This window comes from Pseudomonas triticifolii (assembly GCF_014358015.1).
Taxonomy (GTDB): domain Bacteria; phylum Pseudomonadota; class Gammaproteobacteria; order Pseudomonadales; family Pseudomonadaceae; genus Aquipseudomonas; species Aquipseudomonas triticifolii.
In genome coordinates this window covers 1-54,302 of the sequence record NZ_JACONV010000020.1, presented here as the reverse complement: position 1 = coordinate 54,302, position 54,302 = coordinate 1, and the positions used below count along the sequence as shown (strand labels likewise).

Sequence of the window (54,302 nt, the reverse complement as noted above, 5' to 3'; positions counted from 1 at the left end):
TCGGTGCTCTTTATATGACGGCCGTGTGTCTGCTTCCCCAGTTTCTGGTGGTCGCGGCAAACGTACCGTTCTACCTTGGCGGGACCTCGTTGCTGATCGTGGTCGTGGTTGTGATGGACTTCATGTCCCAAGTGCAATCTCACCTCGTTTCGCACCAGTATGAATCCCTGATGAAGAAAGCCAACCTGAAGGGCTACGGTGGCAGCGGCGGTATGCTGCGCTGAAGCACCCCTAAGGTTCGAGGAGTTGGTGATGAAAGTTCGTGCATCGGTGAAAAAGCTGTGCCGTAACTGCAAGATTATTCGCCGCGAAGGTGTTGTTCGAGTAATTTGCAGCGCGGAACCACGTCATAAGCAGCGCCAAGGCTGATTGTGATTTGTGCTTAAGCCCAGCAGCTAGTGCGCTGCTGGGTTGATTATTTGTTACTACAGCGATATTATCTCGCGCCCTATTTCTTGGCTTCCGGGGCGTAGGTAGCTGTCAATTGGAGTCCCACTGAATGGCCCGTATTGCAGGCGTTAACATTCCAGATAACAAGCATACTGTTATCTCGCTGACCTACATCTATGGTGTTGGTCGCACCACTGCACAGAAAATTTGTGCAACCACCGGGGTTAACCCGGCGGCGAAGATCAAAGATCTGAGCGACGAGCAGATTGAACAGCTGCGTGGCGAAGTGGCGAAGTTCACCACTGAAGGTGACCTGCGTCGCGAAATCAACATGAAAATCAAGCGCTTGATGGACCTGGGCTGCTACCGCGGTCTGCGTCATCGTCGTGGTCTGCCAGTACGCGGTCAGCGTACCAAGACCAACGCGCGTACTCGCAAAGGTCCGCGTAAGCCGATCCGCAAGTAATCGCTCCAGCGCAACGACAGGAATTTAGTCATGGCAAAACCTGCTGCTCGTCCTCGTAAAAAAGTTAAAAAGACAGTGGTTGATGGCATCGCCCACATCCACGCGTCTTTTAACAACACAATCGTCACCATTACCGATCGTCAAGGTAACGCTCTTTCCTGGGCTACCTCCGGCGGTTCGGGTTTCCGTGGTTCCCGCAAGTCCACGCCGTTCGCTGCTCAGGTAGCTGCTGAACGTGCTGGTCAAGCTGCGCTGGAATACGGTCTGAAGAACCTCGACGTCAATGTCAAGGGTCCAGGCCCAGGTCGTGAATCCGCTGTCCGTGCATTGAACGGCTGTGGCTATAAGATCGCCAGCATCACCGACGTGACGCCAATCCCGCACAACGGGTGCCGTCCGCCGAAGAAGCGCCGCGTGTAATCCAGGAGACTGTAAGAAATGGCTCGTTACATTGGTCCAAAATGCAAACTTGCTCGTCGTGAAGGCACCGATCTCTTTTTGAAGAGCGGCGTTCGCGCTATCGAATCCAAGTGCAACATCGAAGCAGCTCCAGGCATCCACGGTCAGCGCCGCGGTCGCCAGTCCGATTACGGTACTCAGCTGCGTGAAAAGCAAAAAGTCCGTCGTATCTACGGCGTTCTCGAGCGTCAGTTCAGCGGCTACTACAAAGAAGCCGCCGGCAAGAAAGGCGCAACAGGTGAGAACCTGCTGCAGCTGCTCGAATGCCGTCTGGACAACGTTGTATACCGCATGGGCTTCGGCTCGACTCGTGCCGAATCCCGTCAATTGGTTTCGCACAAGTCTGTTAGCGTCAACGGCAAAACCGTTAACGTTCCTTCTTACCAGGTTCGTGCTGGCGACGTTGTTGCTATCCGCGAAAAGGCTAAGAACCAACTGCGTATTGTCCAGGCTCTCGATCTGTGTGCCCAACGTGGCCGCGTAGAATGGGTAGAAGTAGACACTGAGAAGAAATCGGGCGTTTTCAAGAACGTACCAGCTCGCAGTGATCTATCCGCCGACATCAACGAAAGCCTGATTGTCGAGCTCTACTCCAAGTAAGGGCTAGAAAATAGGTGCATCCATGCAGATTTCGGTAAATGAGTTCCTGACACCCCGCCATATTGATGTGCAGGTTGTCAGTCCAACCCGCGCCAAGATCACGCTCGAGCCTCTCGAGCGTGGCTTTGGCCATACCCTGGGCAACGCGCTTCGTCGCATTTTGTTGTCCTCCATGCCCGGCTGTGCAGTAGTCGAGGCCGAGATTGACGGTGTACTCCATGAGTACAGCGCCATCGAAGGTGTACAGGAAGACGTCATTGAAATCCTGTTGAACCTTAAAGGTCTGGCTATCAAGCTGCACGGTCGAGACGAAGTTACGCTGACCTTGTCGAAGAAGGGTTCGGGGGTGGTTACCGCTGCCGATATTCAGCTGGATCATGATGTCGAGATCGTTAACCCCGATCACGTAATCGCTAACCTGGCGTCTAACGGCGCCTTGAACATGAAGCTCACCGTAGCTCGTGGTCGTGGTTATGAGCCGGCAGACTCGCGTCAAAGCGATGAAGACGAAAGCCGCAGCATTGGTCGCTTGCAGCTCGATTCTTCGTTCAGCCCGGTTCGCCGTATCGCATACGTGGTGGAAAACGCCCGTGTCGAACAGCGTACTAACCTGGACAAGCTGGTTATTGATCTGGAAACCAACGGTACCCTGGATCCTGAAGAGGCTATTCGCCGCGCTGCAACCATCCTGCAACAGCAGTTGGCTGCGTTCGTCGATCTCAAAGGCGACAGCGAACCAGTGGTAATCGAACAGGAAGACGAGATCGATCCGATCCTGCTCCGTCCGGTTGACGATTTGGAACTGACTGTACGTTCGGCTAACTGCCTTAAGGCGGAGAACATTTACTACATTGGTGACCTGATTCAGCGCACCGAAGTAGAACTGTTGAAAACTCCGAACCTTGGGAAGAAGTCTTTGACTGAGATCAAAGACGTTCTGGCCTCCCGTGGTCTGTCCCTCGGCATGCGCCTCGACAACTGGCCGCCGGCAAGTCTTAAGAAGGACGACAAGGCTACGGCCTGATCGTCGTAATCACCGAACGCGAGTTTGGTAAGGAATGAACCATGCGTCATCGTAAAAGTGGACGTCACCTGAGCCGTACCAGCTCTCACCGCAAAGCCATGTTTCAAAACATGGCGGTGTCGCTGTTCGAGCACGAGCTGATCAAGACTACCCTGCCGAAAGCCAAGGAACTGCGCCGCGTTGCCGAGCCGCTGATCACCCTGGCCAAGGAAGACAGCGTTGCTAACCGTCGTTTGGCTTTCGACCGTACTCGTTCGAAAGAAATCGTCGGCAAGCTGTTCAACGATCTGGGTAAGCGCTATGCAACCCGTCAGGGCGGATACCTGCGTATCCTCAAGTGCGGTTTCCGCGCTGGCGACAACGCGCCTATGGCGTACGTCGAGTTGGTTGATCGTCCTGTTGGTGGCTCTGTAGAAGCCGCTGAATAAGACATCAGTTTGAACAAAAAACCGGGCCTAGTGCCCGGTTTTTTGTTGTCTGAAATTGATAAAAGCTATCAGCTTTAAGTAGTTAATGAATTTGCTGATTTGATAGTTTCGAATAATAATCTCGCTCAACCTGATTAGCCGGCTATATAAAGCCTTAGGAAGAGAGTGCATGACCCTGAAGACGCTTACGACCGCCAGTGGCGCGCCAGTCGCCGATAACCAAAACTCTCGTTCGGCAGGTACGCGGGGTCCTTTGCTGCTGGAAGATTTTCACCTGATCGAGAAGCTCGCTCACTTCAACCGCGAGAACATTCCAGAGCGTCGCGTCCACGCCAAAGGTTCGGGTGCTCACGGTACGTTTACCGTCACTCAAGACATCACTCGGTACACCAGCGCCGACCTGTTCACGGCTATTGGCAAGCAGACGCCTATTTTCATTCGCTTCTCTACAGTAGGGGGTGAGCGCGGCTCTGCCGACACCGAGCGCGATCCACGTGGTTTTGCGGTGAAGTTCTACACTCAGGAAGGCAATTGGGACATCGTAGGCAATAACACGCCGGTGTTTTTCATCCGCGACCCACTGAAGTTCCCTGACTTCATCCACACTCAGAAGCGTTTGCCGCAGACCAACCTGAAAAGCCCGCAGATGATGTGGGATTTCTGGTCGCACTCACCTGAAGCGCTGCACCAGGTCACGATCCTGTTCTCGGATCGCGGCATTCCTGACGGCTATCGCCACATGCACGGGTTCGGCAGCCACACCTACAGCCTGATCAGCGCCAATGGCGAGCGTCATTGGGTTAAATGGCACTACAAGAGCAAGCAGGGTATCAAGAACCTCACGCCTGAAGACGCTGCGCGCATTGCCGGCACTGATCCGGATTATGCTCAGCGTGATCTGTTCACCGCCATTGAGCAGGGCGACTTTCCGAAATGGCAGGTCTGCATTCAACTGATGACCGAGGCTCAGGCCAACCATCATCACGAAAACCCTTTCGATGTGACCAAGACCTGGTCACAGAAGGAGTACCCGCTGATCGAAGTGGGCGAGCTTGAGTTGAATCGCAATCCCCTGAACTACTTCGCTGAAGTTGAGCAGGCCGCCTTCGGTCCAAGCAATATGGTTCCGGGCGTCGGTCTTTCGCCAGACCGCATGCTGCAAGGTCGCGTGTTTGCTTACGCCGATGCTCACCGTTATCGCGTGGGCACCAATTACCAGCAATTGCCGATCAATGCGCCGAAGAATCCTGTTTACAGCTATCAGCGTGACGGCTCCATGGCGTTCGGCACCAATGGCGGTGCCGAGCCTAACTACGAGCCAAACAGCTACTCCGACGCGCCCAGGCAGGATGCGCGTTATGCCGAGCCGGCTCTTGCATTGAGCGGTACGGCCGACCGTCATGATCATCGCGTCGACAGCGATTACTACAGTCAGGCGGGCAAGCTTTTCAACCTGATGAACGCCGATCAGAAGGCGCTGTTGATTAGTAATATTGCCGGTGCAATGGCTGGGGTATCCAGCGATGTTGTCCAACGCCAGTTGCAGCACTTCTACAAAGCCGATTCCGCTTACGGTGAAGGCATTGCGAACGCATTGGGTGTAAAACTGGGCTGACTCTAAGTGAGAAACAGAACCGCCCTCATTTGGGCGGTTTTTCGCTTCTGGATGGCGTGAAATCGACGCTTTTTATCGGATTATTGCGTTTTTCCGAGTGACCTCTCGTGGCGCTTGGTTCAAACTATCGCCTTTAAAGCAGGAGATCTGGTGCGATGCAAGGCCACCCAGAAGTAATCGATTATCTGAACACATTGCTCACTGGCGAACTGGCGGCTCGTGACCAATATTTCATCCACTCGCGCATGTACGAAGACTGGGGCTTTGCGAAGCTCTACGAGCGTATCAATCACGAGATGGAAGAAGAGGCGCAACACGCTGACGCGCTGATGCGTCGTATCCTGATGCTTGAAGGCACACCGCGTATGCGTCCGGACGACCTCGATATCGGCACTACGGTGCCTGGGATGCTCGCCAGCGATCTTCGTCTCGAATACAAGGTCCGCGCTGCACTGTGCAAAGGTATTGCGCTCTGCGAGCTGCATCAGGACTACATCAGCCGTGACATTCTTCGTGTTCAACTGGCTGATACCGAAGAAGACCACACTTATTGGCTGGAACAGCAAATGGGTCTGATCAAGTCCATCGGCTTGCAGAATTACCTGCAGTCGCAGTTCTGATTCCGCGCCCGCTGTCATAAAAAAGCTCCTGCACTTACGTGACAGGAGCTTTTTTTCGTTTCGATTTCGAGTCAGCCGGGTCTGGCCTGAGCCAAACCCGTCTCACATCGGCACTTATCAAGCCTTGTCGCGTATCAACAAAGGCTTGAGGTAGTGACCGGTGTAGGACTGCTTCATCTCGGCGACCTGTTCTGGCGTGCCGGTTGCGATGATCTGTCCACCTCGCGAACCGCCTTCCGGTCCCAGATCGACCAGCCAGTCCGCCGTCTTTATGACGTCCAGGTTGTGCTCGATCACGACCACCGTGTTGCCGTGGTCGCGCAGACGGTGCAAGACATCGAGCAGTTGCTGGATATCGGCGAAGTGCAGACCTGTGGTCGGCTCATCAAGGATATACAGCGTCTTGCCGGTGTCGCGCTTGGACAGCTCACGCGACAGCTTGACCCGCTGGGCCTCGCCACCTGAGAGCGTTGTCGCCGACTGACCCAGCTTGATGTAGGAAAGTCCCACATCCATCAGGGTTTGCAGCTTGCGCGCCAGCGCCGGAACCGCATCGAAGAACTCGCGGGCTTCTTCGATAGTCATTTCCAGCACCTCGTGGATGCTCTTGCCCTTGTACTTGATCTCGAGCGTTTCGCGGTTGTAGCGCTTGCTCTTGCACACATCGCAGGGAACATAGATGTCCGGCAGAAAGTGCATCTCGACCTTGATCAGGCCGTCGCCCTGGCAGGCTTCGCAGCGACCGCCCTTGACGTTGAACGAGAACCGCCCAGGACCATAGCCACGCGAGCGAGACTCCGGCACGCCAGCGAACAGTTCACGAATCGGCGTGAACAGGCCGGTGTACGTCGCCGGGTTGGAACGAGGCGTACGACCGATGGGGCTCTGGTCGATGTCCACGACCTTGTCCAGGTGCTGCAGGCCGTTGATGCTGTCGTGAGTGGCCGCCTCAAGGGTTGTCGCACCATTGAGTGCCGTGGCGCTGAGCGGGAACAGGGTGTTGTTGATCAGTGTCGATTTACCCGAGCCGGAAACACCGGTCACGCAGGTCAGCAGGCCAATCGGAATGTCCAGATTGACGTTTTGCAGGTTGTTGCCGCGCGCGCCTTTAAGCGTGAGCGAAAGCTTCTTGTTGCGAGGCGTACGCTTGGCCGGGACTTCGATCTTCACTCGGCCCGACAGATACTTGCCCGTCAACGAGTCAGGATGCGACATCACTTCGTCCGGCGTGCCTTCGGCGACGATGTGCCCGCCATGCACACCGGCACCCGGGCCGATGTCCACCACGTAATCGGCCAGACGAATTGCGTCTTCGTCATGTTCGACCACGATCACCGTGTTGCCGATGTCGCGCAGGTGCTTGAGCGTGCCAAGCAGACGATCATTGTCGCGCTGGTGCAGACCGATGGAGGGTTCGTCGAGGATGTACATCACCCCGACCAGACCGGCACCGATCTGACTGGCCAGACGAATACGCTGGGCTTCACCGCCGGATAGCGTATCGGCGCTGCGATCCAGGGTCAGGTAGTCCAGACCGACGTTGACCAGAAATTGCAGACGCTCACGGATTTCCTTGAGAATCTTGTCAGCGATTTCGCCACGTCGACCGGTCAGCTTCAAGGTGTCGAAGTACTCGGTGGCATCGCCGATCGGCAGGTTGGTCACTGCAGGCAGCGTTTTCTCACCCACCCACACATGACGTGCCTCGCGACGCAGACGTGTGCCGCGGCAGTCAGGGCAGGGCTGGGTACCGAGAAACTTGGCCAGTTCTTCACGAACCGTCGAAGATTCGGTTTCACGGTAACGACGCTCCAGGTTCGGCACGATCCCTTCGAACGGGTGGGCACGTTTGACGATATCGCCGCGATCGTTCAGATAACGGAAATCGACATTCTGCGACCCGCTGCCGTTAAGCAGAATTTTCTGCTGGTCGGCAGGCAGTTCTTTGAACGGCACTTCCAGGCTGAAGCCGTAGTGCTTGGACAGCGAGCCCAGCATCTGGAAGTAATAGACGTTGCGCCTGTCCCAGCCGCGTATCGCGCCTTCGGCCAGCGTCAGTTCGGCGTTGACCAGTCGCTTGATGTCGAAAAACTGCTTCACGCCCAGGCCATCACAGGTCGGACAGGCACCTGCCGGGTTATTGAACGAGAACAGCTTGGGTTCCAGCTCACTGATGGCATGGCCGCAGATGGGGCAGGCGAAGCGCGCGGAGAAGATGGTTTCTTCGCCAGGCTCGTCGTCCATTGGCGCAACCAGCGCGATGCCGTCTGCCAGCTTCAGCGCTGTTTCGAACGATTCAGCCAGACGCTGTTGCAGGTCTGCACGCACCTTGAAGCGGTCGACGACCACATCAATGGAGTGCTTCTTCTGCTTATCGAGTTTGGGCAGTTCGTCCAGCTCGCACAGCTTGCCGTTGACCCTGGCCCGCACGAAGCCCTGCGCACGCAGTTCTTCGAAGACCGAAAGGTGTTCGCCTTTGCGCTCTCGGATGACCGGGGCCAGCAACATGAGCTTGCTGCCTTCTGGCTGCGCCAGAACCAGGTCGACCATCTGGCTGACAGTCTGGGCTTCCAGCGGAATGTCATGGTCCGGGCAGCGTGGCTGACCCACCCGCGCATACAACAAGCGCAGGTAGTCGTAGATTTCGGTGATGGTCCCCACGGTTGAACGCGGGTTGTGGGACGTCGATTTCTGTTCGATGGAGATTGCAGGCGAGAGGCCTTCAATCGTGTCGACATCGGGCTTTTCCATCATCGACAGGAACTGGCGGGCATAAGCCGACAGCGACTCGACGTAACGCCGCTGCCCTTCGGCATAGAGCGTGTCGAACGCCAATGATGATTTACCAGAGCCGGACAATCCCGTGATAACGATCAGCTTGTCGCGTGGAAGAGTCAGGTCGATGTTTTTCAGGTTGTGGGTTCGAGCCCCACGAATCAGGATCTTGTCCAAAATGGCCTCGCACGGCGGGCGTCGAAAACGTAGGAGTATACGGATAAATACTGGATGGATACACACTATCCACAGGCTTTACAGGCAGAGATGAAGACTCTGTCATGTAAACGCGTCAAAGCGTCGCGATATACCCCGTCAATCGATGGGACTGGTAGAATCGCCGCCGGTTCACACGAGGTTTTTCCATGCACGATCCCCACAGCGAACGAATGAGCAGCGGCGAGACCCGTGCCGCAGGTGGTCTTGCGCTGGTTTTCGCGTTTCGCATGCTCGGTATGTTCATGGTGCTTCCGGTCCTGGCCACTTATGGCATGGACCTGGCGGGCGCCAGCCCTGCGCTGATTGGTCTGGCCATTGGCGCTTATGGCCTGACCCAGGCCGTGCTGCAGATCCCGTTTGGCATCATTTCCGATCGCATCGGTCGGCGTCCAGTCATCTATCTTGGGCTGATTGTGTTCGCGATCGGCAGCGTCGTGGCCGCCAGTGCGGACTCGATCTGGGGCATCATCGCCGGCCGTATCCTGCAAGGTGCCGGTGCGATTTCTGCGGCGGTCATGGCGCTGCTTTCCGACCTGACTCGCGAACAGCACCGCACCAAGGCCATGGCCATGATCGGCATGACCATTGGTTTATCGTTTGCCATTGCGATGGTCGTGGGGCCGGTGATCACGGGTGTGTTTGGACTGTCGGGACTGTTTCTGGCCACCGGCGGCATGGCGCTGCTGGGGATTTTGATCGTCGCGTTTGTGGTGCCCAAGGCGAACGGCCCCTTGCTGCATCGCGAGTCCGGTGTCGCCAGGCAGGCGCTGGGCCAGACCTTGCGCCATCCAGACCTGCTGCGCCTGGATTTGGGTATCTTCGTGTTGCACGCAATGCTCATGTCCAGTTTCGTGGCATTGCCGCTGGCGCTGGTCGAAAAAGCCGGCCTGCCCAAGGAACAGCACTGGTGGGTCTACCTGACGGCACTGCTGATTTCGTTCTTTGCCATGATCCCGTTCATCATTTACGGTGAGAAGAAGCGTCAGATGAAGCGCGTGTTGCTCGGCGCCGTGACCCTTCTCATGCTGTGTGAGCTATTCTTCTGGGCCTTTGGGGACACGTTGCGGACACTGGTCATAGGGACAGTGGTATTCTTCACCGCGTTCAACCTGCTGGAGGCGTCTTTGCCGTCTCTGATCAGCAAAGTGTCACCGGCTGGCGGAAAAGGGACGGCAATGGGGGTTTATTCCACCAGCCAGTTTCTTGGATCGGCCGCAGGTGGGATACTGGGCGGCTGGTTGTTCCAGCACGGTGGGCTCGATGTGGTGTTCCTTGGTGGTGCAGCCATGGCCGCCGTCTGGCTTGCGTTTGCGATGACCATGCGTGAACCGCCTTACGTGACCAGCCTACGTCTGCCGTTGTCGCCAGAAGCGCAGCGTGATGCAGGCCTGGCAGAGCGTTTAATGTCCGTAACAGGCGTGACGGATGCAGTGGTGGTTGCCGAAGAGGCAGCTATCTATATCAAACTGGATACAAAATTATTGGATCGCGCCGCTCTCGAAAAGCTGGTCAACCCGGCATCAGAAGCGTGCGAAGCCTAGGAGAACGTTATGGCCCGTGGGGTTAACAAAGTCATATTGGTCGGTACATGCGGCCAGGATCCCGAAGTTCGCTACTTGCCTAACGGTAACGCCGTGACCAACCTGAGTCTGGCAACCAGCGAACAGTGGACTGACAAGCAGACCGGTCAGAAAGTCGAAAAGACCGAGTGGCACCGTGTTTCGATGTTTGGCAAGGTTGCCGAAATCGCTGGCGAATACCTGCGCAAGGGTTCGCAGGTCTACATCGAGGGTAAGCTTCAGACCCGCGAGTGGGAAAAAGACGGCATCAAGCGCTACACCACTGAAATCGTCGTCGACATGCAAGGCACCATGCAATTGCTGGGCGGCCGTCCACAGGGCGACGCACAACAAGGCCAGGGTGGCGGCAACTACAACCAGTCTGCCCCTCGTCCACAGCAGTCGCGCCCTCAGCAGTCGGCTCCGCCACAGCAGAACTACAATCAGCAACCACCTCAGCAACGCGAATCCCGCCCTGCGCCACAGCAGCAAGCGCCGCAGCCAGCTGCTGATTTCGACAGTTTTGATGATGATATTCCGTTCTGATTGCACCCTTTTCAGAACCGCAACACCCAAAGCGAAGCCCTTACCAGGCTTCGCTTTTTTTATGCCCGCCTGTCTCCTGTGGCATGTGGGGCGTATTTCTTATGTGGATTTGCAGCCCTGTGGTGCGCCGCCGGTTGCGCCTTCGGCGATTCGGGCTGAAATCAATACGTTGTGAACAACGGTTTTCACTGCATCGGCCGCTAGACTTGCCGGCTTCTACCTCAGACTCAACCCATCAATGCGAATGCCGTGGCGCGCCGCTTCTGGCGATGACTTTCATGTGCAGCGTTGCCGGCTCCAGACGGCCGCCTGTGGATAACTGCCCGACCAGTTGCCGATAGATTTCCTGCCAGGGTGTCTGCGAAGGGGGGATCGAAGGTGTCCACTGCTGACGGCGCTCAGCCATTTCGCTTTCGTCCGCCAGCAGGTTGACCGTGCGGGCGTTGAGGTCGATGCGTAGCCGGTCGTTGGTGCGAAGCAGGGCCAGACCGCCACCAATCGCCGCTTCCGGTGACATATTGAGGATCGACGGGCTGGCCGATGTGCCGCTCTGGCGGCCGATCATCTTCAACAAATGGACCAGCGCCATCTGCGGCCCGAACGATAACGTCGAAATTCCACGTGGATCGGTCAAGACCGACTGGGAAGTGGAGCTGGGCGTCGTGATCGGGAAGGGCGGGCGCTACATCGACGAAGCCAATGCCATGGAGCATGTGGCGGGTTACTGCGTGATCAACGACGTGTCCGAGCGTGAATGGCCGCTGGAGCGCGGCGGCACCTGGGACAAGGGCAAGGGCTTCGATATATTTGGCCCGCGGGTCCATGGCTCATGACCCGCGACGAGATTGCCGACCCGCACGTGCCGCAATTGATCGCCTACCTGAGCCGTTGCATGAGCCTGCAACCGAGCGAAGTCATCTCGACCGGCACACCTGACCGTACAGGCCGACTGATCAAATTTTATGGTGATGACGCTACAGATACCGCTATGTCTCTGACACAGCGGTATCGCGCAGTAAATACCTGATTGCGGGAGGCGGCTCGCCAGCGATGGCGTCCGTTCAGTTGATGGAAATGTCGCCTGGGAAAGCGAATCGCCGGCAAGCCGCCTCCCACAAAAGCTGCTTTTTTTCAGTGAGTTACATTCTGCTTGATGGTAGGCAGCGCAGTGTCAGGGGGCGATGACTATCAATCGTTCAGAAACGCCAGCAGGTCCTCATTGAGTTGCTGCCCGTGCGTCACGGCAAAGCCATGGGGTGCGCCGGTGTAGACCTTCAGTTCGGCGCCTTTGATCAGCCCGGCAGCCAGCTTGCCGGTCGCTTCGAAGGGTACGATCTGATCCGCATCGCCGTGGATGACCAGCGTCGCCACATCAATCTTCTCCATGTCCGGACGGAAGTCGGTTTCGGAAAACGCCGTCACGCAGTCCAGGGTGCCCTTGAGCGAAGCCAGCAGCGCGATGTTCAGCGTCTGGGTCAGTACGCCCTCGGAAACCGTCTGACCCTTATTGATGCCATAGAAGGGCGTCGCGAAGTCGGCGATGAATTGCGCACGGTCTTTCAGAAGACCCGCCTTGATGCCGTCGAATACGGACTTGTCCACACCCTGGGGGTTGTCATCGGTCTTCATGAAAAACGGTGTTACCGCGCCCAACAGCACCAGCTTTGCAACACGCTCTGTGCCGTGGCGACCGATGTAGCGGGTCACGTCGCCGCCGCCCATGGAGAATCCCACCAGCGTGACGTCGCGCAGGTCCAGGTGTTCGATCAACGCAGCGATGTCATCGGCGAAAGTGTCGTAATCGTAGCCAGTCCAGGGTTGGTCGGAACGGCCGAAACCGCGACGGTCGAAGGCGATGGTGCGATAGCCGCGGCTGCTCAGGTACTCCATCTGGTATTCCCACATGTCGGCGTCCAGCGGCCAGCCATGGCTGAAGAGAACCGGCTTGCCTGATCCCCAGTCCTTGAAATAGATCTCGGTACCATCGTTCGTCGTAAAAGTGCTCATGCAGTTTCCTCTCGAGTCGAGTTGATCGGACAGGCGCAGCCTTGCTGGCGCACTGCAGCAGTATTGACCCAAGCCGTGCGCAGTAATTGCGCGGATGTGCCCAACTGACGGCTGTCGAACTCGGCACACCGAGACAATTTCCGGCCACCGACTCGCCGCATAATCGTGCCAAAGCCCAGCCTGCCCGAGAGATCCTAGACCATGCTGCCGAACGCATCGCACCTTCAGTCCGACGCATCGCCGAAATACGCCCAGGCCCTGCTGGCCTGGGGGCTGCTGTTCATGCGCGTCAGTGTGTCAGTGCTGTTACTGCATGTTCACGGGCTGCCAAAGTTGCTGCACTGGAGCGTGGAAGTGCAGCGCATCGAAGATCCCTTCAATCTGGGCGGCACGCTGACACTGGGGCTGGCAGTGTTCGCCGAAGTCATCTGCCCGGTGCTGCTGATACTCGGCGTCTGGGCGCGGCTGGCGTGCCTGCCGATCCTCGCCGTGCTGGCAGTCGCGGTACTCTTTGTGCATCCGCAATGGTCAGTAGAGCAGGGGCAGTTCGCCTGGCTGCTGATCATCCTGTTTGCCGGGCTGGCACTCACCGGTCCTGGCCCGTTCGTGCTGGGCCGTTCATTGCGGCACCATTAAGAGGCATAAGGCCATCTGAAACATTGGCTCATCTATTTACCCGGTCGAAACCGAACTTGCCACGCAAACGGGAATCAGTTCCTTGGGGCTAAAGCCTCTGCCTGTTCATCGAAGGGAGAAACTGCGTGGCGTCTCAGCTGAAATCTATGGTCCTTGCGGGTCTGCTGTTATTCGCAGGCAGTTTTCATGTTCACGCCGCGGACGTGCCTGCGTTGCCCATGAGCGCCGCAGTGCCTGCCGACGACAAGGCTGTCGAAAAGCCTGACAACAAAGCGGCCGACAAACCTGATGCCAAGTCAACCGACAAGGCCGACGCCAAGTCAGATGCCAAACCGGCAGACGAGGCGGATCCGGCAGCCGCTGACCCCGCCGCCGAACTTCTGGTTCAGGGGGGGCTGCTCGGGGCGATCAGCACCAGCATTGATGACGTGCAGGAAAAGCTGAATCTTGATGAGAACCTGCTGGATGCCTGGCGTCTACGTGCTGATCGTGCCGCCGATGAACTTGAAAAACTGGTCAACAAACGCACGACCCGTTCGCCATGGAGCGTGGCCGGCGACTTCCTGATTCTGTCCTTCGTGTGGATTGGTGCCTTCGCGGTCCTGACCACACTTGGCCGTTTTATCGCGGTTCGACTGTGTCGAACGCCATTCATGAGCGTTCGTCAGCGCAGCCAGGCGCTGCTCAAATATGTTCTGCCCTTCACATTGCCGGCCATCATCTGTCTACCTTTAACGCTGTATGTCAGTCACTTCATGCCGTCCTCGGTGGGACGAGCGCTGGCGTTGTGTTTTGCCTATGCCACCAGCAGCGGCATCGTCTCGACATCGGTGTTGCTGTGCGTGATCGTGATGTTCAATTCCGGGCACAAGCGCGCCGCCGTGCGTATGATTCGCCGCTATGCGCCGCGGCCGCTGTTCGTGGTCGGCTTCCTGGCCGCACTGAGTGACGCCCTGACCAGCCCGCAGATTGCCCGCCAGTTGGGCAGCAACGTGACCACCAGCGTGGCTGTGTTTACCGGGCTATTCGCCTCCGTGGTGTTCTGCATGCTGATCGTCAAGGTACGCCGCCCGGTGGCGCACCTGATCCGCAATCGGTCATTGAGCAGCCGGTTGCAGCGTCCCGCTTTGCAACAGTCGCTGAAGATTTTTTCCAACCTGTGGTATCTGCCGATTCTGCTGATGATTCTGGTGTCGGCGATCAATCTGATCGGCGCGGGAGAGGACAGTCAGGAAGCGCTGCGTTGCGCGCTGTTCACCACCATTCTGCTGATTGCCACGGTCTTTCTGAGCACCGTATTCCAGCACCTGTTCAAACCGGCAGAAGCCCTTGGACGTGGCGGGCATATCTACAAGGCGCGACTGTTGAGCCTGCTGTATGCCGTGTTGCGCATCGCGTTGGCGATCACGTTCATCGAGGTGTTGGGCCGGATCTGGGGTTTCTCGATGTTCGAATTCGCCCAGCGCAACACGCTGGGCCGGGTCATCAGCGAATCGCTGAGTAGCATCGGCCTGATTTTCCTGGTGACCTGGCTGTTGTGGGTCGTACTGGACACGGCGATTCAAGAGGCCCTCAAGCCGCCGATCAATCATCGCAGCGGGCGTCATCCCAGCACGCGCGTCAAGACTATCCTGCCGTTGGTGCGTAACGCCGTGAAGATCGTGCTGGTGGTGATCTGTGCGATCACCACCATGGCCAACCTGGGCATCAACGTCGCACCCTTGCTGGCCGGTGCCGGGGTGGTCGGGCTGGCCATCGGCTTTGGTTCGCAGCAGTTGGTTCAGGACGTGATTACCGGTTTGTTCATCATCGTGGAAGACACCTTTTCCATCGGCGACTGGGTGGTACTCAGCACCGGGCACTCCGGCACGGTCGAGAGCCTGACGATTCGTACCGTGCGTCTGCGCGACGGCAAGGGGTTCGTGCACTCGGTGCCGTTCGGGCAGATCAAGGCAGTCACCAACCAGTCCCGCCAGTTCGCCTATGCGTTCTTCTCGGTCCAGTTCACGTATGACTCGGACATCGATGATGCACTGTCGCTGATTCGCGAAGTCGGCCAGTCGATCACCGAAGACGTTCTGCTCAAGAACAACCTGCAAGGGCCGCTGGAAGTGTTTGGCGTGGACCGCATGGACCTCAACGGCGTGGTGCTCACCGCGCAGTTCCGCACGTCCTCCGGCGGGCAATACGCGGTAGGGCGCGCCTTCAACGAGCGGCTCAAGCGCCTTGTGGATAAACACCCGAGCGTGCGCTTCGCCCAGACTTATCCACAAGTGGTCATGGGGCCTGGCATCAGTGCGCCGCAGGCCGATGTGACGCCTGAAGGGCCGCCTGCGCCATCGTCTACTGCGCCGCTTGGCCTGCCCAAAGGCAACGGCGCGCCCGGTCCGGCTGCTACATAAAGCGTCATTAACCCGCCAGGCTGCGCAACTGTTGGGGGTTGGCAGCCAACGTGTTATGTTTGCAGGCGTTTTTCACTTGTTCATTTGATGATTTACCGAGCCTGCTGACTCTATGCGAATGCGCCTTATGCTGTTGGGCGGCGGGAATGCCCTCGGGCAGGCGTTGATTCGTCTGGGTGCCGAAGAAGACATTGGCTTCCTCGCGCCACGTCCACCGCAAGACGGTTGGGACGCGGCGAGCCTGACGCAACTGCTCGATGACACCCGTCCCGATGCCTTGATCAACCTTGCTTACTACTTCGACTGGTTTCAGGCGGAGACAGTAAGCGAAGCGCGTCTGACCCGCCAGGAACGCTCTGTCGAGCGTCTGGCCGAACTGTGTCAGCACCACAACATCACGCTGCTCCAGCCTTCCAGCTATCGAGTCTTCGATGGCTCGCGTGCCACTGCCTACAGCGAAAAGGACGAGCCGGTGCCGCTCGGCCTGCGCGGTCAGGCGTTGTGGCGCATTGAACAGAGCGTGCGTGCGACCTGTCCGCAACACGTGCTGGTGCGTTTCGGCTGGCTGCTCGATGACAGCGCCGATGGCGTGCTGGGCCGTTTTCTGTCGAATGCCGAAAAGCCCCAGGAACTGCTGCTGGCCGATGATCGGCGCGGCAATCCGACGCCGGTCGATGACGCGGCGCGGGTGCTTATTTCAGTGCTCAAGCAGCTCGACTGCGAAGCGCCGCTGTGGGGCACCTACCACTACGCCGGTCACGAAGCCACGACGCCGCTGGCGCTAGGGCAGGCTGTGCTGACCGAGGCACGCTTGCTGCATCCGCTGGCCGTCGAGTCGCCGACCGCTCAGGCACACGCTGCACGTCCCGATGCCGGCGAAGAGCCGCAGCATGCCGTGCTGGCCTGCAAGAAAATTCTTCATACGTTCGGCATCAAGCCCCGCGCCTGGCGCGCAGGTCTGCCGAGCCTGCTGGACCGGTATTACCGACATGTCTGATGCTCCTGTTCTGATCACTGGCGGTGCGGGCTTCATTGGCTCGCATCTGACTGACGCCTTGCTGGCTCGAGGGCATGCCGTTCGCATCCTCGATGATCTGTCGGCGGGCAAGCGCAGCAACCTGCCGCTGGATAACCCGAGTGTCGAACTGATCGTCGGTGATGTCGCCGATGCCGCACTGGTCAAGCGTGCGGCGCAAGGCTGTCAGGCAGTCGTGCATCTGGCTGCGGTCGCCTCGGTACAGGCTTCGGTGGACGATCCGGTGCGTACCCATCAAAGCAACTTCATAGGTACTCTTAACGTTTGCGAAGCCATGCGCGAAGCGGGCGTGAAGCGTGTGATATTCGCCTCCAGCGCAGCCGTTTACGGCAACAACGGCGAAGGCGAAGCCATTACCGAGGACACGCCGAAAGCGCCCTTGACACCCTATGCGTCGGACAAACTGGCCAGCGAGTTCTACCTGGACTTCTACCGTCGTCAGCACGGCCTGGAGCCGGTGATCTTTCGCTTCTTCAACATTTTCGGCCCACGGCAGGATCCGTCTTCGCCGTATTCGGGCGTGATCAGCATCTTCGCCCAGCGCATCGAAAACGGTTTGCCGATTGTGGTGTTTGGCGACGGTGAACAGACTCGGGATTTCTTCTACATCGGCGATCTGATCAAGCTGCTATTGCAAGGGCTGGAACTGGACAGCGCCATTGAAGGTGCCGTCAACGTCGGTCTGAACCAGACCACCTCGCTCAATGAGCTGCTGGCGGCGCTGGCGCAGGTGACCGGCAAGCAGCCTCACGTCAGCTACCAGGCTCCCCGCTCGGGTGATATCAAGCACTCGCGGGCCAGCAATCAGCGATTGCTTGAGCACTTCAAAATCGATACGCCCACACCGTTGAACACTGGCCTGGCGTTGTTGATGGCGCGCTGATCCAGAATCAATCGCGCCTCCCGGTTAGCACCGATCGCCGTACACAAGTCTTGCCTGGCAGATACAAAGCCAGTGCGAGACACGCGGTTGTGGGAGGGGGCTTGCCCGCGATGAACGATTAGGTGGTTCTCCTGATATACCGCGTCGACTGCATCGCCGGCAAGCCGCCTCCCACAGTCCAGTGTTTGATGCGCGACAGCGCTATGCCGAAGACGGGGTGGAGCCTCTCACAGGAAAATAGCTTTTCTTCAGTGTGTGACGGGTTATTCGATAAGAGCGAGCGTGCTCTTGAAGGCCATACCGTAGGCTCAAGCACAAACATGCCCAGGTTTTATCTTCAGCGTTTGTAGCCCAATTCTTTGTTTTTTGTAGTCGGGATTTCCGATCTTTTCAACCCGCCTAACGACTCCTACTATCCGTCGCCCTTTTACAGCGGACGTACGGCATGCAGGACGAAAACGGTGTTGATAAGCGCCCCAAAATTGTAGTGCGCGAAGTGCCTGGCGAGTTCGTCGTCGATGATTTCATGGACCGATATTCGGAATATCTGGATGCTGCAAGGAGTGCTCGAAACGACGCAGGCTCATTCCCGCTCGGATTCGTGAGTATTTGCGGTTTTGCCCTGTTTGGGGCAGGATTCTTGACGATCCTGTTAGGTCCCGAGACCGTTCATTACAGAAAGGCGACCGGGCTAGCCTTTTTGCAATACCTGCAAATGTATCCAGGTCCGATTGCGACGCTTGGCTTGCTCATAGCGCGTGTCGGCAGCTCTATAGACGCTAGGGACAACACTGTTTTGCCGACGCCGGACCAGTTTCTCTGGGCCCATTACGAATTGGAGTTTCCAAGAGGAAGTAACGGCCCACGGTTATTCTCGACCGTTCACATAGACGGTGGCACGTTCAAGGCACTTGAACGCCCATAAAAGCAAAGGCACCCATCCGGGCGCCTTTATGTTTTAGACGCTCAACGTTCAGCAGGTCAGAACTTGTAACCCACGCCGACCATGTAGACCCACGGATCGATGTCCACATCCACTTTGGTCTGGCCTACCGCTAGCGCCGATGGGCCGTCTACGGTGGCTTTGGTGTCGATGTCGACGTACCAGACCGAGGCATTGACCAGCACGTTGTCGGTGATCATGTAGTCCATGCCCAACTGTGCGGCCAGACCGACCGAGTTCTTGAGCTTGAGGTTGCTGAAGCCCTGGTTCTTGCGATCACCTGTCAGGTCTTCGTCGAAGAACATGGTGTAGTTGATGCCCACGCCGGCATAAGGCTGGAATCTGGACGACGGCTCCATCGGGTAGTACTGCAACGACAGGGTCGGCGGCAGGTGTTTGATATCTGCCAGCTTGCCGTCAAGGCCCGGGCCCAGGCCCTTCACGGCAACGGTGTGGCTGAACGGGGTGGCCGCCAGCAACTCGATACCGACGTGCGAGGTCAGCATGTAGGCGAAGGTCAGCCCCAGTTGGGTATTGCCGTCGACCGTGGCTTTGGTGCCTGACACTCTGGAGCCGTCGAGTCTGATCTCGCCACTGTTCTCGTCAGGTTGAACATGGGCGGCACCTGCGCGAACGATGATGTCGCCAGGCTCGTAAGCGTGGGCTGCAACGGGGGCTGCGACGGCGAGCGCGACGAGAGACGCGCGAAGCAAAAGCTTGTTCATTGGGGCTCCAGGAAATCAGTCAAAATTTATGGGCGGAATGTTAAAGCGCTGTCGAGCGGCGACTTTGACTCAGCTCAATGAAATCGCTGGGAACCCCATTCTCTTCACGTATCCGGCAACTCGTAGACAAGAATCTTGTCTGCCTGCATCTGATAACCCGCTTCTGCCAGCTCGCTCGTAGACGATTTGGCCTGCATCGGTCCTTCGATCCAGTACGGCTGATACAGCTCATCGACCTTCACGCCCAGCTCACTCGTGACATGCACGATCTGGTTCGCTGGCGGCGGCGGCACATGGATGCAGGCGCCGAAATACGGCACCAGCAAAAACTCCGTCACTCTGCCTTCCTCACTGACCTCCAGTGGCACGATATAGCCCGGCAAACGCACCTGCTTGCCATCCAGTGCCTTGACCACCGGCGCGTGTGGCGCCAGCTGGCCGGCCGCGGGTGCTTGCTCCATGGCCAGTGCATCGGACATTTTCGACAGGTCGTGCATCGGTGTGGTCACCGGCTTCACGACAGGTGCATCAGGCGGAATCATCTCGGCCCAGGTCAGTACACGCGGCTCGGCGGCCCACAACGAGGTGGAAACCGAGAGCAGCAGAGTGAGTAGCATGCGCCGCATCATGAAGGTCCTCATAAACGAATCGACAGACCATCTGCCAGTGACTGCCTGTAGGCTCGCCAGGCTGGCACGGTTCCCATCAACAGCGCGCAAGCGAGGATGCCAGCCAGCAATGTCCATTCATATTGGCCAGGTGGCATAGGCGAGAGGTACAAACCGTAATTATTTATTACGTAATCCTGAGACACAAAGATACCGATATAGAGCAGTGCAAGGCCACTGACCACACCTGCCAGCGCCAGCGCGAAGGCCTCCAGAATCAACAGGCTCGCGATGTGCCACGGCCTGGCGCCCACCGAACGCAGGATGGCCATCTCGCGACGGCGCTCGTTGAGGCTGGTCAGAATCGCCGTCAACATACCGATCAGACCGGTCAGCACCACAAACAGTGAAATCACGAACAGGGCTTTTTCAGCCGTACCCATCAGACTCCACAGCTCTTGCAAGGCCACGCCGGGAAGAATCGCCAGCATCGGCTCGCCACGGTATTCGTTGATCTCGCGCTGCAGGCTGAACGTCGAGATCTTGCTGTTCAGGCCGAGCATGAACGCCGTGATCGCGGTCGGCGTCAGGTCCATGTTGCGGGCCTGATCGGCGGAGATTCGTTCGTTGCCGCGTGCGGGCGCGCCGTTGTGCCAGTCGATGTGAATGGCTTCCATACCGCCCAGGCTGATGTGCAGCGTGCGGTCCACGGGTGTGCCCGTGGGCTTGATGATGCCGACCACGGTGAATGGCTTGTCGTCATGCTTGACCAGGCTGATCGCCGCTACGCCATGAGCCAGCACCAGCTTGTCACCGAGCTTGTAATGCAGCGCCTTGGCGACCTCCGAGCCCAGCACCACCTCGAAGGGGTCGGTCTTGAATTCACGTCCTTCGGCCAGCTCCAGATGCTGCTGACGACCAAACTGATAATGCTCGAAATACGAAGCGTTGGTGCCCATTACCCGGTAGCCACGGTGCGAGTCGCCCAGTGAGATCGGAATGGCCCACTTCACCTGTTTGCTTTGGGCGAAGTGCTCGAAGCTGTCCCAGCGGATGTTATTGGTGGCGTTGCCGATGCGAAACACCGAGTACAGCAGCAGGTTGATCGAGCCGGAGCGTGCGCCGACGATCAGGTCCGTGCCGCTGATGGTGCTGGCGAAACTGGCGCGCGCCTCGGTGCGTACTCGCTCCACGGCCAGCAGCAGACAGACCGACAAGGCGATGGCGAAGGCGGTGAGAAATGCGGTGAAGCGGCGGTTGGCCAGGCTGGCCATGGCCAGACGAAACAAATACATCTCAAATCTCCACGGCGACAGCGGCGCGATTAAGGTCGCCGAGTGACAGGTTGCGATCGAACAGCGGGGCCAGGCTTTGATCATGACTGACGAACAACAGGCTGGCACCGGCTTCGCGGCATTCGGCAAACAGCAGGCGAATGAACGCCTCACGTGAGTCGGCGTCCAGTGCCGAGGTCGGCTCGTCGGCGATCACCAGTTCCGGTTGGCCGATCAACGCACGTGCCGCCGCCACACGTTGCTGTTGGCCGATGGACAGCGAGTCTGCGCGGCGGGTCAGCATGGCGGGGTCTTTCAGGCCCAGATGAGTGAGCAGGGTGACGGTCGCTTTTTCAACGCTGCCGTGACGCTGTTTCGCACGTGCTGCACGGACGTTGGAAAAGTGGCAGGGCAGTTCGATGTTCTCGCGTACCGAGAGAAACGGCAGCAAGTTGAACTGCTGGAAGATGTAGCCGGTGTGATCGACGCGGAAGCGATCACGCGCCGCCGCCGACAGGCTCGATAACTCCTGGCCCAGCAGGCGAATGCTGCCGCTGGTGGGTTTCTGTACGCCGCCCAGCAGCCCCAGCAGGGTGGTCTTGCCGCTGCCACTCGGGCCTTTAAGAAACAGGGTTTCGCCGGTGTCCAGGCGAAATGCCGGGATATCCAGAAGCTGCGGCTGACCCGGCCAGTTGAAGCTCAGGTCGGACAGCTCGATCAGTGCTTGGGGCATGGTCTGGCTCACGCTTGGTTGAAAAGTAAAAGACCGGGCCAGGCCCGGTCATTGTCCCGCGAGGGAACATCAGAACTTCAGCGTAGGGTTCGCTGCAATCACTTCTGCGCCAGACTGGCCACTGGGCGAAATCAGTTGTACCTGAAGCTTTTTGGTGTCGGGGAACGTTTTGAAAATCTGCGACAGATCGAGCTTCTTCAGGATGGCCGGCGCGTCGCACACGAACTTGTAACTGCCGTGAATTTCGCTGTGCTCGTGATGATCCGCGTCGCCGTCTTTGGCGTGCGCTTCGTGATCGTCATCCTTGTCGCCAAACAGCGGGCTTTCCAGCTTCACCGAAGTGGCCGAGCAATTGGCGGCATCGGCAATGCTGAACAGTGCATTGGGCTTTAGCAACAACTCACGCGCCTTGGCCACCTTGGCCTTGTCTTCAGCGGACTTCGCCTCATGCTCAAAACCCACGATGTTCATGGCCGGGCTGTCGAACTCCAGTTCCAGCGTCTTGCCTTCCAGTACCACGTCCAGACGCCCGACACCGTGTTCATGCGCGCCGAGGCTGCCATGTTCCGCGCCATGATCATGGTCATGGTCGTGTTCTTCGGCGGCATAGGCGACAGCCAGTGGCAGCAGGGCGAAGGGCAGGGCGAGTAGCAGACGGCGCATAACGAACTCCGGAGTGACATTCTGAGAAAAGCGTTATGTAATCTTATAACAAGTTGTTGGCAGAGTAAGGTTTTTTTCCTTAATACACGTGCTGGCTGTCAGGGAATAGGAATAGTCCGACGCATGATTATGCCGAACCGTTCTCATGGACCGGGTCTTTAGGTCCTACCCTCAGTGAGGTAGCCGCTGAATTGACGCCGGATGCGTCGTCAGTGCCTGTCATACCCTCAAGGATCGGCATCGCCTCAAGGAAGACACCTCATGAGAAAGCTCCATCCCAACGTCGAAACCCTGCGTGCGGTCTACAAGGATCTGGCGCGCATCGCCGAGTTCGCTGACAACGATATCGTGCTTCACAAGGCCGATCGGGGTGCCCGAGGCGGGTTGTCCATGATCATTGGCAGGCGCTCGGTGCACAACCATGAGCTGGACCTGATCGAGCACACGCGGCAAACCCTTTCCATGGAGGTCCATGAGATTGTGGCTGACGATTATTTCGGCGCGGTCATCGGCTGCATGCGCGCCACCTGCGATCGCCAGAAAATCGCCATGCCATTCTGCGGACTGTGGCGATTTCGCGATGGCAAGATTGTCGAGCACTGGGAAAATTTCTACGACATCAGGGCCTTCGCCAGCTTCATGACGGGCGATGAATCGCTGACGAGCCGCTGGCTGAGTGACTGAGCGTGGGAATGCGCGCTCGCCTGTGGGAGCATGTGCGTCTGAATATCATCAGGTGCATGTCATGTTGCGTATTCGTGGAACCGTGGGCCAGTGGCCGGTGGATTTGACGCTGGAGCTGGACGAAGGCGATTGGGCTCAATTGGGCGCGCAGTTGAAGGCGTCGGTGCCAGAAGCGGCTGCGGCGATTGTCGAGAGCAGGCCAGCCAATCAGGACGACAAGGCCTGGCAAGTGGCGCAGGAACTGTTGCAAAAGGCCGGGCAGATGAGCGGGCCGGATTTGCTGGCGCAACTGGAGGGCGTGGCGGGCAGCACGGCAGCAGGTAAACGCTTGCTGGTGCGCTTGCGTCATTGCGCGAACGTGAAGGTCGAGAGCGGGACAGATGCGCCGCTGTATAGCTGGGTTGCAGTGCCGTGATGTGGACGTGATGTCGTGCTGACCGGGTCTGGCCTCTTCAGGACGCCAGACCCGGCAGACCGGCTTAGTACAGCGCGGCGAACAACTTGCGACGGTACATCGTCACCAGCGGATGGTCGTTGCCCAGCAGGTCGAATACCTGCAGCAATGTCTTGTGCGGCAGGCCTTCGGCGTAGTTGCGATTGCGGATAAACAGCTTGAGCAGGCCGTCCAGCGCGGCTTCGTACTGCTGACGGGACAACTGCTGGATCGCCAGTTGATGGGACGCTTCGTCATCCTGCGGATTTTGCGCCAGACGGCTTTTCAGCTCGGCGGCATCCGGCAGGGTGGCGGCTTCGGCGAGAAAGGTCAGTTGCGCCTTCGCGCCCGCCAGCTCGGCCTTGTGGGCATCGCTCTTGACGGCATCCAGCACCTGACGCGCTTCGCTCAGCTCACCACGTTCTGCCAGGCAGCGCGCGTACAGAATCAGCGCCGCAGCGTTGGTGTTGTCCTCACCCAGTACTACCTTGAGCAGGGCTTCAGCGTCGGCAAAGCGGCTTTCGGCGAACAGCTCTTGCGCCTGCTTGAGCGGGTCGGCAGCAGGCGGTGGTGGCATGACCACGTGTTGTTCGAGAATCTTGCGGATTTCCGATTCCGGCTGTGCTCCGGCAAAACCGTCCACCGGCTGGCCATCCTTGAACAGCACCACGGTGGGCAGGCTGCGAATACCAAAGCGGGCAACGATGTCCTGCTCGATGTCGCAATTGACCTTGGCGAGCAGCAATTCGCCCTGATAGCTCTCGGTGATCTGTTGCAGCAGCGGCATCAGCACCTTGCAGGGCGCACACCACTCGGCCCAGAAATCTACCAGCACGGGTTGATCGAATGACTTGTCGATCACCAACTGATCGAACGTCGCCGTGGTTGCATCAAAGATGTAAGCAGTGTCCTGGCTCATTGCGCGTCTCGGAGAATCTGAATGCCGCCAACTATAAAGCCCGTCGGGCAATGCTGAAAGCGATGTCTCGGCGAGCGGTGTGAGTGATCACTCGATCAGGCTGGCCGAGCGCCTGTTCAAACTGCGGGCTGTGGCTTGTCGGCGACACGTGGAGCGGACCGGGTGGCGTCCCATTTGTCCGCGAGAGGTAGGTGCATCCGACAAATATTCAACAACTGAAACACCGTATTCGCGGACAAGTCCGCTCCCACCAGGTCCGGTGTTTGCTGCGCGACAGCGCGGCGTCGAAAACGGCGCTGGAGCTCCTGTCGAACACGACGCAACTTAGTGACTACACGCGCTTTCGTGGGAGCGAGCTTGCTCGCGAAAGGGCCAGTACATGTCGTTTCATCGATTGAAGTGTCCGGGGTCATTCGACCGGCTCATTTCTAACTCGGATGGCGGGTGTTCAGCGAACGCTCACGTGGCCGCGAAATGCCGATTACGCGCGTACGGCGTGATACAGGCTCACATCCCGAAACTCGTGCGGCTCGGCCAGATCGGGCAGGGTCAGCGCGTGCAGCATTCCAAGGCGTTGGTAAGCCGGATGCTGAAAATCCCGAACCCTTGAGTCGGCCACCAGCGCCTCGCGACCCCGGCTCAGGAAGTGATCAAGCAGTGGCAGGTTGGCGCGGTCATAGAGCACGTCAGCGACCAGAATCAGGTCGAAGCGATCGGCCTCGGCGAAGAAGTCCGTCGAGTAACTCAATTGCACACCGTTAAGGTCGGCGTTGGCCTTGCACGCAGCGAGGGCCAAGGGGTCAAGGTCACAGGCGACCACTTCAAGCGCTCCCGCCCGAGCGGCAGCAATCCCCGCGACGCCAGAGCCTGCACCGAAATCCAGCACCCGTTTGTCTTTCACCCAGTGCGGCTGTTCAGCCAGAAACCGCGCCAGTGCCAGGCCACTTGCCCAGCAAAAACCCCAGTAAGGCGGCTCCTCCAGAATGCGGCGTGTTTCCTCGGAGCTGAAGGCGCGGTCCATGTTGTCGGCACCGATCAGCCACAGCGTCAGCGATGTTTGCGGCAGCGCTGTGGCGACCAGTCGGGCATCGCCGAGCAGCTCGCTCAGCGCCTGCTGAAGGTGTTGCGGGACGATCATGGCGCCGTGACGAACTGCAGCTGTCCCAACGCCTGCGTGCTGGCCTGCTGGATGCGCATCGACGGCAGATGCAGGATCAACTGGCCTGACTTGCTGGCGCGGCCGCGCAGCTCGACGCGTCCATCCACCGGAAAGGCTTCCGGGTTGAAGCGCAGTTGGAAGGGCAGCGACTGCCCGTTGCCTTGCAGCTTGGTGCTGGTCAGCAGTTTTTGCGGCCGGTTGCGTTCATCCACCACCAGCATCGCCAGTTCGACCTCGGCACCCGCCGGTACGCCCAGCAGTTGACCGCTGAGTTCACGTTGATAAGGCAACAGCGGACCGGGGCCGGCAGGAACCTTGATCGCCGGGGCGACGGGTTTGGCCGGGACCGGTTCAGGGGCGTCGTTGCTGCTGCAAGCGGCCAGTAAACCGAAAAGACCGAGTAAGAAAAGAGGGCGTAGCGTCATCAAGAGCTCCACAAGACAAAAATCAAAGGCGGTACCACGCCCTGTATCGATGCAGTATTACCGAGCTCGGGCAATTTCACATCACGTTGCTGCGCGTCTATATACCGTAAACCCCAAGCCTTGTCTTGCCAGCGGGATGCGCTACCATGGCGCTCCTCATTTTTTTGTTGCCTGCCACCATGCACTGTCCCTTCTGCGGTGCCAATGACACCAAAGTCATCGATTCCCGCCTGGTTGCCGAAGGCGAGCAAGTACGTCGTCGCCGCGAATGCCTGGCTTGCGGCGAGCGCTTCACCACGTTCGAAACCGCCGAGCTGGTTCTGCCGCGCTTGATCAAGACTGACGGCAGCCGTCAGCCCTTCGATGAAGAGAAGCTGCGCGCCGGCATGCAGCGCGCCCTTGAAAAACGCCCGGTGAGTGTCGAACGTCTGGAAGCTGCGCTGGCGCATATCAAGCACAGGCTGCGGGCCACGGGCGAGCGTGAAGTCAAATCCCTCGTTGTCGGCGAACTGGTCATGACCGAACTGCAAAAGCTCGACGAAGTGGCTTACATCCGGTTTGCCTCGGTGTACCGGCGCTTTCAGGACCTCAACGAATTCCGCGAAGAAATTGACCGTCTGGCCCGTGAGCCAGGCAAGGAATGAGTGCATTGCTGACTGAACAGGCTGCTCTGGACGTTCATTACATGGCGCGGGCGCTGGAGCTGGCGCGCAAAGGGCTGTATTCCACGCACCCCAACCCTCGTGTCGGTTGCGTGATCGTGCGGGAAGGGCAGATCGTCGGCGAAGGCTGGCACGCCCGAGCGGGTGAGCCCCACGCCGAAGTCCATGCCTTGCGTCAGGCGGGCGAGCAGGCCAGGGGCGCGACCGCTTACGTCACCCTTGAGCCTTGCAGCCACCATGGTCGAACGCCGCCCTGCGCGGATGCGCTGGTCAATGCCGGCGTCACGCGGGTGGTCGCGTCCATGCAGGACCCTAACCCTGAAGTCGCCGGTCGTGGTCTGCTGCGCTTGATGACGGCAGGCATTGCCGTGCAGTGCGGCGTGCTGGAGTCCGAAGCGCGAGCGCTGAACAAGGGCTTCATCAAGCGCATGGAAACCGGGCTGCCTTACGTGCGGGTCAAGCTGGCCATGAGTCTGGACGGTCGTACGGCCATGGCCAGCGGTGAAAGCCAGTGGATCACCGGGCCTGAGGCGCGCTCTGCGGTCCAGCGTCTGCGGGCGCAATCGAGTGTGGTGCTGACGGGTGCGGATACGGTACTGGCCGACAAGGCACGCCTGACCGTTCGCCCGGACGAACTGGGCCTGAACGCCGAACTGAGTGCACTGGCCGCTGCGCGCGCGCCGCTGCGCGTATTGATCGATGGACGCCTGCGCGTGCCGCTGGACGCGCCATTCTTTCAAGCGGGTAATGCGCTGGTTGCCACCTGCGCCGCTGCATCGGCCCGTGGCCGCTATCACGATGAAGGCCATGAAATTGTCGCTTTGGCTGACAGCGCCGGACACGTGGACCTGCGCAAGTTGCTCACCGAACTGGGCGCTCGCGGCGTCAACGAGGTGCTGGTCGAAGCCGGTCCGCGTCTGGCGGGTGCTTTCACGCGTCTGGGGCTGGTCGACGAGTTCCAGATTTTCATCGCTGGCAAATTTCTGGGTTCTTCGGCTCGACCTCTGCTCGACCTGCCGTTGGCGCAGATGAGCGAAGCGCTGGAGCTGAACATCTTAGAAATGCGTGCCGTCGGCAATGACTGGCGAGTCATTGCTCTCCCTGTTCCCGTACCCGGCGTATAATTCCCGACTTTCGCCCCGTGCGAAGCCTTAGTTTTCCGGAGGACCCATGTTTACCGGCATCATCGCATCCATCGGCAGCATCCGCGCCCTGACCCCTAAAGGCGGCGATGTCCGCGTTTATGTGGAAACCGGCAAGCTCGACCTGAGCGACGTCCATTTGGGCGACAGCATCGCGGTCAACGGCGTGTGCCTGACGGCCGTCGAACTGCCCGGCGACGGTTTCTGGGCCGACGTCAGTCGCGAAACCCTGACCGTTACCGCGTTCGTCGACCTCAAGGCTGGCAGCCGCGTGAATCTGGAAAAGGCCCTCACGCCGACTACTCGTCTGGGTGGTCATCTGGTCAGCGGTCACGTTGACGGCGTAGGCGAGATTGTTTCGCGTGAAGATAACGCCCGTGCCATTCAGTTCAGGGTCCGTGCGCCCCGTGAACTGGCCAAGTACATCGCTCACAAGGGTTCGATCACGGTCGACGGCACCAGCCTGACCGTCAACTCTATCAACGGAGCCGAATTCGAACTGACCATCGTTCCGCACACGCTGAGCGAAACCATCATGTCCGACTACCGCCCGGGCCGTAAGGTCAACCTGGAAGTCGACCTGCTGGCGCGTTATATGGAGCGTCTGCTGCTGGGCGACAAGGCCGCAGAACCCGGTCACGGCACCCTGACTGAAAGCTTTCTGGCCGAGAACGGCTACCTCAAATCCTGAATTGATTGAAGGGGGTGCCGCGTGGCGCTCAACAGTATCGAAGAACTGGTAGAAGACATTCGCCAGGGCAAGATGGTCATCCTGATGGATGACGAAGACCGCGAGAACGAAGGCGACCTGATCATGGCCGCCGAGTGCGTGAAGGCTGAGCACATCAATTTCATGGCGCGCTTCGCGCGTGGCCTGATCTGCATGCCGATGACCCGCGAGCGCTGCGAAACCCTGAAGCTGCCGCTGATGGCGCAGCGTAACGGCTCCGGCTTCGGCACCAAGTTCACCGTCTCCATCGAAGCCGCCGAGGGCGTGACCACCGGCATCTCGGCCGCAGACCGCGCGCGTACCGTGCAGGCCGCTGCAGCCAAGGATGCCAAGGCAGACGACATCGTCAGCCCAGGGCACATTTTCCCGCTGATGGCTCAGGCAGGCGGCACGCTCGCCCGCGCCGGTCATACCGAAGCAGCTTGCGACCTGGCGCGCATGGCCGGTTTCGAGCCCTCAGGCCTGATCTGCGAAGTGATGAACGACGACGGCACCATGTCGCGTCGTGCAGAACTTGAAGCGTTTGCCCTTGAGCACGACATCAAGATCGGCACCATCGCTGACCTGATTCACTATCGGATGATCCACGAACGTACCGTTCAGCGGATTGCCGAGCAGCCAATGGACAGCGAGCTGGGGCATTTCAACCTGGTGACCTACCGCGACTCGGTTGAAGGTGACGTTCACCTGGCGCTGACGCTGGGCAACATCTGCGCTGAAGAACCGACCCTCGTGCGTGTTCACAACATGGACCCGCTGCGCGACCTGCTGATGGTCAAGCAGCCAGGCCGCTGGAGCCTGAGAGCCGCCATGAGTGCGGTCTCCAAAGCAGGCAGCGGTGTGGTTCTGCTGCTGGGTCATCCGCTGGATGGCGACGTGGTGCTGGCCCATATTCGCGAAAGGGCGGGGCAACAACCGATCAAGACGCCGACCACTTACAGCACCGTCGGCGCGGGTTCGCAGATCCTTCGCGACCTGGGCGTACGCAAAATGCGCCTGATGAGTTCGCCAATGAAGTTCAATGCGATATCCGGTTTCGATCTGGAAGTTGTAGAATACGTGCCCTCCGAATAAATACCGGCAGGTCGATGCACGCAAAAGAGTGTTTTTTGCGTCCATCGGCCTGACAGTTGCGATTCGTGGCCTAAAATCCTCCAAAGTCCGCCCCAAGGCGGGCTTGCTCTTTAATACGAGACTCACCGAATGACCTTGAAGACCATCGAAGGTACCTTCATCGCCCCCCAAGGCCGCTATGCCTTGGTGGTTGGCCGTTTCAACAGCTTCGTCGTGGAAAGCCTGGTGAGCGGTGCCGTTGATGCGCTGGTACGCCATGGCGTGAGCGAAAGCGACATCACCATCATCCGTGCGCCGGGTGCGTTCGAGATTCCGCTGGTTGTGCAGAAAGTTGCGCAGCGTAGCGAGTTCGCAGCCATTGTCGCGCTGGGCGCAGTGATCCGTGGTGGCACCCCGCACTTTGAATACGTAGCCGGTGAGTGCGTCAAAGGCCTGTCGCAGGTTTCCATGGAATTCGGTGTTCCGGTCGCCTTCGGCGTGCTGACCGTTGATTCGATCGAGCAAGCCATCGAGCGCTCCGGCACCAAGGCCGGTAACAAGGGCGCTGAAGCTGCCTTGTCCGCCATCGAAATGGTCAGTCTGCTGTCGCAGCTGGAGGCCAAGTGATTTCCGACGATACCGATCAGTTCAACCCGCGCGATGCCAAGTCGCCCGAGGCTGCCAAAGGCAAGAGCGCCAAGCGTCGTGAAGCGCGCCAGATGGCGACCCAGGCCCTGTATCAGTGGCACATGGCAGGTCATTCGCTGAACGAAATCGAGGCACAGTTCCGTGTCGACAACGATTTCAGCAACGTTGACGGCGCGTATTTCCGTGAGCTGCTGCACGGTGTCGCCACCAACAAGACCGAAATCGACACGGCGCTTTCGCCTTGCCTGGACCTGACCATCGAAGAACTCGATCCGGTCGAGCTGGCGGTGTTGCGTCTGTCCACCTTCGAACTGCTCAAGCGTATCGACGTGCCTTATCGCGTCGTGATCAACGAAGGCATCGAACTGGCCAAGGTCTACGGCTCCACTGACGGCCACAAGTTCGTCAACGGTGTGCTGGACAAGCTGGCTCCGCGCCTGCGTGAAGTCGAAGTGAAGGCTCACAAGCGCTGATCAGCGCCTGATCTTCATGGGAGAGTTCGAGCTGATCCGTCATTACTTCGCCGCTGCGCCCTGTGCGCATGCGAGCGAAGAAGTGGCGCTGGGCATCGGCGACGACTGCGCGCTGCTGGCGTTGCCGCCCGGCGAGCAGATGGCGATCTCCACCGACACCCTGGTTGCCGGGGTGCATTTCCCCGACGTCTGCGATCCTTTTCTGCTGGGCCAGCGTGCACTGGCGGTGTCTGCCAGTGATCTGGCGGCCATGGGCGCGCGTCCTGTCGGGTTTACCCTTGCGCTGACCCTGCCGGACGTCGAGGCCGACTGGCTTGAAGCGTTCGCCCGTGGCTTGAGTCAGATGGCGCAGAGCTGTTCGCTGCGCCTGATCGGCGGCGACACCACCCGTGGGCCCTTGAGTCTCACCCTGACGGTGTTTGGCGGTGTGCCTGCCGGGCTTGCGCTGACGCGCAGCGGCGCTCGCGAAGGCGACCTGCTGTGTGTGGGTGGCGCGCTGGGTGACGCGGCTGCAGCCTTGCCGCTGGTCTTGGGCGAGCGCAGTGCCGAGCCCCACGTGGCCGAGCCCTTGCTGGCGCGTTACTGGTCGCCTCAGCCACAACTGGCGTTCGGGCAGGCTCTGCGTGGCAAGGCGACGTCTGCGCTGGATATCTCCGATGGCCTGCTTGCCGACTGTGGGCATATCGCCCGCGCGTCGGGTGTGCGTCTGCTGATCGAGCGTGACGCGCTGCCGATGTCGGCGCAACTGCTCGGGTTTTTCGATGTGCAGAACGCCAGGCAAGCGGCCCTCAGTGGAGGCGACGACTATGTTCTTGCGTTCACGCTGCCCGCCGAGTATCTGGCAGGGCTGCTCGATGCCGGCTGGCCTGTGCATGTCATCGGCCGGGTGATTGCGGGGCAGGGTGTGGCGCTGATCGATGCCGATGGACAGGACGTGACACCCTGTATTCGTGGCTATCAGCATTTTCGTGGTACGTCGTGAATGTTGGACTGATCACCTTATGAACGCGTTCTATCGATCGAACTTTACGATCTGAATGCCCGAGAATTCAGCCTAAGCGTCTGCAGGAACCTGCTGTTACAATGCAAGTCTTGCGAATTTCCAGTCTTCATACTGATTAGGAGCACACGGTGCCCGTCGTATTTGTCGCCGCTTCCAAACTGCCCACCCCTTTTGCAGAATTTGCCATGCACGGCTTTATCGAGTCGGCAACCGGGCGTGAACACGTTGTCCTGAGTCTGGGCGATGTGGCAGATGGCGCCCCTGTGTTGGGTCGTGTTCATTCCGAATGCCTGACCGGCGATGCCTTGTTCAGTCAGCGTTGCGATTGTGGGTCTCAGCTCGAAGCCGCCTTGCGCGCCATCGCCACCGAAGGCCGAGGCGTATTGTTGTACCTGCGTCAGGAAGGCAGAGGGATCGGTTTGATGAACAAGATCCGCGCCTATGAACTGCAGGATGGCGGTGCCGACACAGTCGAAGCCAACGAGCGTCTGGGGTTTGCAGCCGATCAGCGTGATTACGCGATTTGCCTGCCCATGCTTCAACATCTGGGTATCGAGTCGCTGCGTCTGATGACCAATAACCCGCGCAAGGTCAAAGCCTTGACCGAGATGGGCATCAAGGTTGCTGAGCGTGTGCCCCTGCACACCGGACAGAACCCGCATAACAAGCTGTACCTGGCCACCAAGGCCGGCAAGCTCGGTCATATGATGGGCAACGAGCACCAGAGTGAGGTTGGGCCCGCTTGACCCGCAGTCAGGTTCGCCAGCGACTGGAAATGGCCTGGTGGCGCCAGTTGGGCCTCACCGTTGCGCCTTTGCTGGTCGTCTGTCTGTTCTTTGGCAGTAACGAACCGATGATGGCTGTGCTCGCCATGCCGCTGTTCATTGCTGGTGTGGGCTCAATGTTCGTCAGTCTTAAACCGTTCGGGGCTTACAAGCGCGCCTTGATCACGACACAGGCCGCACTCGATACCCCACAGGAACCTGCCGCCTGGCTGCACCTTGCTGCGGTCCGGCGTCTGGCCTTCCTGTACGCCGGGCTGCCAGCCTGGATCGCCGCGATCGCCGTACTCTTCGGCCTGCATCCCTTCCCCGTTTGCCTGCTGGCGTTTGCCAGTGTGGTGTTGCTGTATCTCTACCGGATTCCTCGGCAGCTGGGATAAGGGTGCTGATAGAGCGCTCTTTTGTGGGCGCGAGCTTGCTCGCGAAGAGGCTGACTACAAGGCCGTGCAGCGTCGACGGTACGGCGTAAGCGTCAGCCGGGCATGCTCATCAGGCAGGCACAAAAAAAGCGCTCAATGAGCGCTTTCAATGTTTTCGCTTTCATCAACCCATCAGCACCAGCCGCTGATTGATCGCCGCTTCGATCCCTTGCGCATCCAGGCCGCACTCGGCCAGCATCTGCGCAGGCTTGGCGTGCTCGACGTACACATCCGGCAACCCGATGTGCAGCACTGACTTGAGGATGTTTTCCCGCGCCAGGAACTCACTGACCGCCGCGCCCGCGCCGCCCATGATGGCGTTTTCTTCGAGAGTGACCAACAACTCGTGATTGGCTGCAGCTTCGCGCACCAGAGCCTCGTCCAAGGGTTTGACGAAACGCATGTCGATGACCGTCGCGTCCAGCTTCTGCGCAACGACCAACGCTTCGGCCAGTTGCACACCGAACACCAGAATCGCCAAGCCCTGACCCTGGCGACGCACGATGCCCTTGCCGATCTCGACAGGCTCCAGATCTTTTTCGATCAGCGCGTTCGGCCCTGTGCCACGCGGGTAACGCACTGCGGCAGGACCGTTGTGCAGATAACCGGTGCTGAGCATCTTGCGCAGCTCGTTCTCGTCGCTCGGTGTCATCACGACCATGCCGGGGATGCATCGCAAGTAAGACAGGTCAAAGCTGCCCGCATGCGTCGGGCCGTCTTCACCCACCAGACCTGCGCGGTCGATGGCGAACAGCACGTCGAGATTCTGTACGGCAACGTCGTGCACCAGTTGGTCGTAACCGCGCTGCAGGAACGTGGAATAGATCGCGACCACCGGCTTGCTGCCTTCGCAGGCCATGCCTGCTGCCAATGTGACGGCGTGCTGTTCGGCAATCGCCACGTCGAAATAACGCTCCGGGTAACGCTCGCTGAAATCGACCAGATCCGAGCCTTCCTTCATGGCTGGGGTGATGCCCACCAGTCGTGAGTCCGCTTCGGCCATGTCGCACAGCCACTGACCGAACACGCCGGAATACTTCGGGCCGCTGACCTTTTTCGGGATTGCGACGGGGGCGTTCAGTGGTTCGAGCTTGGTGATCGCGTGATAGCCGATCGGGTCCACTTCAGCCGGGCCGAAGCCTTTGCCTTTCTTGGTGACCACGTGCAGAAACTGCGGACCTTTTAGATCACGCATGTTGCGCAGGGTGGCGATCAGGGTCGGCAGGTCGTGGCCGTCGATAGGGCCGATGTAATTCCAGCCCAGCTCTTCGAACAGCGTGCCGGGAACCAGCATGCCTTTGGCATATTCTTCCGTACGACGGGCGATTTCCCACGCGCCGGGCAGGCGAGAAAGCACCTTCTTGCTGCCTTCACGCATGCTGGCATAGGTGCGGCTGGACAGGATCTTGGCCAGGTAATTCGACAGGCCACCGACGTTGCGCGAGATCGACATGTCGTTGTCATTGAGAATGACCAGCATATTTGCCGCGACTTCCGGCGCATGGTTCAACGCTTCGAACGCCATACCGGCCGTCAGCGCGCCGTCACCGATCACGGCGATGGATTTGCGGTCGCTGCCTTGCAGGCGTGAGGCAATCGCCATACCGAGCGCAGCGCTGATCGAGGTGCTGGAGTGGCCGACGCCGAAGGTGTCGTACTCACTTTCACTGCGACGCGGAAACGCCGCCACACCGTCTTTCTGGCGCAGGGTGGACATGCGCGCACGACGGCCCGTCAGGATCTTGTGCGGGTAGGCCTGATGACCTACGTCCCACACCAGGCGGTCATCCGGTGTGTCGAACACATAATGCAGGGCGATCGTCAGTTCGATGACGCCAAGACCGGCACCAAAATGCCCTCCGGTCTGACCAACGGAGTAGAGCAGTTCCAGGCGCAGTTCATTGGCCAGGGTTTCCAGCTCGGCTTCACCCAGACGGCGAAGGCCATCCGGTGTATTGGCTCGGTCGAGCAACGGCGTAACCGGGCGCTCGCGGGGAATCTCTTTGAACGTCGTGGGCATCAGGCGAATCGTTATGAGTAAAAGAGGCGGCAGTTTACCTTATGCATCGCACGCTGCCCATGAAGTGCATCAGTGGCGTCCGGCAGCACCGGACCTGATGACTGTGACCGGATGAGCCGTGGTTGATTCACCCGATTTAGATAGTCGGTCATTCTGATCAGTGGCGGCGTTCGACGATGTAACGCGCCAGCTCGCGCAAAGGCTGCGCAGCGTCGCCGAACGGTTCCAGCGCAGCCAGTGCCTGATCGCGCAGTTCCAGAGCATAGCCCTTGGCCGCGTCAAGCCCCAGCAGAGCAGGGTAAGTGGGCTTGTCGCGCGCGATGTCGGCACCCTGACGTTTGCCGAGGGTGGCGGTGTCGCTTTCCACGTCGAGAATGTCGTCCTGCACCTGAAAGGCCAGGCCTACCGCACGGGCATACACTTGAAGTGCATCAAGTTGTGTCTGATCAGCACGGCCGCTTGCCAGCGCGCCGAGTCGCACGCTGGCTTCGATCAGCGCACCGGTCTTGTGGCGATGCATGTATTCCAGCGCTGCCTGATCCAGCTTCAAACCCACCGAACCCAGATCAATCGCCTGCCCGCCGACCATCCCGGCGGGACCTGCCGCAACGGCCAGAGCGCTGACCATCTGCAGACGGGTCTCTGCGTCACGCGTGGTCAGGTGCGGGGCGAGCAGGGCGGTGAACGCCAGGCTTTGCAAGCCATCGCCTGCCAGGATGGCGCAGGCCTCGTCGAACGCCTTGTGCGTGGTGGGCTGACCACGACGCAGGTCGTCATCGTCCATCGCAGGCAGATCATCGTGTACCAGTGAGTACGCATGGATCAGCTCGACCGCGCAGGCCGCGCCGTTGGCGTCTTCCGCTACGCCGCCCAGTGCTTCACACGCGGCGTAAGCCAGCAGCGGGCGCACGCGCTTGCCGCCATTCATCACGCTATAGCGCATGGCGTCGTAGAGGCGGGTCAATTCAGGGCCGGGTGCTTGAAACAGGCCTTCAAGAGCCGCGTTGACGCGAACCTGGCTTTGCGCTTGATAGCTCGCAATCATTCAGGCAATTCCGCGTCATCAAAAGGCTCTTCGGCCAGCTCGCCGTCGCGCTCCAGAAGCACCTGAACCTTCTGCTCGGCAGCCGTCAGGGCGCTTTGGCAATCGCGTGTCAGGCGCACACCTTGTTCGAAGGCGGTGAGGGAGTCTTCCAGCGACAACTCGCCATTCTCCAGCCGCTCTACCAGCGTTTGCAGATCAGCGAGAGACTGTTCGAAATCCAGTGCAGCTTTCTTGCGGGCCATGGTGGCATTTCCGGTAGAGATTAAACCGGGCGACACTAGCAGAGCGAGGGCTCTTGGGCAAATCAAGGCCTCGGTTCAATGGATCCCTAGCCGCCTGTCCACCGACAGAACACCGGCACCGCGGCCAATGATGAATAGCAGCAGTCCCGCCCATGAAAGGTGCGTCGGCCAGGCGTCCGGGTACACAAAAATCTGAATGACGGCGGTCATGGTCAACAGCGCAATGGCTGACAGTCGGGTGAAGAGCCCCACTATTAACAGCACCGGGAACAGATGTTCGGCGTAAGTGGCCAGATGAGCGGCCAGTTCGGGGCTGATCAGCGGGAGACGGTATTCATTACGAAACAGGTCATAAGTGCTTGGCGTGATCTCCAGAAATCCGTCGACCTTGGTGCGCCCTGACATCAGAAACAGCACCGCGACCGCCAGGCGAATCACCAGTGAGAGCAACGAGTCACCGACATGTGCCTGCAAGTAGTCGGCAAGGCGGTTCCAGCGAGTGCGAGCGCATTCATGCCCTGTGGGTAGTGTGTGCATGGGGTTCTCCTGCAAGCGGATCGGTTGGGCAAATGAACACATCGGCGTTTAATAGCTGAAACAACAGCTCATTGGGATTCATGTCCGGCTGTGCGTCTGATGCCAAGGCGATGGCCTGGCCAAAGGACCGGTCGGCAGCGCAGGCGTCCAGAAACGTGCAACCCGCCAGGCTGAGCGGCTGCCAGACCACCTGTCCGGCCTTGCGAGTGATCAGGACACCTTCGCTGCGCCATTCCAGATCGTCGGGAATGTCGAGGTGTTCCCGGTTGCAACGCCAGAGGGTGTAGGCCGGTTGTCCATCGAACCAACGCCAACCCGCTGCTGGACCAGGCTTGAGGCGCAAGTCCTGCAATTGCTCCGGTATCAGGTTTCCCAGTGTCGAGACGTCCAGAGGTGTGGCCTGAGGTGCGCAGTGAATCTCGATCCAGAGACGGTCGAGTCGAGCCACATTACCCAGATACGGCAGCTGTCGGGCAGGCTCGAAACCGTCAAGAAAATCAGGGAAGTCGGCCCCGTAGAACAGCAGTCTGGCGTCTACGGGCGGTGATTCAAGGGCATGAATCAGGGCCGCTGCGCGCAGCCATTCGCTGCCCACCAGCCGCTCGATGGTCGGGAAGTTGGCTATCAGGGAATCGCTGACGCCCTTCATCACCGTGTTGCGATACACCCTGAAGCCGGGCTGCTGGATGAGATGTTCAAGGCTGGGAGGCGTGTGCCCCATCAACGCGTTGACGAAGTCATCCTGAAAGTGGGTTAGCGTGCTGTTCATGCGGTGGCTGACTCCCGTTGGCGTGCCAGCAAGGCCTGCGCCCTGTCACGCTCTTGAAGAAGTTCTTCGAACGCTGGAATGCAGTCGTCGCGCTCGATAAGCGTTGGACGTGAGCCGATTCGTTCGATCAGTTGCCGGTACAGCGACCAGACATCCTCGGCGATGGGCGTGTCGTGGGAGTCGATCAATAACGAAGAACTGCCGGGATCCGTCGTATGCCCGGCCAGATGAATCTCCGCGATCAACTGCGCAGGGATGGCATCCAGGTACGCCTGCGCGCTAAAACCAATATTGTGAGCGCTGATGTGGACGTTGTTGACGTCCAGCAGCAGTTGGCAGTCCGTTCTCTTGCTCAACTCGACGAGGAAGTCGATTTCTGTCCACTCATGACCTTCCAGTGTCAGGTAGTGGGTCGGGTTCTCGATGGCAATGCATCGCTCTAGCGCGTCCTGCGTGCGATGAATATTGTCGGCTATACGCCGCAGCGCTTCGTCGGTGCGGGGGAAGGGCAGCAAATCCGGGTGATACTGGCCTCGCCATGCCGACCAGGCCAGGTGTTCCGAAACGAGGGTCGGCTGGACCCGGTCGATCAAGGTTTTCAGACGTTTCAGGTGGTGCTCGTCAGGTCTGCAGTCAGCCGCTAAAGACAACGATACGCCGTGCAGCGATAGCGGGTGACGGTGTGCGATGGCTTCCAGCCAGGTCAGGCGAGGTCCCCCACCGACCATGTAGTTCTCTGGATGGACCTCAAACCACAGGCCGGTGGCGTTGCAGTCGAGCGCCTGTTCGTAGTGCTCGGCCTTCAGGCCCAGACCCGCGCCCATCCAAAGCGTGTTGTTCATGATCGGTGTGCTCCCGGGACTGGCCGTTACTTGGCTTGCAGCGAGCCCATGCCGTTCGGCGTCTTGATTGACGTGCAAGTGCCCGCAGGTACGTTCTTCCAGGCATTGCTCTGATAGTCGGTTTTGGACGTGCCTGCGCAACTGGTACCAGCGCCTGCCTTGCAGTCGTTCTTGCCAGCCATTGCCACGCCGTAGCATTTTTCCATTGCGCCAGCAGCAGGCTGTTCGGCAGCCATCGCACCGGCAGCGAAAGAGGACAGAGCAACAGCGATGGCGGCGAGTTTGAGGTTGTTCATGGTATTTCTCCGTTATCAGTTGGTCGCGACGGGGGAGCCATGATTGGCGTGTCTGCGATCCGAAAGGTAATTCGCCGGCTCTCGCGGCTCGGTTACAGCGACTGGAAAATATTTTTAAAATTTTTCCGCGTCTTCATTTGTTCGATTTTTAAATCGGTTGCACAGACATCCAATTCGGCTTTCACTGGCGTGGTTTTGCGGGCCTGACAATTGTTGGCCGCGACAGAAAAATAATTTCCGGTGGTGTAACCAGGGCGAGCGATGGACCGAACTACACATGACAAGATGCTGAAAGACCGCGAAGTCCATCTTCAGTCCCTTCTGCTGGCAGGGCTCAAAGGAGATGAAGCGGCGTACAGGTCTTTCCTTTCGGAGTTGAGCACTCATCTACGAGGTTTTTTGAGGGTGCGCCTGCAACGTCAGCCGGAGCAGATCGAGGACATTTTGCAAGAGGTCTTGCTGGCGGTGCACAACGGACGTCAGACGTACCAGACCGATCAGCCACTGACGGCATGGATCTTTGCAATTGCCCGCTACAAACTCAGCGACTTCTTTCGCGCGCGCCACCGTGGCGACGGGCTTAATGACTCAATGGAAGATACCGCAGAGCTGTTCGCCGAGCCGCATCTGGAGCCTGCTCAGGCCAGCCGGGATCTGGACAAGCTGCTCGATGGATTGCCGGATCGCCAACGTCTGCCGATCCGGCATGTAAAACTGGAAGGGCTGTCGGTTGCCGATACGGCCAGAATCACCGGCCTTTCAGAATCAGCCGTCAAAGTTGGCATACACCGGGGACTCAAGGCGTTGGCGGCAATGATTGGAGGCAAACGATGAAAACTGACGATTTGATATCCATGCTGGCGACCAATGTCTCGCCAGTCGATCCACACGTGGTTGCCAGGCGCATCGGCACTGCCGTGCTGATCGGCGCGTTGAGTGCTTCCTTGTTGCTGGTCATGCTGCTGGGCATTCGTCACGACATCGCTCAGGTTTCAATGACGCCACTTTTCTGGGGCAAGGTCGCCCTCCCGCTGGGGCTGACGGTCGGTGCATGGCTGATGATGACGCGGCTGGCCCGGCCTGGCATGACCAGCGGTGCTGGCCGATACTGGGTTGCGTCGACACTGGCGCTGGTGTGGCTGTCGGGTTTGTCTGCACTGGCCTGGGCCGCGCCAGATGCCCGGCTGGACATGGTCTTCGGCAAAACCTGGCGGGTTTGCGCGCTGAACATCACGCTTCTTTCCATTCCGGGCTTCGTGGCCGTGTTTTGGGCGCTACGCGGTCTTTCACCGACCCGTCTGGCGCTGGCAGGCAGCTGCGGTGGTTTGCTGGCCGGTGCGACAGCCACCATCACCTATTGCCTGCACTGCCCTGAGATGGACATACCGTTCTGGGGCGTCTGGTATGTGATGGGAATGCTGGTGCCCACCCTGCTGGGCGCTGTTCTAGGTCCCCGTCTATTGCGCTGGTAGGTTTATGGCAAGGTTGCGGCAAACCCCGCCTGCAGATCGGCGATCAGGTCATCCGGGCTTTCCAGACCGATTTGCAGGCGTAGCATCGGACCGTAGCCACGATCAGGGCCATGCTGTTCGATTTCGGTAATCAGGCTCTCAAAGCCGCCCCACGAATAACCGATCCCGAACAGCGTCAGAGCACCGACAAAGCGGTCCAGCACCTGACGATCAGCCGTCTTGAATTCGAAACTGAGCAGACCGTTACAACCGTGGAAATCCCGCTTCCAGATGGCATGGCCCGGGTCGCTCTCCAGCGCCGGATACAGCACGCGCGCTACCTGCGGTTGTTCCAGCAGCCACTGCGCAACCTGCAGGGCATGACGCTCATGCATCGCCATACGTGCAGCCAGACTGCGAGCGCCGCGCAGCACCAGATACGCATCATCCGGGCTGACCGTGTTGCCGACAGCGGTGTTCATGGTCTTGAGGGTTTTCCAGTGGGCTTCGGTCACGCTCACACTGCCCATCATCACGTCCGAGTGTCCGGCGACGTACTTGGTAAGGGCCATCAACGAAATGTCCGCACCCAGTTCCAGCGGCTTGAACAACACGCCCGAGCCCCACGAGTTATCCACAGCCAGCAGCAGATTTCTCGCTTTGCACAGCCTCGACAACGCGGGCAGGTCGCACATATCAAACGTCAGCGAGCCCGGCACTTCGGCGTAGATCATGCGCGTGTTGGGTTTAATCAGGGACTCGATATCGCTGCCGTCTGCCGCGTAGTAATCGAATTCGATGTTGAACGCCGTCAGCATGGTGTTCGCCAGACGCCGCACCGGCCCGTAGACCGACTGGGTCATCAGCACATGATCACCGGGGCGCAGAAACGACTGAAACATCTGCGCCACGGCCGCCAGCCCCGTCGGATACAGGCATGTGCCGTGAGCGCTTTCCAGTTCGCTGATCAGATCCTGCAATGCAAACGCTGTCGGGTTGCCGTTGGCGCCGTAGGTCAAAGAGCGTTCAGGCCCCGCTGTACGCACTTCTGCCTCGCGCAAACTGGCGAGGCTGTCGAACAACACCGTGCTGATCCGGACGACCGGCGGATTGACCGACAACCCTGGTCCACTGCCTGCGCTGCGGCCGCGCTGCGACAGGGCGGTGTGGGCGCGAGGGTCTTTGTCGTGCTGCATGCGGGGCTCCGGAAGTCAAATGGCGGATGAACAGCGAACAAGGTTAAGCGATGTTGGCGAGGGTGTCGGCACCCTCGCGCTGAATTGATGCCTCAGTTATCCAGATCAGACGCCTGATGACGCTCGGGAACCTGCTCCGACGCCTCGCCCCAGGTCCGATTGACTTTCTTGCCACGAATCACAGCAGGCCGTGCCGCGATCTCTTCAGTCCAGCGAATCAGATTCGGGTACTCGTGCACCGACAGAAATTCCGCCGCCGAATACACCTTGTTCTGCACCAGCGCGCCGTACCACGGCCACACGGCGATATCGGCGATGGTGTACGTATCGCCCGCCAGATAGCGGCTCTCCCCCAGTCGACGGTTCAGCACATCCAGCTGACGCTTGGCTTCCATCGCGAAACGGTTGATCGGGTATTCCATCTTCTCAGGCGCATACGCATAAAAGTGCCCGAACCCACCGCCCAGATACGGCGCAGCACCCATCTGCCAGAACAGCCAGTTCAGTGTCTCGGTCCGACCCGCCAGGTCGGCAGGCAGGAAACTGGAAAACTTCTCCGCGAGGTACAACAGAATCGATCCCGATTCGAACACGCGCACCGGCGTGTCGTGACTGCGATCCAGCAGCGCAGGAATCTTCGAGTTCGGATTGACCTCGACAAACCCACTGGAGAACTGATCGCCCTCGGAGATTTTGATCAGCCACGCATCGTACTCCGCACCGCTGTGCCCCAGTTCCAGCAACTCTTCCAGCATGATCGTGACCTTCACCCCGTTCGGCGTGGCCAGCGAGTAGAGCTGCAGCGGATGCTTGCCGACCGGCAGCGCCTTGTCGTGCGTAGGGCCTGCGGTGGGGCGATTGATGTTGGAAAAGGTACCGCCTGATGCTGCTTCGTGCTGCCAGACCTTGGGCGGTGTGTAGGGCGTGTGGGTCATGAAGTGGGGCCTCAGTGAGTGGGGTGAGGGAGGGATCGTCAGAGCGCTTGCTGTCCGCGCCACTGCCGATGGACTTGCCGGTTGGCAGGGAAGTTCAGCGGGCGTCAGTCTGCGGCGTCGGGCCTTTGACGACAAGGTGGTATCCGGGAAGCCTGAAGACTATCCATAGCCTTGACGCATGACCACGACGGGCGCGTAGTCATGACGAGCAAGCACGATGGCGGCCAATGAAGAGCGTTCAGGACTGATAGCACGATCAGTCTGACCACTCTCCGTGCCGTGGGTGATCAACGCAATCGGCCAGGCCTCGAGCTTGTCTGGGCGGGTGACGAAAGCCTCGAGGGCTCCAGTTTCCCGTCGGATACCTGCACGTTCAGCACCGTGCTTCTCTGGCCGTCAATCTGATCATGGGTTCTGACGCCTTTGCCCTGACGAGTGATGTAAAGGCAAGCATGTACATCAGCCCTACCCATGTAACAGACGACTTTTTAAAAGCCATGTCACGAGCCTCATCAGTGATTGGAACGTCTGCGTCGAGACAGGCCGTTTGAAAGGGAGCGTATCAGAACAGGCTCTTCGTCCACATGGACATGCCTTGCTGACAGTTTCTGGCACGAGGATTCAAAGGGGCTTTGCGCGAGGCGCTCTGAAGGATGCGGCTGGTGACAGGTTCGCAGTGAATGACTCAGAACATTACGCCCGCCCGCAGATGGGGCGGTCATCGCGATTCCTATCGGGTTTGAGCCGCAACGGATGCCTTTTTTCAGGCATTAAAAAGCCGGCTTGTGGCCGGCTTCTCGTGGGCAATCTTGGTCTATTTTTGGTAAACCGCAATCGCCTGCAACAGGTGCATTCGCAAGGAATGCTGATAAGGAAGCTGGGCAGATGGGTCATCTGCCGCGCTGTGCCATCGCCGCTGGGCGGTGAGGCTTTTGATGGCCGATAGCATACTGATGTTTGCGGTCAATGCCCAGCCTTGATGTGTCTTCCATTAAAGGCTCAGAACAGCAGCATCGGGTTGCGGCGGCTGTTGAGGGTGGACCACCAGAAGATCCAGCCCAGAATCCGTATGCTTTCGTCCTCGATGTCTTCGGCGCTGAAAATTTCGTCGGGGTACTCGGCGTCATTGTGGCTGCGCAGGCGCAGTCCGCCGTTGGGCAGGCGGTAGAGGTAGCGCACGCGCAGGATGCCGCCATGTTCGAGGGCATAGATCTCTCCGTCGATGACCTGAGTCAGTTCGCGGTCCACGCCCAGAATCGAGCCGTCCTGAATCTTGTCGGCCATGCTGTTGCCAACCATAGCGACGCACAGGCAGTTCTTGGGGTCGATTCCCATGGTTTGCAGAACCTGCAAGGGCAGGCGGATTTTTTGTCCGGGTGCTTCAGCCAGGACGGTTCTGCTGACGCCATGGGTGGATTCGATTTCCTTGAAGATCTGAATTTCCACGTCTCCACGCAGCATTTGTCTTCCTTGATGGACGACCAGTCGCGTATCACCGCCGTCGTGTTCATTGGCGGAATCGGTCGGGTGTTTAGGGCCTTCGCCGGTGCGCAGCCAGCGGGCGTTGACGGTTAATAGTTCAGCCACCTCGTCAATACGCGCCATGGGGACGCCGCGCTTGAACCAGTTATTGACGTGTTGCGGCGTGATCTTGCGGTTGGCTGCAAAATCAGTCGCAGTGAGGTGGCACTCTTTGAGAAGAATGCGGAGTCGATCGCCTGATGTATTCATGAGGCCGAGTTTACTGGCGTGATCAGGGCGTTTAAATGAACGAGGTGTTGATGTCGTCGTTATCGCGGGGGGTGTGCGGCGAGAGGTATTACAGACGAGGAGATTGTTGCGTAGGCATGTTCCGTAATCGCCGGATTTTGGGTAAACGCTGTTGATTTCGTTTAGGCCGGGTGTGCGGGTGTTCACGGCATGTTTATAGGTGGCGAGTGATTAAACGCATTTTTAAACGCGGGTTTTGAAAAAAAATCTATCGCGAAGTGGGGGAGGTGGTGCGAAGGGAGGGAAGAGAAGGTCTATGCCAAGACACCCGCAACGCGGGTGCCTCGACACAGCAAACCGTCAATCAGCCTTTGAAGGCAGCAACCGATTTGGTGATTTCAGCACGGGCAGCGTCTGCGTTGCCCCAGCCTTCGATCTTGACCCATTTGCCTTTTTCGAGATCCTTGTAGTTCTCGAAGAAGTGCTTGATTTGCTCAAGCAGCAGGGCTGGCAGGTCGGTGTACTCTTTGACGTCGACGTACAGCTGGGACAGCTTGTCGTGCGGGACTGCGATGACTTTGGCATCGCCGCCGCCGTCGTCGGTCATGTGCAGGATGCCGACCGGGCGTGCGCGGATGACCGAACCTGGGGAAACCGGGTAGGGAGTCACGACCAGCACGTCGAGGGGGTCGCCGTCATCCGCCAGGGTATTGGGGATGAAGCCGTAGTTGGCTGGGTAGAACATTGGGGTAGCCATGAAACGATCAACGAACAGGCAATCGGAGTCTTTGTCGATTTCGTATTTGATCGGCGCGTGGTTGGCCGGGATTTCGATCGCGACGTAGATGTCGTTCGGAAGGTCTTTGCCTGCCGGAATCTTGCTGTAGCTCATTGGGCTTTGCCCCCGTAGTTGACCAGACAGATTTTGGCGCGAACCGCCAAAAAGTGGTCCGGATTATAGGCATATTCTGTTTTGGTTGCCACGCGTGGGGTTTGGGCTGTTCAGCTCCTCAGTGGGCCTTGTATGCCGGGTCCTGTTCCTGCAAAGCCTGCAATCGGGCGAGGGTGTCCTGTCGGTAGAAGGCTTTAAGCTGCTCGTAGACGGCGGGGTAGCTGGCGTGCAGCAGGTCCGGGGCGCAGAAAAAGTATTCACTGGTGACGGCGAAGAATTCAGCCGGATCCTGCGCGGCGTAAGGGTCGATGGCGGTTTCGGCGTCGGGGTTCAGGTCCAGCTGATAGTTGAGGTCATCGAAGGCGCTTTGCATCACGCTGGCCCATTCGGTGATGCGCATGTCGCTGTGCAGGGGCGGCAGACCGTTGGCGTCACCGTTAAGCATGTCGAGCTTGTGCGCCAGTTCGTGAATCACCAGATTGTAAGCGTCCCAGTCCCCGCTTGAGACCACGCCCGGCCATGCCAGAATCACCGGGCCTTGCAGCCAGGCCTCACCACTGTGTTCGCCGTCCCACTCGTGTTCGATGCCACTGGCGTCGCGATGACGCTGCGGGCTGACGAAGTCGTCGGGGTAGAGCACGATCTCGTGAAAGCCCTGATACCAGTTCAGGTCATCGAGGCTGAGCAGCGGAAGTTGCGCCTGTGCCGCCAGGAACAGCCGCTGTTCGTCATTCAGTTCCACGCCTGGCAGCGTGGTCAGGTGCTTGTCGTGCAGAAACAGCACGCAGGCGTCACGCAGTCGCGTTTGCTCCTCGGCGGTCAAGCCGTCAAGGATGGGCAAACGCTGGCGAACGGTTTGCCACAGTTCCGTGGAAATCGGGTTCTTCGCCAGTGTGCGTTGCCTGCGCCAGGCACGGAATGACCACATGTTTCAGCTGACGTCGACGGAGCGGCCTGTGCGGCTGCGAACCACACCAATGATCATGGGCACCAGCGACAGCACAATGATCGCCAGCACCAGGAAGGTCAGGTTTTGCTTGATGAACGGTACGTTGCCGAAGAAAAAGCCCAACGTGACCAGGCTGCCGACCCACAATATCGAACCCAGTACGCTGAAGCCCACGAAACGCGGGTAGGACATGCGGCCGACACCTGCGACAAAAGGGGCGAAGGTGCGGATGATCGGCAGAAAGCGCGCCAGTGTGACGGTCTTGCCACCATGATGTTCGTAGAACACGTGTGTGCGCTGCAGGTAGTCGCGGCGGAAAATCTTCGACCTCGGGTTACTGAACAGCTTTTCGCCGGCTGTACGCCCGACGATGTAGTTGGTGCTGTCGCCCAGTATCGCCGCCAGCATCAGCAGCCCGGCCAGCAGCACCGGATCCATGCCGCCACCCGCTGCCACGGCGCCTGCGATGAACAACAGGGAGTCGCCCGGCAGGAACGGCATGATCACCAGGCCGGTTTCGCAGAAGATCACCAGAAACAGGATCGCGTAGATCCAGGTGCCATAGTTGGTCACCAGCAGGTCGAGGTAAACGTCGAGATGCAGAATGAGGTCGAGCGGATTGAATTCCATTGAAGCACCTGAGGCGAGACCCCTGAGCCGGGTCACATGCGAAAGAAACGACTGTGCAGTACGCGCGGCATTATAGAAGGAGATTGCGGCTAAAAGGCCGTCAGGTTTAAACAGAGATGTTACAACTGTTGCGAAAGGAGAGATTCGCGAGCAACCCCAGGCGATTCCGGTTACTCGCGAACAGATTCAACGGTCTGAATTGATCGGCAGCACATAGTTCTTGAACTGGGTGTCTTCCTTGAAACCGATCGACTCGTAGACCTTCTGCGCCACCTCGTTGTTGCTGCTGGTCGAGACGCGCATGCGCACGGCATGGGTTTCCTTGGCCATTTTCTTGGCCTGCTTCATCAGGTGGTCGGCGACCAGTTGTCTGCGGGCGTCTTCGGCGACGTAGATGTCGTTGAGAATCCATACGCGCTTGAGTGACAGCGATGAATAGCTGGGGTAGAGCTGGCAGAACCCGAGCAATCTGCCTTCGTCATCGTCGGCCAGCGCCAGGTAAATCACCGATTCGTTGCGGCGCAGGCGTTTTTCGAGAAAGTCCCGAGATGAGTCCGGGAAAGGCATTTCGCCATAGAACTCGCGATATTTCACGAACAATGGACACAGCAGGTCCAGGTGTTCGAGCGTGGCTTTTATGATCCGCATGGTTGGGCCTCAACTTCACTATGGGCTAATGCAGTGCGCCAGGATGGTCACAGCGATGCTGCCTGTCGGCTTTAGAAAGCGCAATCTAATGCTGTTCGTCGGGGCCAGCGAGCAAGAAATTGCCCGTGCGTCTGGTCGGGTTATCGGCGGTGGCCTCCGATTCCACCGTCTTGAGTTCGGCCTCGTCTTTGAGTTTTACCCCGGAAACCTGACGGCGGCAGGCTTCGCGCATCAGATACAACAGGCGATGGGTTGCCATTGCGTAACTCAGACCTTCCAGGCGGACATTGGAGATGCAGTTGCGGTGCGCATCGTTGAGGCCGACTTTCGGGGCGTAGGTGAAGTACAGGCCCAGGCTGTCGGGTGAGCTGAGGCCCGGCCGTTCGCCGATCAGGATGACCACCATTTTCGCGCCCAGTAGCTCGCCGATTTCGTCAGCGATGGCAACGCGGCCCTGTTCAACCAAGATGACAGGCGACAGCGTCCAGCCTTCTGCCTCGGCCTGTTCTTCCAGCCGAACCAGAAAAGGCACGGCGTGGCGGTGCACGGCCAGCGCTGACAGGCCATCGGCCACGACCACTGCCAGATCGAGCCCGCCCGGGTGAGCGGCTGCGTATTCGCGCAACTGGCTGGCGGAATCTTCGTTCAAGCGGCGTCCGAGGTCCGGGCGTTGCAGGTAGCTGTCACGGTCGGCGGCTGCGCTATGGAGCAGCAACGTGTCACGGCCTTTTTCTACCAGTTGGGCGCTGATGCCTGCAGGGTCGAACGCCAGATGCACGGCATCGCGCGCCTGGGCGTGGGCAAATTGAAAGTCCAGTTGCGCAGCGGTCGGAAGGCTGGTGCCGGTGCGACCCAGAGCGATGCGCGCAGGTGTCAGGCGACGCAGTTCCAGCCAGGGATTGGGTGGCGTGGTGTCCGTCATGACGTCCTGTTTGATTTTATGATCATCCGGTTCATTCACAGGCAGTTCCCTCATGCCAGATGCGCCAGCGCGTGCCGAAAGGCGGGCGGCAGGCTGTCGCCGAAACGTACGCGGCCGTCGGCCTGCGTGAAGATGCCCATTTTTTCCAGCCACGCTTCGTACTCGGGGGCCGGACGCAGGCCCAGGCTTTGACGGGCATACAGCGCGTCGTGGAAGGACGTGGTCTGGTAGTTGAGCATGATGTCGTCGGAGCCGGGAATGCCCATGATGAAGTTGATCCCGGCGACGCCCAGCAGCGTGAGCAGTGTGTCCATGTCGTCCTGATCGGCTTCGGCATGGTTGGTGTAGCAGATGTCGCAGCCCATCGGCACGCCCAGCAATTTGCCGCAGAAGTGGTCTTCAAGCCCGGCGCGGATGATCTGCTTGCCGTTGTACAGGTACTCCGGCCCGATGAAGCCGACCACGGTGTTGACCAGAAACGGATTGAAATGCCGCGCAACGGCGTAAGCGCGGGTTTCGCAGGTCTGCTGATCAACGCCGTGGTGCGCATTGGCCGACAGCGCGCTGCCTTGTCCTGTTTCGAAATACATCAGGTTCTGACCGAGCGTGCCCCGGTTGAGGCTCAAACCGGCCTCGTAACCTTCCTGCAGCAACTGCAAATTGATGCCAAAACTGGCGTTGGCGGCTTCGGTGCCGGTGATCGACTGAAACACCAGATCCACGGGCACACCACGGTTGATCACTTCAATGGAGGTCGTGACGTGGGTCAGCACACAGGACTGTGTCGGGATCTCGTAACGCTGCACGATGGCGTCGAGCATTTCCAGCAGTGCGACGATGGACGAGGTGCTGTCAGTGGCCGGATTGATGCCGATCATGGCGTCGCCGTTACCGTACAGCAGGCCGTCCAGCACGCTGGCCGCAATGCCGGAGGGGTCGTCGGTCGGATGATTGGGTTGCAGACGGGTCGACAGACGACCTCGCAGGCCCATGGTATTGCGGAAGCGCGTGACGACACGGATTTTCTGCGCCACCAGTATCAGATCCTGCACGCGCATGATCTTTGAGACTGCGGCGGCCATCTCCGGCGTCAGGCCGGGAGCCAGCGCTCGCAGGCTGGTTTCGTCAGCCTGATCGCTGAGCAGCCAATCGCGAAAACCGCCAACGGTCAGGTGACTGACGGGTGCGAAAGCCAATGTGTCGTGGGTGTCGATGATCAGACGCGTGACTTCATCGTCTTCGTAAGGAATCAGTGCTTCTACGAGGAAATGCTTCAGCGGGATGTTTGCCAGCGCCATTTGCGCGGCGACGCGTTCGCCGTCGTTCTGCGCGGCCACTTCGGCCAGGTAATCGCCGGAACGTGCAGGACTGGCCTTGGCCATGACTTCCTTGAGGCTGTCGAAGCGATACGTCTGCGCGCCGACAGAATGTGAAAAGCTCGCCATACAGATTCTCCATGACGTCCCGCTGATCGCGTCGGACGTGGTCTTTCGGCCGAACCGGTGACGTCCCGGTTCAAACGACTGTGGGAAGCGATGTAAGCAATTAATACTCCATCCTGTCGATGAGTGCGAGTTTGCGGGGAACTGCGATTGATTGCGGGGTGGAGTGCGTTATGCCGGGGCGTTGATCGGTCGGGCAGTGCGCAACGATGGTGCGCGCCGTGGTGGTTGTTCGCATGCGGCGCACACACGTGGATGAATGCGCTCCCACGCTCCGAAAACGTGCCCGCTCTGCAGCTCGTGACGCTGAGTGCAGAGCGGGGCACGATCATGACGTCAGATGATCAGAAGAACCCGAGCGGATGGGTGTCGTAGCTCACCAGCAGGTTTTTGGTCTGCTGATAGTGCTCGAGCGCGATCTTGTGGGTTTCGCGGCCGACGCCGGATTTCTTGTAGCCGCCGAACGCCGCATGCGCCGGGTACAGGTGGTAGCAGTTGGTCCAGACCCGACCGGCCTTGATGGCACGGCCTACGCGGTAGGCGCGGTTGATGTCGCGGGTCCAGAGGCCTGCGCCCAGGCCGAACTCGGTGTCGTTGGCGATGGCCACGGCTTCGGCTTCGTCCTTGAAAGTCGTGACGCTGACCACCGGGCCGAAGATCTCTTCCTGGAACACGCGCATCTTGTTATTGCCTTTGAGCAGCGTCGGCTGGATGTAGTAACCGCTCGACAGATCACCTTCCAGCTTCTCGACCTTGCCGCCGGTCAGCAGCTCGGCGCCTTCACCCTTGGCAATGTCGAGGTAGGAGAGAATCTTGTCGAATTGCTGCTCGGAGGCCTGAGCGCCGACCATGGTCTCGGTGTCCAGCGGGTCGCCGCGCTTGATCTTCTCGACCTTGCGCATCACGGCTTCCATGAACTGTGGATAAATCGACTCCTGAACCAGCGCACGGGATGGGCAGGTGCAGACTTCGCCCTGATTGAAGAATGCCAGCACCAGGCCTTCGGCGGCTTTCTCGATGAACTCCGGTTCGGCGCTCATGATGTCTTCGAAGAAGATGTTCGGCGACTTGCCGCCCAGCTCCACGGTGGACGGGATGATGTTGTCCGCCGCCAGCTTCATGATGTGCGAGCCGACCGGGGTCGAGCCGGTGAAGGCGATCTTGGCAATGCGCTTGCTGCTGGCCAGGGCTTCGCCTGCTTCGCGGCCATAACCCTGGACGATGTTCAGTACGCCGGGCGGCAGCAGGTCGCCAATCAACTCGATCAGTACGCTGATGCCCAACGGGGTCTGCTCGGCAGGCTTGAGCACGATGCAGTTGCCCGCCGCCAGCGCAGGCGCGAGTTTCCAGGCGGCCATCAGGATCGGGAAGTTCCACGGGATGATCTGCCCGACCACGCCCAGCGGTTCGTGAATGTGATAGGCCACGGTGTTGCCGTCGATCTCGGCAGCGCTGCCTTCCTGAGCGCGCAGCACGCCTGCGAAGTAGCGGAAATGGTCGGCGGCCAGCGGGATGTCGGCGTTGAGGGTTTCGCGAATCGCCTTGCCGTTATCCCAGGTTTCGGTGATCGCGAGGATTTCCAGATTGGCTTCGATACGGTCGGCGATCTTCAGCAGGACCAGCGAGCGGGCCTGCACCGAGGTCGAGCCCCAGGCTGCGGCGGCTGCGTGGGCGGCGTCGAGGGCCTTGTCGATGTCTTCGGCGGTGGAACGGGGGAATTCGGCAATGGCCTTGCCGGTGACCGGCGAGGTGTTGGTGAAATACTGACCTTTGACCGGGGCGACGAACTCGCCGCCGATGTAGTTACCGTAGCGTTCCTTGAAATTGACGATGGCGCCTTCGGTACCGGGATGAGCGTAACGCATGGTATGTCTCCTGGTTCTTGTTGTGAGGAAGTCTGTATCGATTCAGCTTTCAAACATCTGGCAGCAGGTAATCAAGAGTAGGCTATTTGCCTCGCCTTCGTGACCTGAACTTTAGCCTCATGTTCCCGGCCTGGGCCAGCCCCTGTGCGGCGAGGTTGCGGACAAACTCAGGGTGCCATTTCAACCTCCCTACGTTAACCTGCGCAGATGTTCTGAGAGGTTGGTCATGCATATTCATATCCTTGGTATCTGCGGCACGTTCATGGGTTCGCTGGCGGTGCTCGCCAAAGAGTCGGGGCATCGGGTCACAGGCTCTGACGCCAACGTCTATCCACCCATGAGTACCCAACTCGAAGCCCAGGGCATCGAGCTGACCCAGGGTTACGACCCCGCACAGCTCGATCCCGCGCCTGATCTGATCGTGATCGGCAATGCCCTGTCGCGCGGCAACCCGGCGGTCGAGTATGTGCTGAATAAAGGTTTGCCTTATGTGTCTGGCCCGCAATGGCTGGCGGACCATGTGTTGCAAGGTCGTTGGGTATTGGCAGTGGCCGGTACGCACGGCAAGACCACTACCAGCAGCATGCTGGCCTGGGTGCTCGAACACGCAGGCATGAGCCCCGGCTTCCTGATTGGCGGTGTCCCGCAGAACTTCGCGGTCTCGGCGCGTCTGGGTGATACACCCTTCTTTGTGGTCGAAGCCGACGAGTACGACAGCGCGTTCTTCGACAAGCGCTCCAAGTTCGTCCACTACCGCCCTCGCACGGCAATCCTCAACAACCTTGAGTTCGATCACGCGGACATCTTCCCGGATCTTCCCGCCATCGAGCGTCAGTTCCATCACCTTGTTCGTACCATCCCGAGTGAAGGTCTGGTGATTCACCCCACCACTGAACCCGCCTTGTCGCGTGTCATCGAGATGGGCTGCTGGACGCCAGTGCAGACCACTGGAGAAGGCGGCCAATGGCAGGCGCGTCTGCTGAGCGCAGACGGTTCGCGCTTTGAGGTGATCTTTGAAGGACAGGTGCAGGGCTCGGTCGAGTGGGACATGACGGGCCAGCACAACGTGGCCAATGCCTTGGCGACCCTGGCTGCAGCCCGTCATGTGGGCGTGGTGCCTGCTCAGGGCGTCGAGGCCCTCAGTGCGTTCAAGAGCGTCAAGCGGCGCATGGAGAAGGTTGCCGACGTACATGGCATCACGATCTATGACGACTTCGCCCACCACCCGACTGCAATTGCCACGACGCTGGACGGTCTGCGCAAGAAGGTCGGCGACGCACCGATCATTGCCGTGATCGAGCCTCGCTCCAATTCCATGAAGCTCGGCGCGCACCGTGACGGTCTGCCGGAGAGCGTGAAGCAGGCCGATCAGGTGGTCTGGTACGCACCCGCCAATCTGGGCTGGGATCTGGCTGCAACGGCGGCTGAATGTTCCGTGCCGGCAGTGGTGTGCGATTCGCTTGAGGCGATCATTGCGCGGGTCAAAAGCCAGGCACAGCCGGGTACGCATATCGTGATCATGAGCAACGGCGGCTTCGGCGGCCTGCATGGCAAACTGGCAGAGGCCTTGAAATGAGTGGACCGGAACGCATTACGGTCGCCATGACCGGCGCCTCAGGCGCGCAATATGGCCTGCGTCTGCTGGACTGTCTGGTGCGTGAAGACCGCGAGGTGCACTTCCTGATCTCCAAGGCGGCGCAACTGGTTATGGCAACCGAGACCGATGTGCGCCTGCCGCCCAAGCCAATGATGATGCAGGCGTTTCTGACCGAGTACACCGGTGCGGCGGCGGGGCAGATTCGGGTCTATGGACGTGATGACTGGATGTCGCCTGTGGCGTCCGGTTCGGGTTCGCCAAGCGCGATGGTGGTGGTGCCCTGTTCGACAGGTTCGCTCTCGGCGATTGCGTCCGGGGCCTGCAACAACCTGATCGAACGTGCGGCCGACGTGACGCTCAAGGAGCGCCGCCAGTTGATTCTGGTGCCACGCGAGGCACCGTTCTCCAGCATTCATCTGGAGAACATGCTCAAGCTGTCGAACATGGGCGCCGTGATCCTTCCCGCGTCCCCCGGTTTCTACCATCAACCGCAGACTATCGATGATCTGGTGGATTTCGTGGTCGCACGGATTCTGAACCTGCTGAACGTGCCGCAGGACATGTTGCCGCGCTGGGGTGAGCACCATGTCGGTGGCGATGAATAAGCTGCTGATCGTTGCGCTGGCGCTGCTCATGACCGGCTGCGCCACAGTGCGTACGCTCGATGCCGCCAAACCCGGCGCGCCAGTGGTCTACGCGGGCACTCGGCTGGACATGTATGCGCTAGAAGGTGGTTGCTGCGCAACCGATCTCTTCGGGGCCGAGGCTCCGAGCTATCCGGGCGTGGACCTGCCGGCTAGCGCCTTGCTTGATACCGTGTTGCTGCCGTTGTCGCTGCTGGCCGCGTTAGGCTTTTTTGTTCAGGCCAGCGGCGGGCTCTGACCGACATCGTGGAAGCCGACCGGGCGGCGTTTCGTTTGCCCGCGGATACTGTGCTTCATTCACTGAATATTTGTCGGACGTACCGGCCATTTCGCGAGCAAGCTTGCTCCTACAGGCTGAAACCGGCTTTCAGCCTGTAGGAGTGGACTTGTCCACGAAGACTGCCTTCCAGACGCACCACTTCGGCTTAATACACCGCCCCTTCGCGGACAAGTCCGCTCCCACGGGATGAATGTACCGATCTATTCGCGAGCAAGCTTGCTCCCACTGGCTGAAACCGGCTTTCAGC

59 protein-coding genes and 2 pseudogenes (1 of these 61 running past the window's edge) are annotated in these 54,302 nt (G+C 59.3%); 33 read left to right on the top strand and 28 right to left on the bottom strand.

Going from position 1 to position 54,302, the window contains the following annotated elements; genetic code table 11:
• The 9 genes from secY to bfr form a co-directional block, all read left to right on the top strand.
• Positions 1–224: the end of a preprotein translocase subunit SecY gene (secY, locus tag H8S56_RS20210; RefSeq protein WP_004883689.1), read on the top strand. It extends 1,111 nt beyond the left edge of the window; the window shows 224 of its 1,335 coding nt (coding positions 1,112–1,335); its start codon lies off the left edge, out of view; the stop codon is at positions 222–224.
• Between the two features lie 28 nt (positions 225–252).
• Entirely contained in the window at positions 253–369 is a 117-nt protein-coding gene (gene rpmJ / locus H8S56_RS20205) for a 50S ribosomal protein L36 (RefSeq protein WP_002555468.1), read from the top strand.
• Between the two features lie 130 nt (positions 370–499).
• Positions 500–856 carry a 30S ribosomal protein S13 gene (gene rpsM, locus H8S56_RS20200; RefSeq protein ID WP_004883692.1) on the top strand — a complete coding sequence of 119 codons (357 nt, stop codon included), beginning with the start codon at positions 500–502 and terminating at the stop codon, positions 854–856.
• A gap of 30 nt (positions 857–886) precedes the next feature.
• Positions 887–1,276, top strand: a complete 390-nt coding sequence (rpsK, locus tag H8S56_RS20195; protein WP_002555466.1) for a 30S ribosomal protein S11 — start codon at positions 887–889, stop codon at positions 1,274–1,276.
• Between the two features lie 18 nt (positions 1,277–1,294).
• The gene (gene rpsD, locus H8S56_RS20190) at positions 1,295–1,915 is read left to right on the top strand and encodes a 30S ribosomal protein S4 (protein ID WP_002555465.1); all 621 of its coding nucleotides are present in this window, start codon (positions 1,295–1,297) and stop codon (positions 1,913–1,915) included.
• Between the two features lie 22 nt (positions 1,916–1,937).
• On the top strand, positions 1,938–2,939 hold the full coding sequence (locus tag H8S56_RS20185; RefSeq protein ID WP_003176403.1) for a DNA-directed RNA polymerase subunit alpha: 1,002 nt from the start codon (positions 1,938–1,940) through the stop codon (positions 2,937–2,939).
• A gap of 41 nt (positions 2,940–2,980) precedes the next feature.
• Positions 2,981–3,367 (top strand): 50S ribosomal protein L17, encoded by a 387-nt coding sequence (rplQ, locus tag H8S56_RS20180; RefSeq protein WP_002555463.1) that lies wholly within the window; start codon positions 2,981–2,983, stop codon positions 3,365–3,367.
• A 169-nt stretch (positions 3,368–3,536) separates the two neighbouring features.
• Entirely contained in the window at positions 3,537–4,982 is a 1,446-nt protein-coding gene (locus tag H8S56_RS20175; protein WP_187519603.1) for a catalase, read from the top strand.
• A 155-nt stretch (positions 4,983–5,137) separates the two neighbouring features.
• Positions 5,138–5,602 carry a bacterioferritin gene (gene bfr, locus H8S56_RS20170; protein WP_187519602.1) on the top strand — a complete coding sequence of 155 codons (465 nt, stop codon included), beginning with the start codon at positions 5,138–5,140 and terminating at the stop codon, positions 5,600–5,602.
• Positions 5,603–5,719: 117 nt separating this feature from the next.
• Here bfr and uvrA read toward each other — a convergent pair whose 3' ends face one another.
• Positions 5,720–8,554 (bottom strand): excinuclease ABC subunit UvrA, encoded by a 2,835-nt coding sequence (uvrA, locus tag H8S56_RS20165; RefSeq protein WP_024687028.1) that lies wholly within the window; start codon positions 8,552–8,554, stop codon positions 5,720–5,722.
• Positions 8,555–8,742: 188 nt separating this feature from the next.
• Here uvrA and H8S56_RS20160 point away from each other — a divergent pair, with 188 nt between their 5' ends.
• Positions 8,743–10,137 (top strand): MFS transporter, encoded by a 1,395-nt coding sequence (locus tag H8S56_RS20160; RefSeq protein WP_024687027.1) that lies wholly within the window; start codon positions 8,743–8,745, stop codon positions 10,135–10,137.
• 9 nt (positions 10,138–10,146) lie between these two features.
• A complete protein-coding gene (locus tag H8S56_RS20155; RefSeq protein WP_004883704.1) occupies positions 10,147–10,701 on the top strand; it encodes a single-stranded DNA-binding protein in 555 nt (184 codons plus the stop codon).
• A gap of 235 nt (positions 10,702–10,936) precedes the next feature.
• Here the strand turns inward: H8S56_RS20155 and H8S56_RS20150 are convergent.
• Positions 10,937–11,260 (bottom strand): annotated as a pseudogene (locus H8S56_RS20150) (dihydroxy-acid dehydratase); the annotation flags it as partial.
• Between H8S56_RS20150 and H8S56_RS20145 the strand changes: the two are divergent.
• Positions 11,259–11,659: pseudogene (locus tag H8S56_RS20145) on the top strand (fumarylacetoacetate hydrolase family protein); the annotation flags it as partial. The pseudogenes H8S56_RS20150 and H8S56_RS20145 overlap by 2 nt on opposite strands.
• 230 nt (positions 11,660–11,889) lie before the next feature.
• On the opposite strand, the gene H8S56_RS20140 reads toward H8S56_RS20145, so the two are convergent.
• Positions 11,890–12,708, bottom strand: coding sequence for an alpha/beta fold hydrolase (locus H8S56_RS20140; RefSeq protein ID WP_187519601.1), 819 nt, complete (start codon positions 12,706–12,708; stop codon positions 11,890–11,892).
• 282 nt (positions 12,709–12,990) lie between these two features.
• On the opposite strand from H8S56_RS20140, the gene H8S56_RS20135 reads away from it, so the two are divergent.
• The 5 genes from H8S56_RS20135 to H8S56_RS20115 all read left to right on the top strand — a co-directional run bounded on the left by H8S56_RS20135 (position 12,991) and on the right by H8S56_RS20115 (position 18,590).
• Complete coding sequence (locus tag H8S56_RS20135; protein ID WP_235986827.1) at positions 12,991–13,344, top strand: DoxX family protein; 354 nt, start codon at positions 12,991–12,993, stop codon at positions 13,342–13,344.
• A gap of 125 nt (positions 13,345–13,469) precedes the next feature.
• The gene (locus H8S56_RS20130) at positions 13,470–15,746 is read left to right on the top strand and encodes a mechanosensitive ion channel family protein (protein ID WP_024694777.1); all 2,277 of its coding nucleotides are present in this window, start codon (positions 13,470–13,472) and stop codon (positions 15,744–15,746) included.
• A 112-nt stretch (positions 15,747–15,858) separates the two neighbouring features.
• Positions 15,859–16,743 (top strand): sugar nucleotide-binding protein, encoded by an 885-nt coding sequence (locus H8S56_RS20125; protein WP_032622763.1) that lies wholly within the window; start codon positions 15,859–15,861, stop codon positions 16,741–16,743.
• On the top strand, positions 16,736–17,665 hold the full coding sequence (locus H8S56_RS20120; protein ID WP_187519599.1) for an NAD-dependent epimerase/dehydratase family protein: 930 nt from the start codon (positions 16,736–16,738) through the stop codon (positions 17,663–17,665). Before H8S56_RS20125 ends, H8S56_RS20120 begins: the two co-directional genes overlap by 8 nt.
• A gap of 445 nt (positions 17,666–18,110) precedes the next feature.
• A complete protein-coding gene (locus H8S56_RS20115; RefSeq protein ID WP_024685899.1) occupies positions 18,111–18,590 on the top strand; it encodes a hypothetical protein in 480 nt (159 codons plus the stop codon).
• 56 nt (positions 18,591–18,646) lie between these two features.
• Here the strand turns inward: H8S56_RS20115 and H8S56_RS20110 are convergent, their stop codons facing one another.
• The 5 genes from H8S56_RS20110 to H8S56_RS20090 form a co-directional block, all read right to left on the bottom strand.
• Complete coding sequence (locus H8S56_RS20110) at positions 18,647–19,333, bottom strand: OmpW/AlkL family protein (RefSeq protein ID WP_187519598.1); 687 nt, start codon at positions 19,331–19,333, stop codon at positions 18,647–18,649.
• A gap of 104 nt (positions 19,334–19,437) precedes the next feature.
• Complete coding sequence (locus H8S56_RS20105; protein WP_187519597.1) at positions 19,438–19,962, bottom strand: DUF3299 domain-containing protein; 525 nt, start codon at positions 19,960–19,962, stop codon at positions 19,438–19,440.
• An 8-nt stretch (positions 19,963–19,970) separates the two neighbouring features.
• On the bottom strand, positions 19,971–21,236 hold the full coding sequence (locus H8S56_RS20100; RefSeq protein ID WP_024685896.1) for an ABC transporter permease: 1,266 nt from the start codon (positions 21,234–21,236) through the stop codon (positions 19,971–19,973).
• Position 21,237: 1 nt separating this feature from the next.
• Entirely contained in the window at positions 21,238–21,948 is a 711-nt protein-coding gene (locus H8S56_RS20095; protein WP_187519596.1) for an ABC transporter ATP-binding protein, read from the bottom strand.
• A gap of 69 nt (positions 21,949–22,017) precedes the next feature.
• Positions 22,018–22,611: a DUF2796 domain-containing protein gene (locus H8S56_RS20090; RefSeq protein ID WP_024685894.1), complete on the bottom strand. Its 594-nt coding sequence runs from the start codon at positions 22,609–22,611 to the stop codon at positions 22,018–22,020.
• 261 nt (positions 22,612–22,872) lie between these two features.
• Between H8S56_RS20090 and H8S56_RS20085 the strand changes: the two genes are divergently transcribed.
• A complete protein-coding gene (locus H8S56_RS20085) occupies positions 22,873–23,295 on the top strand; it encodes a nuclear transport factor 2 family protein (RefSeq protein ID WP_187519595.1) in 423 nt (140 codons plus the stop codon).
• A 61-nt stretch (positions 23,296–23,356) separates the two neighbouring features.
• On the top strand, positions 23,357–23,710 hold the full coding sequence (locus H8S56_RS20080) for a hypothetical protein (protein WP_187519594.1): 354 nt from the start codon (positions 23,357–23,359) through the stop codon (positions 23,708–23,710).
• Positions 23,711–23,774: 64 nt separating this feature from the next.
• Here H8S56_RS20080 and trxA read toward each other — a convergent pair whose 3' ends face one another.
• The 3 genes from trxA to H8S56_RS20065 all read right to left on the bottom strand — a co-directional run bounded on the left by trxA (position 23,775) and on the right by H8S56_RS20065 (position 26,231).
• Entirely contained in the window at positions 23,775–24,647 is an 873-nt protein-coding gene (trxA, locus tag H8S56_RS20075) for a thioredoxin (RefSeq protein WP_024685891.1), read from the bottom strand.
• A gap of 481 nt (positions 24,648–25,128) precedes the next feature.
• Positions 25,129–25,785: a class I SAM-dependent methyltransferase gene (locus H8S56_RS20070; RefSeq protein ID WP_187519593.1), complete on the bottom strand. Its 657-nt coding sequence runs from the start codon at positions 25,783–25,785 to the stop codon at positions 25,129–25,131.
• Positions 25,782–26,231: a YbaY family lipoprotein gene (locus H8S56_RS20065; RefSeq protein ID WP_024688394.1), complete on the bottom strand. Its 450-nt coding sequence runs from the start codon at positions 26,229–26,231 to the stop codon at positions 25,782–25,784. Before H8S56_RS20065 ends, H8S56_RS20070 begins: the two co-directional genes overlap by 4 nt.
• A 179-nt stretch (positions 26,232–26,410) precedes the next feature.
• Here H8S56_RS20065 and nrdR point away from each other — a divergent pair, with 179 nt between their 5' ends.
• The 9 genes from nrdR (at position 26,411) to H8S56_RS20020 (ending at position 33,104) form a co-directional block, all read left to right on the top strand.
• Positions 26,411–26,875 (top strand): transcriptional regulator NrdR, encoded by a 465-nt coding sequence (gene nrdR / locus H8S56_RS20060; protein ID WP_024688395.1) that lies wholly within the window; start codon positions 26,411–26,413, stop codon positions 26,873–26,875.
• On the top strand, positions 26,872–28,017 hold the full coding sequence (gene ribD, locus H8S56_RS20055) for a bifunctional diaminohydroxyphosphoribosylaminopyrimidine deaminase/5-amino-6-(5-phosphoribosylamino)uracil reductase RibD (RefSeq protein ID WP_187519592.1): 1,146 nt from the start codon (positions 26,872–26,874) through the stop codon (positions 28,015–28,017). The genes nrdR and ribD overlap by 4 nt, the downstream gene beginning before the upstream one ends.
• Positions 28,018–28,063: 46 nt before the next feature.
• Positions 28,064–28,726 carry a riboflavin synthase gene (locus H8S56_RS20050; protein WP_024688397.1) on the top strand — a complete coding sequence of 221 codons (663 nt, stop codon included), beginning with the start codon at positions 28,064–28,066 and terminating at the stop codon, positions 28,724–28,726.
• A gap of 21 nt (positions 28,727–28,747) precedes the next feature.
• The gene (gene ribBA / locus H8S56_RS20045; RefSeq protein ID WP_187519591.1) at positions 28,748–29,839 is read left to right on the top strand and encodes a bifunctional 3,4-dihydroxy-2-butanone-4-phosphate synthase/GTP cyclohydrolase II; all 1,092 of its coding nucleotides are present in this window, start codon (positions 28,748–28,750) and stop codon (positions 29,837–29,839) included.
• Positions 29,840–29,968: 129 nt separating this feature from the next.
• Positions 29,969–30,445: a 6,7-dimethyl-8-ribityllumazine synthase gene (gene ribH / locus H8S56_RS20040; RefSeq protein ID WP_002555427.1), complete on the top strand. Its 477-nt coding sequence runs from the start codon at positions 29,969–29,971 to the stop codon at positions 30,443–30,445.
• Complete coding sequence (gene nusB, locus H8S56_RS20035) at positions 30,442–30,939, top strand: transcription antitermination factor NusB (RefSeq protein ID WP_004883745.1); 498 nt, start codon at positions 30,442–30,444, stop codon at positions 30,937–30,939. Before ribH ends, nusB begins: the two co-directional genes overlap by 4 nt.
• Before the next feature lie 16 nt (positions 30,940–30,955).
• A complete protein-coding gene (gene thiL / locus H8S56_RS20030) occupies positions 30,956–31,921 on the top strand; it encodes a thiamine-phosphate kinase (protein WP_187519590.1) in 966 nt (321 codons plus the stop codon).
• A gap of 149 nt (positions 31,922–32,070) precedes the next feature.
• On the top strand, positions 32,071–32,688 hold the full coding sequence (gene ribA, locus H8S56_RS20025; protein ID WP_024688400.1) for a GTP cyclohydrolase II: 618 nt from the start codon (positions 32,071–32,073) through the stop codon (positions 32,686–32,688).
• Positions 32,685–33,104 (top strand): MFS transporter, encoded by a 420-nt coding sequence (locus H8S56_RS20020; protein ID WP_187519589.1) that lies wholly within the window; start codon positions 32,685–32,687, stop codon positions 33,102–33,104. The genes ribA and H8S56_RS20020 overlap by 4 nt, the downstream gene beginning before the upstream one ends.
• Positions 33,105–33,267: 163 nt before the next feature.
• Here H8S56_RS20020 and dxs read toward each other — a convergent pair whose 3' ends face one another.
• From dxs to H8S56_RS19985, 7 genes are all read right to left on the bottom strand, one after another.
• A complete protein-coding gene (dxs, locus tag H8S56_RS20015; RefSeq protein WP_187519588.1) occupies positions 33,268–35,163 on the bottom strand; it encodes a 1-deoxy-D-xylulose-5-phosphate synthase in 1,896 nt (631 codons plus the stop codon).
• Between the two features lie 157 nt (positions 35,164–35,320).
• On the bottom strand, positions 35,321–36,208 hold the full coding sequence (locus H8S56_RS20010; RefSeq protein ID WP_187519587.1) for a polyprenyl synthetase family protein: 888 nt from the start codon (positions 36,206–36,208) through the stop codon (positions 35,321–35,323).
• The gene (locus tag H8S56_RS20005) at positions 36,205–36,450 is read right to left on the bottom strand and encodes an exodeoxyribonuclease VII small subunit (protein WP_004883751.1); all 246 of its coding nucleotides are present in this window, start codon (positions 36,448–36,450) and stop codon (positions 36,205–36,207) included. Before H8S56_RS20005 ends, H8S56_RS20010 begins: the two co-directional genes overlap by 4 nt.
• A gap of 75 nt (positions 36,451–36,525) precedes the next feature.
• Complete coding sequence (locus H8S56_RS20000; protein WP_024688404.1) at positions 36,526–36,987, bottom strand: DoxX family protein; 462 nt, start codon at positions 36,985–36,987, stop codon at positions 36,526–36,528.
• Positions 36,962–37,756 carry an HvfC/BufC N-terminal domain-containing protein gene (locus H8S56_RS19995; protein ID WP_187519586.1) on the bottom strand — a complete coding sequence of 265 codons (795 nt, stop codon included), beginning with the start codon at positions 37,754–37,756 and terminating at the stop codon, positions 36,962–36,964. The genes H8S56_RS20000 and H8S56_RS19995 overlap by 26 nt, the downstream gene beginning before the upstream one ends.
• On the bottom strand, positions 37,753–38,598 hold the full coding sequence (gene bufB / locus H8S56_RS19990; protein ID WP_187519585.1) for an MNIO family bufferin maturase: 846 nt from the start codon (positions 38,596–38,598) through the stop codon (positions 37,753–37,755). The genes H8S56_RS19995 and bufB overlap by 4 nt, the downstream gene beginning before the upstream one ends.
• A gap of 26 nt (positions 38,599–38,624) precedes the next feature.
• The gene (locus H8S56_RS19985; protein WP_024688407.1) at positions 38,625–38,894 is read right to left on the bottom strand and encodes a BufA1 family periplasmic bufferin-type metallophore; all 270 of its coding nucleotides are present in this window, start codon (positions 38,892–38,894) and stop codon (positions 38,625–38,627) included.
• Positions 38,895–39,155: 261 nt separating this feature from the next.
• Here H8S56_RS19985 and H8S56_RS19980 point away from each other — a divergent pair, with 261 nt between their 5' ends.
• Together H8S56_RS19980 and H8S56_RS19975 are read left to right on the top strand one after the other, a co-directional pair.
• Positions 39,156–39,728, top strand: coding sequence for a sigma-70 family RNA polymerase sigma factor (locus H8S56_RS19980; RefSeq protein ID WP_187519584.1), 573 nt, complete (start codon positions 39,156–39,158; stop codon positions 39,726–39,728).
• Positions 39,725–40,366 (top strand): DUF1109 domain-containing protein, encoded by a 642-nt coding sequence (locus H8S56_RS19975; RefSeq protein WP_024688409.1) that lies wholly within the window; start codon positions 39,725–39,727, stop codon positions 40,364–40,366. The genes H8S56_RS19980 and H8S56_RS19975 overlap by 4 nt, the downstream gene beginning before the upstream one ends.
• Positions 40,367–40,368: 2 nt before the next feature.
• Here H8S56_RS19975 and metC read toward each other — a convergent pair whose 3' ends face one another.
• The 10 genes from metC to exaC form a co-directional block, all read right to left on the bottom strand.
• Complete coding sequence (gene metC / locus H8S56_RS19970; protein ID WP_187519583.1) at positions 40,369–41,541, bottom strand: cystathionine beta-lyase; 1,173 nt, start codon at positions 41,539–41,541, stop codon at positions 40,369–40,371.
• Positions 41,542–41,633: 92 nt separating this feature from the next.
• A complete protein-coding gene (gene yghU, locus H8S56_RS19965; RefSeq protein ID WP_187519582.1) occupies positions 41,634–42,476 on the bottom strand; it encodes a glutathione-dependent disulfide-bond oxidoreductase in 843 nt (280 codons plus the stop codon).
• Positions 42,477–43,475: 999 nt separating this feature from the next.
• Positions 43,476–44,207, bottom strand: a complete 732-nt coding sequence (locus H8S56_RS19960) for a LexA family transcriptional regulator (protein WP_024688413.1) — start codon at positions 44,205–44,207, stop codon at positions 43,476–43,478.
• A gap of 343 nt (positions 44,208–44,550) precedes the next feature.
• On the bottom strand, positions 44,551–45,078 hold the full coding sequence (gene ppa, locus H8S56_RS19955; protein ID WP_024688414.1) for an inorganic diphosphatase: 528 nt from the start codon (positions 45,076–45,078) through the stop codon (positions 44,551–44,553).
• A 118-nt stretch (positions 45,079–45,196) separates the two neighbouring features.
• Positions 45,197–46,006: a M90 family metallopeptidase gene (locus H8S56_RS19950; RefSeq protein WP_024688415.1), complete on the bottom strand. Its 810-nt coding sequence runs from the start codon at positions 46,004–46,006 to the stop codon at positions 45,197–45,199.
• Positions 46,007–46,009: 3 nt separating this feature from the next.
• Complete coding sequence (locus H8S56_RS19945) at positions 46,010–46,657, bottom strand: DedA family protein (protein WP_024688416.1); 648 nt, start codon at positions 46,655–46,657, stop codon at positions 46,010–46,012.
• Positions 46,658–46,843: 186 nt separating this feature from the next.
• The gene (locus H8S56_RS19940; protein WP_024694463.1) at positions 46,844–47,305 is read right to left on the bottom strand and encodes a GNAT family N-acetyltransferase; all 462 of its coding nucleotides are present in this window, start codon (positions 47,303–47,305) and stop codon (positions 46,844–46,846) included.
• Between the two features lie 85 nt (positions 47,306–47,390).
• Positions 47,391–48,227, bottom strand: a complete 837-nt coding sequence (gene eutC / locus H8S56_RS19935; protein ID WP_187519605.1) for an ethanolamine ammonia-lyase subunit EutC — start codon at positions 48,225–48,227, stop codon at positions 47,391–47,393.
• 50 nt (positions 48,228–48,277) lie between these two features.
• Positions 48,278–49,672: an ethanolamine ammonia-lyase subunit EutB gene (locus H8S56_RS19930; RefSeq protein WP_024688419.1), complete on the bottom strand. Its 1,395-nt coding sequence runs from the start codon at positions 49,670–49,672 to the stop codon at positions 48,278–48,280.
• A 341-nt stretch (positions 49,673–50,013) separates the two neighbouring features.
• Positions 50,014–51,534, bottom strand: a complete 1,521-nt coding sequence (gene exaC / locus H8S56_RS19925) for an acetaldehyde dehydrogenase ExaC (RefSeq protein ID WP_024688420.1) — start codon at positions 51,532–51,534, stop codon at positions 50,014–50,016.
• Between the two features lie 226 nt (positions 51,535–51,760).
• Between exaC and mpl the strand changes: the two genes are divergently transcribed.
• The 3 genes from mpl to H8S56_RS19910 are packed head-to-tail and all read left to right on the top strand — an operon-like array spanning position 51,761 to position 54,013.
• On the top strand, positions 51,761–53,110 hold the full coding sequence (mpl, locus tag H8S56_RS19920) for a UDP-N-acetylmuramate:L-alanyl-gamma-D-glutamyl-meso-diaminopimelate ligase (protein ID WP_187519581.1): 1,350 nt from the start codon (positions 51,761–51,763) through the stop codon (positions 53,108–53,110).
• Positions 53,107–53,736, top strand: coding sequence for a flavin prenyltransferase UbiX (gene ubiX, locus H8S56_RS19915; protein WP_024688422.1), 630 nt, complete (start codon positions 53,107–53,109; stop codon positions 53,734–53,736). Before mpl ends, ubiX begins: the two co-directional genes overlap by 4 nt.
• Positions 53,729–54,013 carry a YceK/YidQ family lipoprotein gene (locus H8S56_RS19910; protein WP_187519580.1) on the top strand — a complete coding sequence of 95 codons (285 nt, stop codon included), beginning with the start codon at positions 53,729–53,731 and terminating at the stop codon, positions 54,011–54,013. The genes ubiX and H8S56_RS19910 overlap by 8 nt, the downstream gene beginning before the upstream one ends.
• Positions 54,014–54,302: the final 289 nt, after the last annotated feature.

What these genes read in the sequence shown, in the direction of transcription:
- H8S56_RS20005 (WP_004883751.1), bottom strand. Translation starts at nt 36,450, where the DNA reads ATGGCCCGCAAGAAAGCTGCACTGGATTTCGAACAGTCTCTCGCTGAT.
- H8S56_RS19945 (WP_024688416.1), bottom strand. Translation starts at nt 46,657, where the DNA reads ATGGAATTCAATCCGCTCGACCTCATTCTGCATCTCGACGTTTACCTC.
- H8S56_RS19910 (WP_187519580.1), top strand. Translation starts at nt 53,729, where the DNA reads ATGAATAAGCTGCTGATCGTTGCGCTGGCGCTGCTCATGACCGGCTGC.
- H8S56_RS20010 (WP_187519587.1), bottom strand. Translation starts at nt 36,208, where the DNA reads ATGATTGCGAGCTATCAAGCGCAAAGCCAGGTTCGCGTCAACGCGGCT.
- eutC (WP_187519605.1), bottom strand. Translation starts at nt 48,227, where the DNA reads ATGACGGACACCACGCCACCCAATCCCTGGCTGGAACTGCGTCGCCTG.
- H8S56_RS20160 (WP_024687027.1), top strand. Translation starts at nt 8,743, where the DNA reads ATGCACGATCCCCACAGCGAACGAATGAGCAGCGGCGAGACCCGTGCC.
- bfr (WP_187519602.1), top strand. Translation starts at nt 5,138, where the DNA reads ATGCAAGGCCACCCAGAAGTAATCGATTATCTGAACACATTGCTCACT.
- H8S56_RS19930 (WP_024688419.1), bottom strand. Translation starts at nt 49,672, where the DNA reads ATGGCGAGCTTTTCACATTCTGTCGGCGCGCAGACGTATCGCTTCGAC.
- H8S56_RS20080 (WP_187519594.1), top strand. Translation starts at nt 23,357, where the DNA reads ATGTTGCGTATTCGTGGAACCGTGGGCCAGTGGCCGGTGGATTTGACG.
- metC (WP_187519583.1), bottom strand. Translation starts at nt 41,541, where the DNA reads ATGCAGCACGACAAAGACCCTCGCGCCCACACCGCCCTGTCGCAGCGC.
- H8S56_RS20120 (WP_187519599.1), top strand. Translation starts at nt 16,736, where the DNA reads ATGTCTGATGCTCCTGTTCTGATCACTGGCGGTGCGGGCTTCATTGGC.
- H8S56_RS19975 (WP_024688409.1), top strand. Translation starts at nt 39,725, where the DNA reads ATGAAAACTGACGATTTGATATCCATGCTGGCGACCAATGTCTCGCCA.
- rpsM (WP_004883692.1), top strand. Translation starts at nt 500, where the DNA reads ATGGCCCGTATTGCAGGCGTTAACATTCCAGATAACAAGCATACTGTT.
- H8S56_RS20110 (WP_187519598.1), bottom strand. Translation starts at nt 19,333, where the DNA reads ATGAACAAGCTTTTGCTTCGCGCGTCTCTCGTCGCGCTCGCCGTCGCA.
- ppa (WP_024688414.1), bottom strand. Translation starts at nt 45,078, where the DNA reads ATGAGCTACAGCAAGATTCCGGCAGGCAAAGACCTTCCGAACGACATC.
- rpmJ (WP_002555468.1), top strand. Translation starts at nt 253, where the DNA reads ATGAAAGTTCGTGCATCGGTGAAAAAGCTGTGCCGTAACTGCAAGATT.
- H8S56_RS20175 (WP_187519603.1), top strand. Translation starts at nt 3,537, where the DNA reads ATGACCCTGAAGACGCTTACGACCGCCAGTGGCGCGCCAGTCGCCGAT.
- H8S56_RS20065 (WP_024688394.1), bottom strand. Translation starts at nt 26,231, where the DNA reads ATGACGCTACGCCCTCTTTTCTTACTCGGTCTTTTCGGTTTACTGGCC.
- exaC (WP_024688420.1), bottom strand. Translation starts at nt 51,534, where the DNA reads ATGCGTTACGCTCATCCCGGTACCGAAGGCGCCATCGTCAATTTCAAG.
- rpsD (WP_002555465.1), top strand. Translation starts at nt 1,295, where the DNA reads ATGGCTCGTTACATTGGTCCAAAATGCAAACTTGCTCGTCGTGAAGGC.
- H8S56_RS20135 (WP_235986827.1), top strand. Translation starts at nt 12,991, where the DNA reads ATGCGCGTCAGTGTGTCAGTGCTGTTACTGCATGTTCACGGGCTGCCA.
- H8S56_RS20085 (WP_187519595.1), top strand. Translation starts at nt 22,873, where the DNA reads ATGAGAAAGCTCCATCCCAACGTCGAAACCCTGCGTGCGGTCTACAAG.
- dxs (WP_187519588.1), bottom strand. Translation starts at nt 35,163, where the DNA reads ATGCCCACGACGTTCAAAGAGATTCCCCGCGAGCGCCCGGTTACGCCG.
- ribH (WP_002555427.1), top strand. Translation starts at nt 29,969, where the DNA reads ATGACCTTGAAGACCATCGAAGGTACCTTCATCGCCCCCCAAGGCCGC.
- nrdR (WP_024688395.1), top strand. Translation starts at nt 26,411, where the DNA reads ATGCACTGTCCCTTCTGCGGTGCCAATGACACCAAAGTCATCGATTCC.
- H8S56_RS19940 (WP_024694463.1), bottom strand. Translation starts at nt 47,305, where the DNA reads ATGCGGATCATAAAAGCCACGCTCGAACACCTGGACCTGCTGTGTCCA.
- H8S56_RS20155 (WP_004883704.1), top strand. Translation starts at nt 10,147, where the DNA reads ATGGCCCGTGGGGTTAACAAAGTCATATTGGTCGGTACATGCGGCCAG.
- H8S56_RS19950 (WP_024688415.1), bottom strand. Translation starts at nt 46,006, where the DNA reads ATGTGGTCATTCCGTGCCTGGCGCAGGCAACGCACACTGGCGAAGAAC.
- H8S56_RS19960 (WP_024688413.1), bottom strand. Translation starts at nt 44,207, where the DNA reads ATGAATACATCAGGCGATCGACTCCGCATTCTTCTCAAAGAGTGCCAC.
- H8S56_RS19985 (WP_024688407.1), bottom strand. Translation starts at nt 38,894, where the DNA reads ATGAACAACCTCAAACTCGCCGCCATCGCTGTTGCTCTGTCCTCTTTC.
- rplQ (WP_002555463.1), top strand. Translation starts at nt 2,981, where the DNA reads ATGCGTCATCGTAAAAGTGGACGTCACCTGAGCCGTACCAGCTCTCAC.
- yghU (WP_187519582.1), bottom strand. Translation starts at nt 42,476, where the DNA reads ATGACCCACACGCCCTACACACCGCCCAAGGTCTGGCAGCACGAAGCA.
- H8S56_RS20140 (WP_187519601.1), bottom strand. Translation starts at nt 12,708, where the DNA reads ATGAGCACTTTTACGACGAACGATGGTACCGAGATCTATTTCAAGGAC.
- H8S56_RS20115 (WP_024685899.1), top strand. Translation starts at nt 18,111, where the DNA reads ATGCAGGACGAAAACGGTGTTGATAAGCGCCCCAAAATTGTAGTGCGC.
- trxA (WP_024685891.1), bottom strand. Translation starts at nt 24,647, where the DNA reads ATGAGCCAGGACACTGCTTACATCTTTGATGCAACCACGGCGACGTTC.
- H8S56_RS19995 (WP_187519586.1), bottom strand. Translation starts at nt 37,756, where the DNA reads ATGAACAGCACGCTAACCCACTTTCAGGATGACTTCGTCAACGCGTTG.
- rpsK (WP_002555466.1), top strand. Translation starts at nt 887, where the DNA reads ATGGCAAAACCTGCTGCTCGTCCTCGTAAAAAAGTTAAAAAGACAGTG.
- H8S56_RS20100 (WP_024685896.1), bottom strand. Translation starts at nt 21,236, where the DNA reads ATGTATTTGTTTCGTCTGGCCATGGCCAGCCTGGCCAACCGCCGCTTC.
- H8S56_RS19980 (WP_187519584.1), top strand. Translation starts at nt 39,156, where the DNA reads ATGGACCGAACTACACATGACAAGATGCTGAAAGACCGCGAAGTCCAT.
- H8S56_RS20105 (WP_187519597.1), bottom strand. Translation starts at nt 19,962, where the DNA reads ATGATGCGGCGCATGCTACTCACTCTGCTGCTCTCGGTTTCCACCTCG.
- ubiX (WP_024688422.1), top strand. Translation starts at nt 53,107, where the DNA reads ATGAGTGGACCGGAACGCATTACGGTCGCCATGACCGGCGCCTCAGGC.
- thiL (WP_187519590.1), top strand. Translation starts at nt 30,956, where the DNA reads ATGGGAGAGTTCGAGCTGATCCGTCATTACTTCGCCGCTGCGCCCTGT.
- H8S56_RS20185 (WP_003176403.1), top strand. Translation starts at nt 1,938, where the DNA reads ATGCAGATTTCGGTAAATGAGTTCCTGACACCCCGCCATATTGATGTG.
- bufB (WP_187519585.1), bottom strand. Translation starts at nt 38,598, where the DNA reads ATGAACAACACGCTTTGGATGGGCGCGGGTCTGGGCCTGAAGGCCGAG.
- H8S56_RS20050 (WP_024688397.1), top strand. Translation starts at nt 28,064, where the DNA reads ATGTTTACCGGCATCATCGCATCCATCGGCAGCATCCGCGCCCTGACC.
- H8S56_RS20070 (WP_187519593.1), bottom strand. Translation starts at nt 25,785, where the DNA reads ATGATCGTCCCGCAACACCTTCAGCAGGCGCTGAGCGAGCTGCTCGGC.
- H8S56_RS20000 (WP_024688404.1), bottom strand. Translation starts at nt 36,987, where the DNA reads ATGCACACACTACCCACAGGGCATGAATGCGCTCGCACTCGCTGGAAC.
- H8S56_RS20125 (WP_032622763.1), top strand. Translation starts at nt 15,859, where the DNA reads ATGCGAATGCGCCTTATGCTGTTGGGCGGCGGGAATGCCCTCGGGCAG.
- H8S56_RS20090 (WP_024685894.1), bottom strand. Translation starts at nt 22,611, where the DNA reads ATGCGCCGTCTGCTACTCGCCCTGCCCTTCGCCCTGCTGCCACTGGCT.
- ribD (WP_187519592.1), top strand. Translation starts at nt 26,872, where the DNA reads ATGAGTGCATTGCTGACTGAACAGGCTGCTCTGGACGTTCATTACATG.
- H8S56_RS20095 (WP_187519596.1), bottom strand. Translation starts at nt 21,948, where the DNA reads ATGCCCCAAGCACTGATCGAGCTGTCCGACCTGAGCTTCAACTGGCCG.
- mpl (WP_187519581.1), top strand. Translation starts at nt 51,761, where the DNA reads ATGCATATTCATATCCTTGGTATCTGCGGCACGTTCATGGGTTCGCTG.